The 57,671-nt window shown below is 70.8% G+C and carries 45 protein-coding genes (2 of these 45 only partly in view); 9 read left to right on the forward strand and 36 right to left on the reverse strand.

All coding sequences use genetic code 11. From position 1 onward, the window contains the following. The 9 genes from recN to OQ968_RS11225 form a co-directional block, all read right to left on the reverse strand. Window positions 1–1,012, reverse strand: the 5' portion of a protein-coding gene (gene recN, locus OQ968_RS11185) for a DNA repair protein RecN (protein ID WP_324677669.1). 740 nt of this gene lie to the left of the window's left edge; the window shows 1,012 of its 1,752 coding nt (coding positions 1–1,012); its start codon is at window positions 1,010–1,012; its stop codon lies off the left edge, out of view. A gap of 13 nt (window positions 1,013–1,025) precedes the next feature. Continuing rightward, window positions 1,026–1,949, reverse strand: coding sequence for an NAD kinase (locus OQ968_RS11190; RefSeq protein ID WP_324677671.1), 924 nt, complete (start codon window positions 1,947–1,949; stop codon window positions 1,026–1,028). Then, window positions 1,946–2,755 (reverse strand): TlyA family RNA methyltransferase, encoded by an 810-nt coding sequence (locus tag OQ968_RS11195; RefSeq protein WP_324677673.1) that lies wholly within the window; start codon window positions 2,753–2,755, stop codon window positions 1,946–1,948. Before OQ968_RS11195 ends, OQ968_RS11190 begins: the two co-directional genes overlap by 4 nt. Window positions 2,756–2,759: 4 nt before the next feature. Then, a complete protein-coding gene (locus OQ968_RS11200) occupies window positions 2,760–2,945 on the reverse strand; it encodes a hypothetical protein (protein WP_324677674.1) in 186 nt (61 codons plus the stop codon). 12 nt (window positions 2,946–2,957) lie between these two features. After that, window positions 2,958–3,968, reverse strand: coding sequence for an HAD-IIA family hydrolase (locus tag OQ968_RS11205; RefSeq protein ID WP_324677676.1), 1,011 nt, complete (start codon window positions 3,966–3,968; stop codon window positions 2,958–2,960). A gap of 11 nt (window positions 3,969–3,979) precedes the next feature. Further along, entirely contained in the window at window positions 3,980–4,753 is a 774-nt protein-coding gene (locus OQ968_RS11210) for a tetratricopeptide repeat protein (RefSeq protein ID WP_324677678.1), read from the reverse strand. A gap of 35 nt (window positions 4,754–4,788) precedes the next feature. Further along, on the reverse strand, window positions 4,789–5,103 hold the full coding sequence (locus tag OQ968_RS11215) for a DUF732 domain-containing protein (RefSeq protein WP_324678002.1): 315 nt from the start codon (window positions 5,101–5,103) through the stop codon (window positions 4,789–4,791). Between the two features lie 96 nt (window positions 5,104–5,199). Beyond that, window positions 5,200–5,481 carry a hypothetical protein gene (locus OQ968_RS11220; RefSeq protein WP_324677680.1) on the reverse strand — a complete coding sequence of 94 codons (282 nt, stop codon included), beginning with the start codon at window positions 5,479–5,481 and terminating at the stop codon, window positions 5,200–5,202. Between the two features lie 49 nt (window positions 5,482–5,530). Continuing rightward, window positions 5,531–5,974 (reverse strand): HSP20 family small heat-shock protein, encoded by a 444-nt coding sequence (locus OQ968_RS11225; RefSeq protein ID WP_324677682.1) that lies wholly within the window; start codon window positions 5,972–5,974, stop codon window positions 5,531–5,533. Between the two features lie 114 nt (window positions 5,975–6,088). Here OQ968_RS11225 and OQ968_RS11230 point away from each other — a divergent pair, with 114 nt between their 5' ends. After that, on the forward strand, window positions 6,089–6,301 hold the full coding sequence (locus OQ968_RS11230; protein ID WP_324677684.1) for a hypothetical protein: 213 nt from the start codon (window positions 6,089–6,091) through the stop codon (window positions 6,299–6,301). Here OQ968_RS11230 and tyrS read toward each other — a convergent pair. Next, window positions 6,286–7,551 (reverse strand): tyrosine--tRNA ligase, encoded by a 1,266-nt coding sequence (tyrS, locus tag OQ968_RS11235; protein WP_324677686.1) that lies wholly within the window; start codon window positions 7,549–7,551, stop codon window positions 6,286–6,288. The two genes, OQ968_RS11230 and tyrS, sit on opposite strands and share 16 nt — an antisense overlap. Before the next feature lie 29 nt (window positions 7,552–7,580). After that, window positions 7,581–8,207 carry a DNA-3-methyladenine glycosylase gene (locus OQ968_RS11240; protein WP_324677688.1) on the reverse strand — a complete coding sequence of 209 codons (627 nt, stop codon included), beginning with the start codon at window positions 8,205–8,207 and terminating at the stop codon, window positions 7,581–7,583. A 68-nt stretch (window positions 8,208–8,275) separates the two neighbouring features. Here OQ968_RS11240 and OQ968_RS11245 point away from each other — a divergent pair, with 68 nt between their 5' ends. The 4 genes from OQ968_RS11245 to OQ968_RS11260 all read left to right on the forward strand — a co-directional run bounded on the left by OQ968_RS11245 (window position 8,276) and on the right by OQ968_RS11260 (window position 11,817). Further along, window positions 8,276–9,544, forward strand: coding sequence for an ammonium transporter (locus tag OQ968_RS11245; protein ID WP_324677690.1), 1,269 nt, complete (start codon window positions 8,276–8,278; stop codon window positions 9,542–9,544). Between the two features lie 119 nt (window positions 9,545–9,663). Continuing rightward, window positions 9,664–10,440 carry an ABC transporter ATP-binding protein gene (locus OQ968_RS11250; protein ID WP_324677692.1) on the forward strand — a complete coding sequence of 259 codons (777 nt, stop codon included), beginning with the start codon at window positions 9,664–9,666 and terminating at the stop codon, window positions 10,438–10,440. Then, window positions 10,362–11,192, forward strand: a complete 831-nt coding sequence (locus tag OQ968_RS11255) for an ABC transporter permease (protein WP_324677694.1) — start codon at window positions 10,362–10,364, stop codon at window positions 11,190–11,192. The genes OQ968_RS11250 and OQ968_RS11255 overlap by 79 nt, the downstream gene beginning before the upstream one ends. Before the next feature lies 1 nt (window position 11,193). After that, the gene (locus tag OQ968_RS11260; protein WP_324677696.1) at window positions 11,194–11,817 is read left to right on the forward strand and encodes a TetR family transcriptional regulator; all 624 of its coding nucleotides are present in this window, start codon (window positions 11,194–11,196) and stop codon (window positions 11,815–11,817) included. On the opposite strand, the gene OQ968_RS11265 is transcribed toward OQ968_RS11260, so the two are convergent. The 4 genes from OQ968_RS11265 to OQ968_RS11280 form a co-directional block, all read right to left on the reverse strand. Beyond that, window positions 11,783–12,010, reverse strand: a complete 228-nt coding sequence (locus tag OQ968_RS11265; RefSeq protein ID WP_324677698.1) for a Trm112 family protein — start codon at window positions 12,008–12,010, stop codon at window positions 11,783–11,785. The genes OQ968_RS11260 and OQ968_RS11265 overlap by 35 nt on opposite strands. Beyond that, window positions 12,003–15,026 carry an acyl-CoA synthetase gene (locus OQ968_RS11270; protein WP_324677700.1) on the reverse strand — a complete coding sequence of 1,008 codons (3,024 nt, stop codon included), beginning with the start codon at window positions 15,024–15,026 and terminating at the stop codon, window positions 12,003–12,005. Before OQ968_RS11270 ends, OQ968_RS11265 begins: the two co-directional genes overlap by 8 nt. A 65-nt stretch (window positions 15,027–15,091) precedes the next feature. Then, a complete protein-coding gene (locus OQ968_RS11275; RefSeq protein WP_324677702.1) occupies window positions 15,092–15,382 on the reverse strand; it encodes a CDGP domain-containing protein in 291 nt (96 codons plus the stop codon). 65 nt (window positions 15,383–15,447) lie between these two features. Beyond that, window positions 15,448–15,819 carry a DUF732 domain-containing protein gene (locus OQ968_RS11280; RefSeq protein ID WP_324677704.1) on the reverse strand — a complete coding sequence of 124 codons (372 nt, stop codon included), beginning with the start codon at window positions 15,817–15,819 and terminating at the stop codon, window positions 15,448–15,450. Between the two features lie 104 nt (window positions 15,820–15,923). Here OQ968_RS11280 and OQ968_RS11285 point away from each other — a divergent pair, with 104 nt between their 5' ends. The 3 genes from OQ968_RS11285 to OQ968_RS11295 are packed head-to-tail and all read left to right on the forward strand — an operon-like array spanning window position 15,924 to window position 19,384. Further along, window positions 15,924–16,283 carry a hypothetical protein gene (locus OQ968_RS11285; protein ID WP_324677706.1) on the forward strand — a complete coding sequence of 120 codons (360 nt, stop codon included), beginning with the start codon at window positions 15,924–15,926 and terminating at the stop codon, window positions 16,281–16,283. Window positions 16,284–16,322: 39 nt separating this feature from the next. Then, window positions 16,323–18,086, forward strand: a complete 1,764-nt coding sequence (locus OQ968_RS11290; protein WP_324677708.1) for an ABC-F family ATP-binding cassette domain-containing protein — start codon at window positions 16,323–16,325, stop codon at window positions 18,084–18,086. A 14-nt stretch (window positions 18,087–18,100) separates the two neighbouring features. Next, the gene (locus OQ968_RS11295; protein WP_324678004.1) at window positions 18,101–19,384 is read left to right on the forward strand and encodes a cytochrome P450; all 1,284 of its coding nucleotides are present in this window, start codon (window positions 18,101–18,103) and stop codon (window positions 19,382–19,384) included. 26 nt (window positions 19,385–19,410) lie between these two features. Here OQ968_RS11295 and OQ968_RS11300 read toward each other — a convergent pair whose 3' ends face one another. From OQ968_RS11300 to OQ968_RS11395, 20 genes are all read right to left on the reverse strand, one after another. Continuing rightward, the gene (locus OQ968_RS11300) at window positions 19,411–20,652 is read right to left on the reverse strand and encodes a hypothetical protein (protein WP_324677710.1); all 1,242 of its coding nucleotides are present in this window, start codon (window positions 20,650–20,652) and stop codon (window positions 19,411–19,413) included. 17 nt (window positions 20,653–20,669) lie between these two features. After that, window positions 20,670–22,040, reverse strand: a complete 1,371-nt coding sequence (locus OQ968_RS11305) for a hypothetical protein (protein WP_324677712.1) — start codon at window positions 22,038–22,040, stop codon at window positions 20,670–20,672. Window positions 22,041–22,043: 3 nt separating this feature from the next. Further along, entirely contained in the window at window positions 22,044–23,510 is a 1,467-nt protein-coding gene (locus OQ968_RS11310) for a condensation domain-containing protein (RefSeq protein WP_324677714.1), read from the reverse strand. A gap of 348 nt (window positions 23,511–23,858) precedes the next feature. Then, on the reverse strand, window positions 23,859–24,920 hold the full coding sequence (locus tag OQ968_RS11315) for a type III polyketide synthase (protein WP_324677716.1): 1,062 nt from the start codon (window positions 24,918–24,920) through the stop codon (window positions 23,859–23,861). Between the two features lie 142 nt (window positions 24,921–25,062). Continuing rightward, window positions 25,063–28,143, reverse strand: a complete 3,081-nt coding sequence (locus OQ968_RS11320) for a type I polyketide synthase (RefSeq protein WP_324677718.1) — start codon at window positions 28,141–28,143, stop codon at window positions 25,063–25,065. Further along, the gene (locus tag OQ968_RS11325) at window positions 28,143–34,517 is read right to left on the reverse strand and encodes a type I polyketide synthase (RefSeq protein ID WP_324677720.1); all 6,375 of its coding nucleotides are present in this window, start codon (window positions 34,515–34,517) and stop codon (window positions 28,143–28,145) included. The genes OQ968_RS11320 and OQ968_RS11325 overlap by 1 nt, the downstream gene beginning before the upstream one ends. Before the next feature lie 15 nt (window positions 34,518–34,532). Beyond that, a complete protein-coding gene (locus OQ968_RS11330) occupies window positions 34,533–40,916 on the reverse strand; it encodes a type I polyketide synthase (protein ID WP_324677722.1) in 6,384 nt (2,127 codons plus the stop codon). Between the two features lie 80 nt (window positions 40,917–40,996). Further along, window positions 40,997–42,058: a type III polyketide synthase gene (locus OQ968_RS11335; protein ID WP_324677724.1), complete on the reverse strand. Its 1,062-nt coding sequence runs from the start codon at window positions 42,056–42,058 to the stop codon at window positions 40,997–40,999. A 123-nt stretch (window positions 42,059–42,181) separates the two neighbouring features. Further along, the gene (gene argH / locus OQ968_RS11340; protein WP_324677726.1) at window positions 42,182–43,606 is read right to left on the reverse strand and encodes an argininosuccinate lyase; all 1,425 of its coding nucleotides are present in this window, start codon (window positions 43,604–43,606) and stop codon (window positions 42,182–42,184) included. A 79-nt stretch (window positions 43,607–43,685) separates the two neighbouring features. Further along, entirely contained in the window at window positions 43,686–44,882 is a 1,197-nt protein-coding gene (locus OQ968_RS11345; RefSeq protein WP_324677728.1) for an argininosuccinate synthase, read from the reverse strand. A 21-nt stretch (window positions 44,883–44,903) separates the two neighbouring features. After that, window positions 44,904–45,398 (reverse strand): arginine repressor, encoded by a 495-nt coding sequence (locus OQ968_RS11350; RefSeq protein WP_324677730.1) that lies wholly within the window; start codon window positions 45,396–45,398, stop codon window positions 44,904–44,906. Continuing rightward, window positions 45,395–46,321, reverse strand: a complete 927-nt coding sequence (gene argF / locus OQ968_RS11355) for an ornithine carbamoyltransferase (protein ID WP_324677732.1) — start codon at window positions 46,319–46,321, stop codon at window positions 45,395–45,397. The genes OQ968_RS11350 and argF overlap by 4 nt, the downstream gene beginning before the upstream one ends. Beyond that, a complete protein-coding gene (locus OQ968_RS11360; RefSeq protein ID WP_324677734.1) occupies window positions 46,314–47,528 on the reverse strand; it encodes an acetylornithine transaminase in 1,215 nt (404 codons plus the stop codon). Before OQ968_RS11360 ends, argF begins: the two co-directional genes overlap by 8 nt. Next, window positions 47,525–48,412, reverse strand: a complete 888-nt coding sequence (gene argB, locus OQ968_RS11365; protein WP_324677736.1) for an acetylglutamate kinase — start codon at window positions 48,410–48,412, stop codon at window positions 47,525–47,527. The genes OQ968_RS11360 and argB overlap by 4 nt, the downstream gene beginning before the upstream one ends. Then, on the reverse strand, window positions 48,409–49,626 hold the full coding sequence (argJ, locus tag OQ968_RS11370; protein WP_324677737.1) for a bifunctional glutamate N-acetyltransferase/amino-acid acetyltransferase ArgJ: 1,218 nt from the start codon (window positions 49,624–49,626) through the stop codon (window positions 48,409–48,411). The genes argB and argJ overlap by 4 nt, the downstream gene beginning before the upstream one ends. Then, complete coding sequence (gene argC / locus OQ968_RS11375) at window positions 49,623–50,666, reverse strand: N-acetyl-gamma-glutamyl-phosphate reductase (RefSeq protein ID WP_324677739.1); 1,044 nt, start codon at window positions 50,664–50,666, stop codon at window positions 49,623–49,625. Before argC ends, argJ begins: the two co-directional genes overlap by 4 nt. Before the next feature lie 43 nt (window positions 50,667–50,709). After that, window positions 50,710–53,199, reverse strand: a complete 2,490-nt coding sequence (pheT, locus tag OQ968_RS11380; RefSeq protein ID WP_324677741.1) for a phenylalanine--tRNA ligase subunit beta — start codon at window positions 53,197–53,199, stop codon at window positions 50,710–50,712. Beyond that, entirely contained in the window at window positions 53,199–54,242 is a 1,044-nt protein-coding gene (gene pheS, locus OQ968_RS11385; RefSeq protein WP_324677743.1) for a phenylalanine--tRNA ligase subunit alpha, read from the reverse strand. The genes pheT and pheS overlap by 1 nt, the downstream gene beginning before the upstream one ends. 121 nt (window positions 54,243–54,363) lie before the next feature. After that, window positions 54,364–55,179 (reverse strand): rhomboid-like protein, encoded by an 816-nt coding sequence (locus tag OQ968_RS11390; protein ID WP_324677745.1) that lies wholly within the window; start codon window positions 55,177–55,179, stop codon window positions 54,364–54,366. 18 nt (window positions 55,180–55,197) lie between these two features. Next, the gene (locus OQ968_RS11395; RefSeq protein WP_420715889.1) at window positions 55,198–56,127 is read right to left on the reverse strand and encodes an adenylate/guanylate cyclase domain-containing protein; all 930 of its coding nucleotides are present in this window, start codon (window positions 56,125–56,127) and stop codon (window positions 55,198–55,200) included. Between the two features lie 211 nt (window positions 56,128–56,338). Here OQ968_RS11395 and OQ968_RS11400 point away from each other — a divergent pair, with 211 nt between their 5' ends. Continuing rightward, entirely contained in the window at window positions 56,339–57,373 is a 1,035-nt protein-coding gene (locus OQ968_RS11400; protein ID WP_324677747.1) for an oxygenase MpaB family protein, read from the forward strand. Here the strand turns inward: OQ968_RS11400 and OQ968_RS11405 are convergent. Continuing rightward, window positions 57,370–57,671 carry the final stretch of an RNA methyltransferase gene (locus tag OQ968_RS11405; RefSeq protein WP_324677749.1) on the reverse strand. It continues 490 nt past the right edge of the window, so only the last 302 of its 792 coding nucleotides appear in the window; its start codon lies off the right edge, out of view; it ends in the stop codon at window positions 57,370–57,372. The genes OQ968_RS11400 and OQ968_RS11405 overlap by 4 nt on opposite strands.

Here is a 57,671-nt window from a genome sequence, read left to right on the forward strand (position 1 = left end):
ATTCGTCCGCCCAGCGCAGCACCCCGTCGATGTCCGCGGCGTACTTGCGGGTCAACGTGCGCAGCTGCGCCTGACGCGCCAGCTTGGACTCCAGCGCGCTGGCATCCACCGGCAGCTGCTCCAGATAGTCGCCGAGTTCGCGTGCCACATCGACGATCACGGGCAGCGCCTCGCCGACCTGCCCGGCCAATCCCTGCAGCGTCGCGTCGTCGGTCGATTCCAGGGCCGACCTGGCCCGCCCCAGGTTGTCGACGGCGCTGGAGCCCAAGCCGTCGGTTTCGTCCGCGGACAACGCCGCGCGCGCCGCCATGGCTGCCTCGCGCAGCGTGTCCAGCTCGGAGAGCCGCAAGATGTCGGCGGCCAGCGCGTCGTCCTCGGCGGGTTGCGGGTCGACGGAATCGATTTCGTTGAGCGCGAATTTCAGCCGATCGGCCTCCTGGGCGAGTTCGCGGGCCCGGTTGCGGCGGTCGACGAGGTCGCGGCGCGCCGACAGCCACGCGTCGCGCAGCTTGCGATAGCGCTCCAGCGCGGGGCCCGACGCCGCGAACCGGTCCAGCGCCCCGCGCTGTTCGTCGGGCCGCATCAGCCGCAGCTGGTCGTTCTGCCCGTGCAGCGTGAGCAGTTCGGTGGTGAAACCGCTCAGCGACTTGGCCGGCACGCTGCGGCCGCCCAGGTACGCGCGCGACGGCCCGTCGCGGCTGACCGAGCGCAGCGCGATCACGCTGCCGTCCTCGTCGCGCTCGGCCCCCGACGCGTCCAGCATCTCGTCCAGCTCGGCGCACGCCGCGTCGTCGAGATCGTCTGTGCTGAAACGCCCTTCGACCACCGCACGCTCGGCCCCGGATCGCACCCGGGTGGCGTCGGCGCGGGCACCGCCGAGCAGGTGCAGCCCGGTCACCACCATGGTCTTGCCGGTGCCGGTCTCACCGGTGAGCACCGTGAGGCCGCGATCGAACTCGGCGGTCGCGACGCCGATGGCGCCCAGCGACTCGATTCGGATTTCGGTCAGCACCGCAGCAGCGCCGTCACTTCCCGCGCCACCCGGTCACCGGCAGCTTGAACTTGCGCACCAGCCGGTCCGTGAACGGCGCGCTGTCCAGGCGTGCCCATTTCACCTGTGTGGCGCAACGGGTCACCTCGAGCCGCCCCCCGGCCGGGACCAGCATTTCGCGGCGGCCGTCGCAGAACACCAGGGCGTCGTTGCCGCCCGCCTCTATCTCGATCGCGATGGTGGCGTCGGGGCTGGTCACCATCGGCCGGCCGAACAGCGCGTGAGCGTTGTTGGGCACCACCAGGATTGCCTCCAGGTCCGGCCACAGCACCGGGCCGCCGGCGGAGAACGCGTAGGCGGTGGACCCGGTGGGCGTCGACACCAGCACCCCGTCGCAGCCGAACGTCGACACCGGCCGTCCCTCGATTTCGACGACCACGCCCAACACGCCCAGTCGCAGGCCCTTTTCCAGGCTGGCCTCGTTGAGCGCCCACCCCCGATCGATGATGCGGCCGCCCTGGCGCACCACGATATCCAGGGTCAGGCGCTCCTCCACCCGGTAGTCCCGGGCGACGACATGATCCAGCACCGTGTCGATGGCCTCGGCCTCGGCCTCGGCCAGAAAGCCGATGCGGCCCAGGTTGACCCCCAGCACCGGAATGCCTGCGGTGCGTGCCAATTCGGCGGCCCGCAGGAAGGTGCCGTCGCCGCCGAGAACCAGCACCAGCTCGCAGCCCTGCGCGGCGTGCGGGTCGGCGTCGACCACCTCGATCTCGACGCCCATCGCTCGCATGTCGTCGGGCGCCAGGTGCAGCGATCCCCGGTCGACCGCCTCGGCGGACAGGACACGAAGCGCAATGTTGTTGTCGCCCAACACTTTCTCTACGCGTCGTGCGGTCTCGGTGGCCTCGTCGCGGCCGGTGTGGACCACCAGCAGGACGGTGCGATCGGCGGTCATTGCGGACCCTCCGCAACCGCGCGCCGAACCGCCTCCACCAGCCCGTCGCCCGACAGCCCCCGATCGGTCTCGGCGCGCAACCACAGGAAGTATTCGACGTTGCCCGACGGCCCCGGCAGCGGGCTGGCCGTCACACCCACGGTGTGCCAGCCGAGCTCGCCGGCGCGCTGTGCGACGGTCAGCACCGAGTCCGCGCGCAGCCCCGGGTCGCGCACCACCCCGCCGGCACCGACCTGTCCCTTCCCCACCTCAAACTGTGGCTTCACCATGGGAACGATATCCGCGCTGGGGCAAGCGCATCCAGCCAGCGCGGGCAACACCGTGGCCAACGAGATAAACGACAGGTCGGCCACCACCAGATCGACGCGCCCGCCGATCGCCTCGGGCGACAGCTCCCGGGCGTTGGTCCGCTCGACGACGACCACCCGCGGGTCGGACCGCAGCGACCAGGCCAGCTGGCCGTACCCGACATCGGCGGCCACCACCCGGGCGGCACCCCGGTCCAGCAGCACTTCGGTGAAGCCGCCCGTCGACGCGCCGGCGTCGAGGCAGCGCCGGCCGGCGACGGGAATCCCGAAGGCGTCCAGCGCGCCGATGAGCTTGTGCGCCCCGCGCGACACCCAGGTGCGCTCGCCGTCGTCGGCGACGGTCAGCGCCGCGGTGACGGCGACGGCGGTGCCGGGCTTGACCGCCGGCATGCCGTCGATGCTGACCTTCCCCGCGCCGATCAACTCCGCGGCCTGCTGGCGGGACCGGGCAAGGCCGCGCCGCACCAGCTCGGCGTCAACGCGGGCCCGTCGAGGCATGCACTCAGCCCTTCTCCGCGGACTCCAGCGCCTGCAGCAGCACGTCGTGCGCCTCGGAGAGGCGGCGGGCGATCTCTTCGAGCTCCTCGAGCGACGGCTGGTGGTCGGGGTTTTCCGGGTCCCCGACCTCGGACAGCTGGGCAACCAGGGCGTCAATCTCAGCGCGAAGCTGATCGGGATCGATACTCATCGCGTACCTACGCTAGACCAGAGACCAGCGCCGCAGGGCGTCGTGTGCCCGGTCGTCGGCGGCCTCGATGGGCGGCGGCCGCCCGTGCGAATCAGGCGCGCTCCACACCGCGCTGGCCACGGCGCGCACGATCGACAGCCCGTCGGAGTCGTCCTCGCCGGAGCCGCTGCCACTGACCGTCACCGTCGCCTCGCCGACCTCGACGCGCCAGCCGGCCTGCGGCCCCACCGCGAGCAGCTTCGCCTCCCGGTGCAACGCGCGCAGGTCGTGGCCGATGTAGGTGGGCCGCCGCGCGGGCTCGGCATACACGGCGTCCCGCGCGGTGTTGACCCCGGTGAGCACCAGCAGGCTGGGCAGTTCGGCGGCGTTGGCCCCCTCGATGTCGGTGTCCAGCCGGTCGCCGATCACCAGCGCCGCCCGGAAGTCGCCGCGCGCCACCGCGTCCCGCATCAGCGCCGGCGCCGGTTTGCCCGCCACCTTGGGTTCGGCGCCGGTGGCCGTCCGCAGTGCGGCGACGAAGGACCCGTTGCCGGGCAGCAGGCCCCGCTCGGTGGGCAGCGTGGGGTCGATGTTGGCCGCCACCCAGAGCGCGCCGGCCCGGATGGCCAGCGCGGCCTCGGCCAGGTCCGGCCAGCCGATGGTGGTGGACAGGCCCTGCACGACCGCGACCGGGCCGTCGTCGTAGCGGCGCACCGGCTGCAGGCCGACCGCGGCGACCTCGTCGGCCAGGGCCTCGGTGCCCACGATCAGCACCGGCGAATCCGGGGGCAGCTCGCCGGCGAGCAGGTGGGCGGCGCTCTGGGCGCTGGTGACGACGTCGGCGGCGGTGACGGCGAAGCCGAGGTCGCGCAGGTGCGCCGCGACCTCGTCGGGGCTGCGCGAGGCGTTGTTGGTGACGTAGAGCTTGCGGCTGTGCACCTCGTCCAGCGACTGCACGGCGCCGTCGGTGGGCGCGGCGCCGCGAAACACCGTGCCGTCAAGGTCGATCAGCAGGCAATCATGTTGTTGCGCAAGGCTTTTCATTTCAGACCAGTTCAGCCCAGCTCGCTGACGCGGTCCTCGGCGTCGGTGACGCCGTCGACATCCGCGGCCGCCGAACGCAGGAACCACTGCAGGGCCTCGTCGGCACGGCCCAGCGCCAGCAGCGTGTCGGCGTAGGCGTAGAACAACCGGGCGGCTGTCGAGCCGGTGCGGCTCGGGTCGAGCTGCGGCGTGGACAGGACGGTCAGCGCCTGCTCCAGCTGCCCCAGGTCCGCGCGGGCGCCGGCCGCGACGATGCGCAGCTCGTCGGCGTCGTCGCCGCTGAGCTGGGCCGCCTCCGGCCCGCGGGCCAGCTCGATCGCCCGCTCCGGGCGGCCGAGGCCGCGTTCGCAGTCGGCGATCAGCGCCAGCAGCGAGGACTTGCTGCCCATCCGCCGGGCGGCGCGCAATTCGGCGAGCGCCTGGCCCCAGTCCCCGCAGTGGTAGGCGGCGATTCCGACGGCTTCGCGGATGGCGGCGATCCTGCTGGACCGCGACCGCGCGGCGCGAGCGTGGCGCAGGGCGGCCTCGGGGTCCTCGTCGAGCAGTTCGCCGGCGGCGACCAGATGGCGCGCCACCGCGTCGGCGGTGGCGCGGTCCAGGGTGCTCAGCTCGCCCCGGACTTCGGGTGCGAGTTGCCGGGCGTCGACGCCCGGCGGTAGCGGCGGCCCGTCCTCGGGCGCGCGGTCCCCGTCGCTCTGGGGTTGGGCCGGGCGCGCCCGCCCCGGTCCCGACCAGCGGGATGCCGAGCGCGGCCGTCGCTGCCCGTCGTGCCTGTCGTCGACCACCTGCAAAGAATACGGGCGGGCGCGCCACGGACGAACTAGGCCTGCAGCCGTCCACTCAGCAACGGCGCCAGCACCGACGGACAGTATGTCGCGATGGCCACGATGGTGAATACGCCCGCGGTTTTCTCGGACGTTCCTCTCCTGGCGGCCATTTCGGAGACGACGGAGTCGAAGGACTCGCCCGGCTGGAACAGCATCGGGCACACCGAATGTCCCAGCGCCGTCGTGCTGTCCGGCTGCGAAACCGGAACGCCGGCGTTGGTGAGGGCCCGCAGGAACGCGTCGCCCATCAGGTCGGCGTGGACGGGTGCGGCCAGCGCGGCGGTCAGGCCGGCCACGCCCGCACCCATCCCGACCACCCGCAGGGCCCGCGTCGCGCCATTCACCGTGACCACAGTGGTCGCCGACGGTCACGTCCGGAGCACGGCGCGATAAAGGTTTGGCCGCTAGCCCGCCGACTCGGACGGGTTGCGCTCGAGCATGGCGCCCCAGCGTTGGCGGGCGATGCGCACGGCGCGCGGATCGCAGTCGTCGGTGCGCTGGTTCTGGGCCATCGCGACGAGGGCGTCGGCCAGGCTCACCAGGCCGACGCCGTGCCGCTTGGCGGTGTGCGCCAGTTCGAAGAACGCGTCGTTGAAGCCGTAGCGCCGCAACGCGATCAGCACACCCTCGGCGCTGTCGAGGATGCGTTCGGCGCTGCGACGCTCGTGCTGCGCTTCACTGTGCATCGCTCCTCCAAGCCAAGTCCGAACCGCCGGGCCCCGCGACACCTGACGCTCAGGCGCTCAGGGCGTGCTGCTGCTTGCCCGGCAGGATCTCGATCTTGCGCGGCTTGGCCGCTTCGGCCACCGGGATCGTCAGCCGCAGCACCCCATCGGTGTAGTCGGCGCTGATCTTGTCTGTGTCCAGGGTGTTGTCCAGGAACATCTGCCGGCTGAACACGCCGTGCGGGCGCTCCTGGGCCACCCAGTCGCGGTCGTCGCCGCTGTCCGGTCGCTCGGCGCGCACGGTGAGCAGGTCGTGCTCGACGTTGACGTCCAGCGAGTCCGCCTTGATGCCCGGGAGGTCGAACTCCACGACGAACTTGTCACCGTCGCGCCAGGCGTCCATCGGGATCAGCGCGGGCCGGGCGGCGGTGCCCCACGGGACCGCGCCCCACAACCGCTGGGTGAGCCGGTCGAAGTCGCGAAGGACCGGGTCGAAGGTCAGCATGTTCACCACCTCCTCGTGGATTCATGGATCTATGTTTGCTGCCATATAAAACCTAACTCAGCAACAGTATATTTCGGTTCTTCCGACGTGGGTAACTCCCTAGCCAGGAGGTGAGCCAAAGGGATGCAGCCCCAATCGTGTGTCTTGCTGAAGTACGGCGAATTGACGCTCAAGCGCGGCAACCGCCGGCGGTTCCGCGTCGCCACCCACGCGGCCCTCGACCGGCTACTGCCGGTCGAGGCCCGGGCCGGGGTCGACACCCTGGTCGAGGATGCGCTCGAGCGCGTGCAGCAGTTCGATCTGGGGCCCGCGGCCGACCTTTACCCCACCCGTTGAATGCCCGCGACGTTGCGCTTGCCGCGGCGCAGCACCAGCCAGCGGCCGTGCAGGAAGTCCGAGCTCTGGGGGACCCATTCGTCGCTGTCGATGCGGACGTTGTTGACCGACACGCCGCCCTCGCTGATGGTGCGCCGGGCCGCGCCCCTGCTGGCCGACAGGCCGGTGGCCACCAAGAGGTCGACGATGCCGTCCGGGCCGCCGGGTTTGAGCTCGGCGACCGGGGTCTCGCGCAGCGCCGAGGCCAGCGTCGCCTCGTCGAGCCGGTCCAGCTCGCCCTGCCCGAACAGCGCCCGGCTGGCGTGCTCGACGGCGGCGGTGGCCGCCTCGCCGTGCACCAGGACGGTGAGCTCGGTCGCGAGCCGGCGCTGCGCGGCGCGTTGTTGGGGGCGCTCGGCCGTGGCCCGCTCGAGCTCGGCCAGCTCGTCGGCCGACAGGAAGGTGAACCAGCGCAGGTAGCGGATGACGTCGGCGTCGGCGGTGTTGATGAAGTACTGGTACCAGGCGTACGGGCTGGTCATCTGCGGGTCCAGCCACAGGCTGCCGCCGCCCGTGGACTTGCCGAACTTGGTGCCGTCGGCCGCGGTTACCAGCGGGACGGTGAGCGCATGCACTGTGGCACCGAGCTTTTGGCGGACCAGGCGGACCCCGGCGATGATGTTGCCCCACTGGTCCGAGCCGCCGATCTGCAGCGTGCAGCCGTGCCGCCGGTGCAATTCGACGTAGTCGTTGGCCTGCAGCAGCATGTAGCTGAACTCGGTGTAGGAGATGCCCTCCCCCTCCAGCCGACGCCGGATGGTGTCGCGATCCAGCATCACGTTGACCGAGAAGTGCTTGCCGACGTCGCGCAGGAACTCGATCACCGACATCCCGCGCGTCCACTCCAGGTTGTTCTCGACGATCGCGCCCGTCGGTGACGTGTCGAAGTCGACGAACCGTTCCAGCTGCCCGCGGATCCGCTCGGTCCAGTCCGCGACGGTCCCCGCCTCGTTGAGGGCGCGTTCACCGGCGTCGCGCGGGTCGCCGATCATGCCGGTGGCGCCGCCCGCGAGCACGATGGGGCGGTGCCCGGCGCGCTGGAAGCGCCGCAACGCCAGCAGCGGCACCAGGTGCCCGGCGTGCAGGCTCGGCGCGGTGGGATCGAAACCGGCGTACACCGTCATCGGCCCGCGCCGCGCCTCGGCGGCCAGCGCGTCGATGTCGGTGGACTGTGCGATGAGCCCGCGCCAGCCGAGCTCGTCGAGGATCATGGTGTAAGAGTCTCCCAGGACGAATGGACTCAGTCGCTGGCACCCGGCGCCGGTGCGCGGGGACTGCGTCGGTAGGCGGAGACTTCCGGCCGGTCGGCGAGCCACAGTCGCCACGGCCGGTCGGCGGCCTGGCTGATCCCGACGCGCGGGCCGGTCGCCGCGGCGGGCGCCTCGCCCAGTTCCAGCCGCACCGGGCTCTTCGCGTCGAAGACGTCGATCCCGTTGTCCGCCATGGTGATTCCCAACGCCGAGCACAGGTTCCCCGGGCCGCGCGCCAGCTCGCTGTGGCGGACCGCGCCGCGCCGGGCCCGGGCCACGTCGAGCCCGTCCTCGATGGCGGCGGCCCGCAGCAACACCGCGGCCGCCGTGCCGTCGGGACCGCACGACACGTTGGCGCAGACGTGGATCCCGTGGCTGCGGTACGTGTACAGGTGCCCCGGGGGCCCGAACATCACGGCGTTGCGGCCGTTGACGCCGCGGTACGAGTGGGCCGCGGCGTCCGGCCAGGGACCATCGGGAACCCCGCCGTAGGCCTCGACCTCGACGACGACGGCGCGCACCCCGCGGCTGGTTATGGTCGCGCCGAGCAACCGATGCGCGGCCTCGACCGGGTCGCCTGACAGCTGGTCCGCAGCCGCGCGTTGGCCGGATCGCACCCAACGAACCTACCGGCACCGCGGGCATGGCAGTATCCCGGTTGCCGCGTGGCGAAGGAGCCCAAAACATGCATGCGATCGACCCTGCCGCGACTGCGTGGCTACTGGCCAGCACCGCGTTGGTTCTGTTGATGACCCCGGGCCTGGCGATCTTCTACGGCGGCATGGTCCGCACCACCGGGGTGCTCAACATGATGATGATGAGCTTCATCTCCATCCCGCTGGTCACGGTGGCCTGGCTGCTGGTCGGCTACACCCTCGCGTTCTCCCAGGACGGGGCGGGCGGGCTCGTCGGCAACCTCAGGCACATCGGGATGCTCGGCATCACCCCCGATACCGCCCACGGCACCGTGCCCGAACTGCTCTACGCCACATTCCAGTTGACGTTCGCGATCATCACCGCCGCGCTGGTCAGCGGCGCGATCGCCGACCGCGCCAAGTTCGCGGCCTGGATCGTGTTCGTCCCGGCGTGGGCGATCGTCGTGTATTCCGTTGTCGCACACTGGGTGTGGGGACCCGGTGGCTGGCTGGCCAAGCTGGGCGTGCTCGACTACGCGGGCGGCCTCGTCGTCGAGATCGTCTCGGGCTGTTCGGCGCTGGCCCTGGCGCTGGTGCTCGGGCCCCGCATCGGCTTCAAGAAGGACGCCATGCGGCCGCACAACCTGCCGCTGCTGTTCGTCGGCGTCGGGCTGCTGTGGTTCGGCTGGTTCGGGTTCAACGCCGGTTCGGCCATGGCCGCCAATGGAACCGCCGCGGCCATCTTCCTCAACACGCTGGTCGCCGGCTGCCTGGGCATGCTGGGCTGGCTCTCGGTCGAGCAGATCCGCGACGGCAGGCCGACGACGTTCGGCGCGGCGTCCGGTGTGGTCGCCGGCCTCGTCGCCATCACCCCGTCGTGCGGAACGGTCAACACGCTCGGCGCGGCGGTCGTCGGCGTCGCCGCGGGGGTCGTGTGCTCGTTCGCGGTGGGCGCGAAATTCCGCTTCAACTATGACGATTCGCTCGACGTGGTCGGGGTGCACTTCGTCGGCGGCGTCGTCGGCGTTTCGTTGATCGGGCTGCTCGCGACGGCGGTCATGACGTCGGGCCCGCGGGGCCTGTTCTACGGCGGCGGCTTCACCCAGCTGGGCAAGCAGGCGCTGGCGATCGTCGTCGTCGCGTTGTATGCGTTCGCCGCGTCGTTCATCCTCGCGAAGCTGATCGACCGGGTGGTGGGCTTCCGGGTCAGCGTCGAGGACGAGACCACCGGCGTCGACCTCACCCAGCACGCCGAAACCGCCTACGCCGAGGGCGTGCACGGGCACCTGCCGCAGCGTCGCCCGGGCGCCGGGAGCTGATCAACCGCGAGACTGCGTCTGCCGACGCATCTCGCGAGTGCGGCCGTCGGTAGTTGCAGTTTCGCGGCGGGCAAACCGACCCCTTGACAATCCCGCCGCACCGGCGAAGTATTCATCACATGATGATTTCATCGCGCGATGAATTTCCGCCGGGTGGTGGCGAGCCGGCCATCGACATCGACAACCTGCGGGTGATCCGCGGGAAACGCCCGGCCCTGCATGGTTTCTCGGTGCGGATCGCGCGCGGCAGCATCACCGGGCTGCTCGGCCCGTCCGGCTGCGGCAAGACGACGCTGATGCGTTGCATCGTCGGCACCCAGATCGTGACGTCGGGAAGCGTGACCGTGCTGGGCCATCCCGCCGGCGCCGCGACGCTGCGCCGCCGAGTCGGATACATGCCGCAGGACCCGACGCTCTACAACGACCTGCGCATCATCGACAACGTGCGCTACCTGGCCTCGCTGTACGGCTTCGACGGCAGCGCCGCCGACACCGCGATCGACCGGGTGGGGCTGACCGATCACCGCACCGCCTATTGCGGCAACCTCTCCGGCGGTCAGCGCACCAGGGCGTCGCTGGCGTGCGCGCTGGTCTGCCAACCCGAGTTGCTCGTGCTCGACGAGCCCACCGTGGGCCTGGATCCCGTTCTGCGGGTGGATCTTTGGGAGCAGTTCGTCGACCTGGCCCGCAGCGGCACCACGCTGCTGGTTTCCAGCCACGTGATGGACGAGGCCGACCACTGCGGCGACCTGTTGCTGATGCGCGAGGGTCACCTCGTCGCGCACACCACCCCGACCCGACTACGAGAGGACACCGGATGCACGTCACTGGAGGACGCGTTTCTGTCCATCATCAGGCACAGCACCACGCAGAACACCGCTCCAAAGGCCGGATAGGGCTCAAGGCGTACGTCGCCACGACGACGCGCATCCTGCGCCAGCTGGCCGCCGATCGCCGCAGCGTCGCGCTGATCCTGGTGGTGCCGGTCCTGGTCATCACGCTGATGTACTTCATGTTCGAAAATGCCCCGCACCGGCCGGGCACCCCGACGCCGTTCAACAATGCCTGCCTGATCCTGCTGGGCCTTTTCCCGCTTTTCGTGATGTTCATCATCACGTCGATAACCATGCAGCGCGAACGGGCGTCGGGAACGCTGGAGCGCATCCTGACCACGCCGCTGCGCCGGCTCGACCTGCTGATCGCCTATGGCACCGCCTTCTCGATCGCCGCGGCGGTGCAGGCCGTCGTAGCGTGCGCGGTGTCGTTCTGGTTGCTGGGCTTCGACACCGCCGGCAGCCCGGTCTGGGTGTTCGTGATCGCGATCGTCAACGCGGTGCTGGGCGTCGGCCTGGGCCTGCTGTGTAGTGCGTTCGCCCGCACCGAGTTTCAGGCGGTTCAATTCATACCGCTCGTCATGGTGCCGCAGCTTCTACTGGCCGGCATCATCGTGCCGCGGGCCTTGATGGCGCACTGGCTGCAGTGGATCAGCAACGTGCTGCCCGCCAGCTACGCGCTGGAGGCCTTGCAGCAGGTGGGCGCGCACCCGGAATTGACCGGCACAGCGGTGCGCGACATCATCGTCGTCATGGGTTTCGCGCTCGCATCGCTGTGCCTGGCGGCGGTGACCCTGCGGCGGCGGACCCCCTAGCATGGCGACCGCCCACACCCGGCGCAGGCGGCCCGGGCGACCGGCGGGGACCTCCGACACCCGCGATCGGATTCTGGCCAGCGCCCGAGAGTTGTTCGCGCGCAACGGCATCGACCGGACTTCGATACGGGCGGTGGCCGCGGGGGCCGGGGTGGACTCCGCGCTGGTGCATCACTACTTCGGGACCAAGCAGCAATTGTTCGCCGCGGCCATCAAGATTCCCATCGACCCGATGACGGTGCTCGTGCCCATGCGCGAGGTGCCGATCGAGGAGCTCGGCTTCAAGCTGCCGGCGGTGTTGATTCCGATCTGGGATTCCGAGCTCGGCGCCGGGTTGATCGCCACGCTGCGGTCGTTGATCGCCGGCGCCGACGTGAACCTGGCGCGGTCCTTCCTGCAGGAAGTCGTCATCGCGGAAGTCGCTCCGCGGGTGGACAATCCACCGGGCACCGGCATCGTCCGCACCCAGTTCTTCGCGTCGCAGTTGATGGGCTTGGTGATGGTCCGCTACATCGTCAAGATCGAACCGTTCGCGTCGCTGCCGCCCGAGCAGATCGTGGCCACCGTCGGGCCGAACCTGCAGCGCTACCTCACCGGGGAGCTGCCGGACGCGCTCGTTCCATGAGCCGGGCGTGCTCGTCGTCGTCGACGTCGCGGGCCTCGTCGACCAGCAACACCGGAATGCCGTCGTCGATCCGGTAGGCGCGCCGCAGGCGCGGGTTGTACAGCAACTCGGCCCCGTCGTCGGAGGAGGTCAGCAGCAGCGGACCCCGGTCGGCCGGGCACACCAGGATGCTCAGCAGCGAATCGTCAACCATGTCGGTGCTCGCCGATCAGCTCCGCCCGCGCGGCCGGGGTCAGCCGGCGAAACTCGTTGCTGCCCACATCGAAATACCAGACCCCGCGTCCCGCCTTGGGAATCCCGGCGGCCCGCAGGGGGCTGACGGTGGGGCGGTAGGTCGCGCTCAGCGTCATCTCCGGCACCACGCACACGAAGTCGGGCCCCAGCCCGACGGGCATGTTGACGACGGCCTCGGTCAGGTCGGCGGCGGTGATGGTCGCGCCCGGCAGCAACGTCACCGCCGAGACCGCCACCTCCCCATCCCCGATCGGCACGTTGTAGGTCACCGCGAGGTCGACGCCGTTGATCAGGCCGAGCGCGTCGGTGACGGGCTCGGCGTAGACCAGCCCCCGCGCGGTGTGCACCACCGTGCCGCGCCGGCCCATCAACCAGTAGTCCCCGTCCTCGTCCCGGCGGAACAGGTACTCCGTCGATATCCACGTGTCGGCGGGAGCGAAGACGCCGCGTTTGACCGACGCGCTCGGGTCGATCGGCCCGTTGGACTGCGCGAGCAGCACCCCGACCTGATTGGTCTCGGCGACCTGGACGAAGCCCCGCTCGTCCTCCAGGATCAGGTCGTGCTCGGCGTCGTAGGCGCCCAGCTCGACGCGCCCGGCACCGGGCAGCGGGCGGCCCTCGCTGCCGACCTTGACGCCGGACACGTTGGCCAGCACCGCCTGTCCGTCGGTGGTGGCGAAGAACTCGACGACGTGGGCGGGCGCGAACGCGTCGACGACCCGCCCCCACAACCCGGTCGGCATGCCCGATCCGATGAACAGCCGCACCGGATGGTTGCCGTGCAGCACGAACGCCGGATCGTCGACGACCTCGCGGAGCATGGCCCAGGTGTAGGACACCACGGTGACGCCGTACTGCCGCACCTCCTGGACGAACCGCTCGGGCTGCAGCCCGCGCGACAGCGCGATGCGGGTCCCGCCGACGACCGCGCCGCCCAGGCTGACCAGCAGCGCCGACTCGTGGTGCAGCGGCGTCAGGCAGTACACGGTGTCCCTGCGATCCAGGTTGGCCGCCGACGCGGTTCCGAACGCCGACACCGCCCACCGGTAGTTGGTGATCTGCTTGGCCACCAGCTCGCCGCCCGCCGCGCTGAACGCGATGAACGCCAGGTCGCGGGCCAGCCCCGGGTTGGGGCGATACCACGCCGGCAGCTCGACCGCGTCCGGGTCGATCTGCTCCATGTCGATGACCTGGTTCTGCCGCAGGGCGTCCTCGGGCAGGTGCAGGTCGCGGGTCTCGCCGCCGCCCAGCACCAGCACCTGCCCCGGCAGCTGGCGCGCCGCGTCCAGGTTGGTGGGGTCGGTCAGGATCTCGGTCACTCCCCCGAGCCGCACCGAGGCGGCCAGGTCGGCGTCCGGGCGCATCACCACCGCGACCGCGCCGAGGCGGGACAGCGCGGCGATGGCCACCAGCGCGCTGGGCCGGGTCTCCATCAGCACGCCGACGTGGTCGCCCTGCCGCACACCGACCTCGATCAGGCCGCGAACGACGTTGTTGATGCGCCGGTTGACGGCCTCGTAGGTGTGCACCCGCCCGTCGAACAACAGGAACTCGCCCTTCGGGGCGTCGTGCGCCTGCTCGTCGATGATGCGGCCCAACGAGATTCGGGTGTGGTCGTTGATCTGTCCCAGGCGGGCCAACCGCGGCAGCGTGCGCACGGTCTCCACGGCCAGGGTGCGCATGGACTTGTTGGCCGCGACGACCGCGCCGGCCGCGCCGCGCACCAGTTCCAGCGCCGCCTCGGAGACCTCCCCGATGCCGTGCGCGAGCCGGGAGCTGAACGCGACCCCGCTATCGGTGGGCTCGGTCGGCTGGTCGGCCATCAGGTCGATGCCCGCGGGCTTGTCCCCGCCGGTGGCCAGCCACTGCACCCATGCGGCGACGGTCGGCCAGCTCTCCTTTGCCGCCCTGGACCCGACGACCAGGCCGAAATGCCCTGTCCTGATGGTGCATTCGTAGACCTCGGCGTAGGGCGCCGCCCGCCGGATCCCGCGCACCGCCGCCGGCTGTCCGATGTCGTCGACCTCGCCGACGAAGGCCAGCACCGGGCAGGTGATGTCGGTGAGCGTGACCATCTGCCCGTTGATCGCGAAACCGCCCGTCATCATCCGGTTGTGGGCGATGAACTGCTTGAGCAGTTCCGAGATCGCCGGGCCGGACCAGGCGATCCAGCCCTCGCGTTCCAGGAACCTGCGCTGCTGCTCGCGCGGCAGCAGCGCCTCGCGGTCGTGCAGCTGACGCACGAAGTCGACCCGGGCCTTGGCGGTCTTGAGCGGGTCCATCATCTGAAAACCGGTGCGCGCCATCCAGCTTGGGATGGCCAGCCGGTTGAAGACGTGATCGGCCATGAAATCGGCCACGGCCGGAGCCATGTTCGGCGGGAGGCCCATGGGCAGCGCGGCCAGGGTGTCCACCGGGGATCCGAACGCCACGATGCTGGCGATGTTCTTCGAACGCCGGTACGCCGCGACCTGATAGCACCACATCCCGCCCTGGGAGTACCCGACCAGGTGGACGTCGCTGCCCGTCGCGTCCCGCACCGTGTCGATGGCCTGGCTGAGCGCGACGATGTGGTCGGCCAGGTTGCGGCGCATGCCACCCTCGACCTTGTCGGGTGAGCCGAAGTCGATGACCCACGGATCGAGTCCCGCGGCGTGCAGGATGCCCACCGCGCCGTCCTCGCGGGTGACGTCCCACATGTCGGCCGACATCATCATCGGGTGCACCATCAGCACGGGCGGGCCCACCGGCGCGTGCCCGGGCCGGCTGTCGGGTGGGAAGTATCGCCGAAGCTTGTACATCGGCACGCTCTCGACGATCTGGGACGGCGACGGGACGCTGCCCGTTTCCAGGCCCCCCAGCCGCAGGACTTCCAGGCCGTTTTGCGCCGTGGCGACCAGGCGCCCGACCGGTCGTGTGAGCATCGAAAGATTCAGATCCACCCACTGCTCCCTGACTGTTGACGGCGTGGACATCATGGCACATCGGCACCCCACGCGGTTCTGGTCAGCGCGTTTGCCCCCGCGCGGGCGGTTGTGCGTCAGCCGTCGATGTGCGTCGGTGGGTCGGCGAAGTCGGGACCCCCGGGACTCTGGTTGGGCCCCATCGGATCGCAGCGCCGCTCGGGCACCTGGAAGGAACTCATGCCGTTGAGCACCCAATGGGTGGAAACCACGCACCGCTGCCAGGTGCCGTCGGGCTGGATGGGTCCATCGCACTTGCTGAGAAACGCGCCCCCGTACTGGCAGCCGGCGCCGGCGGGCGGCGCCAAGGCGATCAGCCCCCCGGCCGTCACCGCGGCGGCCAATCCTCCGACGATGCAGCGCTTCATGGTTGCCTCCCGTCGCCGTCGACAGATCAGCCGGTGACCACTGACGCTACCGCCTTTTCGCGCCCTCAGCGGTGCCAGGGGCACAGGTCGTTGATGGCGATTCCGACGACCCGCGTCGCGCCGTCGGGGTCCAGCGCCGGATTGTCCCGCAGTAAATAGTTCGCCGTCTCCTGCGGGCTGAGGCCCCGGTCCATCAGGCCACACATGTCCAGGCCCTGGTCCAGCGCGACCGTGTTGCCCCCAGCGTCCCCGTATCCGGCCGCGGCGATGTCCGCCTCGAACGCGCGCATGCCGCAGTCCGGGACCGGCTGCGGCCCGGACCCCTGGAAGCATCCCGGTGCCGGATCCGCGTTCGCGGCCGGGACGGCGGCCACGGCCGCGACCGCCAGGACGACGGCGGTTCCAACCGGCCGGATGATGCCCGCACTCAGCGCCATATCCATTCCCCCTACCGAGGTGTGGTCGACGCCGAAAACAGTAGACGCAGCCGAGCGAATTCGCCTGTCCAGCGGCCCCCGGCGTTGCGGCGTTAGGGTGAGGCGTGGCCCCTGAGGACCGCGACGACACACCCGGTGAGCTCGACCGCCGGGCCGCCGAACTCGATGAGCGCGAGGAGGCCCTCGCCCACCGCGAGGCTCAGCTGTCAAGACGCGAGTGGTTCGCCGGCGAGCGGGATCGAATCGCCGACGAGCGGGACCAAACCGCAAACAAGCGTGAACAAGTAGCAGACGAACGAGAGCGCCGCGCCGACGAACGCGAGGGCACGGCCGCCGAGCGTGAACGCGAGCGACTGCAACGCATGGACGAACAGGCGGAGCGAAGCAACGCCACCGCCGAGCGGGAGCAGGCCGACATCGCGCGCGAGATGGCCGAAACCGAACGGCTACAGGACGACGACTGAGCATCCGACGCGCGTGCCCGTTTTGCTAGCGTCGGCCCGGTGGCACACCTACTCGGGGCCGAGGCCGTACACCTCGAATATCCGACTCAGGTGGTGTTCGATTCAGTCACGCTCGGCGTCAACGACGGCGCGCGCATCGGCATCGTGGGCCGCAACGGGGACGGCAAGTCCAGCTTGCTGGGCCTGCTGACCGGTCAGCTGCGGCCGGATTCCGGGCGGGCCACCCGGCGCAGCGGTTTACGGGTCGGCGCGCTGAGCCAGGCGGACACCCTCGACACGCGTCACACGGTGGGCTGGACCCTGGTCGGCGCGCGGGCCGACCACCAGTGGGCCGGCGACCCCCGGGTGCGCGACGTGGTCGGCGGCCTGGTCTCCGACATCGACTGGGACGCAAGGATTTCCACGCTCAGCGGCGGCCAGCGCCGACGGGTGCAGCTGGCCGGGCTGCTCGTCGGCGAATGGGACGTCATCGCCCTCGACGAGCCCACCAACCACCTCGACATCGAAGGCATCACCTGGCTCGCCGCCCACCTGAAGCAACGCTGGGCGCGCAACACCGGCGGGCTGCTGCTGGTCACCCACGACCGCTGGTTTCTCGACGAGGTCGCCACCACCATGTGGGAGGTGCACGACGGGATCGTCGAACCGTTCGAAGGCGGGTACGCAGCCTATGTGCTGCAGCGCGTCGAGCGCGACCGGCAGGCCGCCGCGGCCGAGGCCAAACGCCAGAACCTGATGCGCAAGGAACTGGCCTGGCTGCGGCGTGGCCCGCCCGCGCGCACCTCGAAGCCCAAGTTCCGCATCGAGGCCGCCAACCAGCTGATCGCCGATGTGCCGCCGCTGCGCAACACCGTCGAGCTGGCCAAGCTGGCCACCGCCCGGCTCGGCAAGGACGTCGTCGACCTGCTCGACGTGTCGGTGTCGTTCTGTGGCCGCCCGGTGCTGCGCGACGTCGAATGGCGGATCGCCCCGGGCGAGCGCACCGGCATCGTCGGAGCCAACGGCGCCGGGAAGTCGACCCTGCTGGGGCTGATCGCCGGCACCGTTGCGCCCGACACCGGACGCGTCAAGCGCGGCAAGACCGTCAAGCTCGCCATGCTCGACCAACGGGGCGAGGACCTGGCCGCGTCGGCCGACGACCGGATCGCCGACGTGTTGGGCCGGCTGCGCGGCGGCTATCAGGTCGACGGCCGTGAGATGACCCCGGCCCAGCTGCTCGAGCGGCTCGGCTTCGGCCGGGGTCAGCTCTCCGCGCGGGTCGGCGACCTGTCCGGTGGGCAACGGCGGCGGCTGCAGCTGATGCTCACGCTGTTGTCCGAGCCGAACGTCCTGCTCCTCGACGAGCCCACCAACGACGTCGACACCGACATGCTCACCGCCACCGAGGACCTACTCGACTCGTGGGCGGGCACGTTGATCGTCGTCTCGCACGACCGGTATCTGCTCGAACGGGTCACCGACCAGCAGTATGCGATTCTCGACGGCCGGCTGCGGCACCTGCCCGGCGGCATCGACGAATACCTGCGGCTCGCAACCCCTTCCGCGAGCACGACGACGGCTGCCGAGCCGCCGCGGTCCAAGCCGGGGGCCCAGCGTCGCGCCGCGGAGAAGGAACTCGCCGCGGCGGACCGCCGGCTGGCCCGCCTCGCCGACCGGATCGCGGCCAAACACGCCGAGCTCGCCGGGCACGACCAGTCCGACCACGTCGCGTTGACCCGACTGACCCAGGAGTTGCGCGACCTCGAGGACGAGGTGGCGGCGACCGAGGCCCGCTGGCTGGAGCTATCGGAGGTGCTCGAATGACCACGTACCGAACGGTGCGTTATCCGCCCGGCGAGGCGTTGCTGGCGCTGTACCGGCTGCGGGGCCCCGTCATCAATGCCGGCATCGGCCGGCACGGTGTCACCTATCTGCTGGGCGGCGAGGCGAACAAGTTCGTCTTCGCCAATGCCGACGCGTTCAGCTGGCGGGAAACGTTCGAGAACCTGGCCATCGTGGACGGGCCGACGGCGCTGATCGTCAGCGACGGCGACGACCACCGGCGCCGCCGCAGCGTGATCGCACCGGGCCTGCGGCACCGCCAGATCCAGGACTACGTGCAGACCATGGCGTCCAATATCGACGCCGTCATCGACGGCTGGCGGCCCGGCCAGCGGCTGGACATCTACGCGCAATGTCGCTCCGCGGTCCGGCGCAGCACCGCGGAAAGCCTGTTCGGCCGGCGCATGGCCGAGCACTCCGACTTCCTTGGGGAGCAACTCCAACCGCTGCTGGACCTGACGCATCTGCTACCCCAGGCGGTGGCGCTGCACCGCCGGGTCAACTCCCCGGGTTGGCGACGGGCGATGGCCGCTCGCGCGCGCCTCAACGAGTTCGTCGACGCCCAGATCTCCGGCGCCCGCGCCGCGCCCAGGCCCGACGACCACATGATGACCATGCTGCTCAGCGGCCGGGGCGACGAGGGGTATGCCCTGAGCGACAACGAGATTCGCGACTCGATCATCTCTCTCATCACGGCCGGCTACGAGACCACCAGCGGCGCGCTGGCCTGGGCGATCCACACCCTGCTGACGCTGCCCGGCGCGTGGGACAACGCCGCCGAGGAGGTGCGCCGGGTGCTTGTCAAGCGGCCGCCGGCCGCCGCCGACCTGGGCGCGCTGACCTATCTCAACGGCGTCGTCCACGAGACGCTTCGGCTGTACTCGCCCGGGGTGATCTCGGCCCGACGGGTGATGCGCGACCTCCGGTTCGACGGGCACCGCATCCGGGCCGGACGGCTGCTGATCTTCAGCGCCTACGTCACCCACCGGCTGCCCGAGCTGTGGCCCGAGCCCACCGAATTCCGGCCCGCCCGTTGGGATACCGACTCACCGGACTATCGCAGGCCGGCGCCGCACGAGTTCATCCCGTTCAGCGGCGGCTTGCACCGCTGCATCGGTGCGGCGATGGCGACCACCGAGATGACGGTCATGCTGGCCCGGCTGGTCGCCAGGACCAGGCTTCGGCTGCCGCCTCAGCGGATTCGGGCGGCCCACCTCGCCGCACTCTCCCCCAAGCCCGGCCTGACCGTCGACATCGTCGACTCAGTGCCGGCGCAATAGCACCATTTCGGGAGATGGTGCGCCCATCATGCCTCGGTGCCGATGGGAAACAACGCCAGGGCCACCACGACGCACACGAACACCCGGACTTCCTTCGGCGTCGGTTTCCCCTGCAGTTGCGGAGAATTGAGCGCATAGAGGATGTAGACAACCCCAATGTCCAACGAGAAAAAGGTGCACCACCGCACCCAATCGAGCGCGGCCAAAAACAGCGGAACCGCCAACGCCACCCCGAGCAGTACCCAAATCGACCTGCCCCGAATATGATTCGTGAACTCGCCGAATGGGACCTTGGAGAAGTAGCCGATCAGGTATAGCGTCAGCGCCACGGCCGCCAGGCCCAGAACCAACGACATCAGCCTGAGCGAAGGATTGCCGGCCACAATCCCGATAAAGTGGCCAACCCCATAGTCGTTCATCTTCGTTATGTTGTGGCAAACCCAATCGTGGTAGTCGACCTGCGGCCGGTGACCGAGGATGAAGTAATCCACCCCCTTCGAGAACGACGGGTTGGTCAGCGCGTCACCGACGCTCTTGTGCGGCACCCTCGAGCACAGTTGCGAGCTGATGCCGTGCCGGCCCAAGAACAAGATGCACAGCGCCGATATCACGCCCGGCCCGATGGCCAGCACGGCGCCCAGCCGCTGCACGTTCGGCGCGGCACGGCGGGCCAGCACCAGGATTGCCAGAATCGCGCCCAGCGAAAGCTCGAATACCACCCCCTCGTGCGCGAGCGCGAGAACGGCTATCGATATTCCGTAGGCCGCGCTGCATGCCGTGATGGCACGCGGGGACCGTGCGTACACCAGCGCGATGGCGTAGGCGACAAACACGGCCGCTCCGAACAGGTCCGGGCGCGCGGCGATTGCGAAGGCAAACCCGAAGGGCAGGACCGGGATCAGCAACGCGAGCATGATCCGACGCTCGGATCTCCCGCCGTGGGAGAGCACCAGCCAGGCCACGGCGGCCAGGCTGATCGAGTACACCGCCGAGGATGCCCATCTCAATACCGTGGCGGCGGTGAAGTAACTGCCGGCGGGAAACAGATTGATCATCTCGCCGGCCAGGCCGCGACGCACGAAGCCGAAGGTGTAATCCGCGGCATAGTACGAGAACAGGTACGTGTCGACGTTTACTACGGTGGCCGCGAGGAAAACGCCGAGCGCCGCCCAGGTGAGTAGGCCAATCGCAACGCCAACGTAGATGCGCGCACGCCGGTCGGGCAGACGCGAGTCGACGTCATCGTGATCACGCACCGACTTCGTCATCGAGTGGCCTCCGGCATTCAGCCCCCCTGCGGCGGCTGGGGGGCCGAAAGGTCTCGCGCTTCCCAGCTCCGCGCCGTGAGCGAAAAGTCGCTCAGGGCGCTCGAAATGGCCTGCCGCACCTCGTCATTCGAGTTGGGGTGGCCGAGGAGATAGGAAAGGGCCGACACGAAGACCTGCCCGTGCACTCTTCCCGACACCAAAGCCAGCACGCCGCCGGTGCTGTGCATCATTGCCCTGGTCACGCCCGGGAGCAGACGCATCATGGCGAAGTAGTCGGCGTCCGTGCCGTCCGGCCGGTTGGCGGCCGGGTTGACCGCACCGAGGTTCGACGACACCACCGTCGTCTCGCTGCCGGCGGCCACGCTCATCATTCGCCGGAAGAGCCACTTCGGTATCAGGGGAACGAGGGGCAGCAACGTCCACCGCTCGTCGGGTACATCCCGATCGCGGCTCAACGCCTGCTTGATCGCGGCGCGGATTTCGCGCAGGTCCGCCGTCACACGTGTCGGGTCGACCGTGATGTCCAGGTTCGTGATCGCGTTGGCGCGGGTGTCGCCCGGGGTGCGCTCGTCGACGGGCAACGTCAGATCGACCAAGCCGTCGGCGTTGACCCGTCCCGCTCGCTGGGCGAGGTGGACCGCCACTCCGGCGAGCAGCGCGTTGCTGGTGCCCCCGAGGGACTTCGCGCGGGCGTCCCACTCGTCGGCGTCGACAAAGACCATCGCCGTTGGGAGGGTGACGCGTTCGCCCGGTCCGGTGGGCGGCGCGGACCGCTGTCGGGGGCCCGCGGATCCGGCACCGCCGCGGCCACGCCGGGCCAGCCGTGCCGCTGCGACGACGGCGCGGCCGATTTCCGGTGTGTCGCGCGCGGTTTGGCGTGCGTCCTCGCGCAGCGCCCGCCATCGCCGCCGGGATCCCGCCGCCGGCCAGGCGATCGCGTCGTCGCGCCCGGATGCCGCGTCCGCCACCGCCTCGCACAGCCCGACGCCGTCGATGAGGCAGTGCGTGACGACCAGGCTCACCGCCGCGCCGCCGTCGGTGAAGGGCAGCACCGCTAGGTGCCATCCGGGTCCGTGCTCGGCATCCGGTCGCTTACCGGCTTGCTCGCCCAGCCAGGCGTCGAGATCACTGCGCGGCCGGGGCGTCGCGACGACCTCGAGGTCGGACCGATCGCCGGCCGCTACCCAGCGATGTCGGCCGAACGGCAATGGCGATCGTTCGATGCGGCGGGACAGGCGCCCCCGCCCCAGATGTTGGTGGAGCTGTCGCAGGCGATCGATCTCGATGCCCCGGTCGTAGACCCAGACGCACTGCAACACTTGGGACGCGCCCGTCGCGCGCTCGCCGAGCAAATGAACCTGGTCGACCAGGTCGAGCACGTTGCTCAAGTTCTAGGCTCCCAGTTCGACGGTGTAGGAATCGTAGAGTTCGTCCGGATCCCCCTGGGGTGCAACCACGCTCGGCCGGCCGGTCTCGGCGACGCGCACAAACGTCCGGGTCAACGTCTCGATGTAGTGCCGCGCCGACTCGCGCGCTGTCGCGTTGTCCGGAAACGAGATCGTCACCGTGGTTCTCGTGGCATGACGGTTGATCCACAGGTTGATTCCCCCCATGGACAGGTTGTCGCCGTAGGTGCCGAAATTCGTCTCCTCCCACAGCCCGGCGAGGGGCACCTTCCGGAAATCGAAGAACGACATCATCATCGGCAGACTCGTGGGCAGCTTGATCCCCAGCTGATCCGGTGTGGCCAACCCCAACACCGTTTCAACCGGCACGTCCGCGAGGGGCTTGGCGTCGTCGAAGGACTTCTGGGCGGCCCGCGCTGCCTCGGTAAACGAAACGCCGGCGGTCGGCACGGTGACCGGGATCATGCTGGCGAACCAACCCACGGTCATCGTGTCGATGCCCGCCCTCCGCGTGTCCCTGGCCGTGAACCCGTGATAGGTCCCCTTGCCCGTCAATTCGTGCTCGGTCAAACCCATGCACGCGAGAACTCCCCCGATGAACCGGGCGTCGGCGGCGCCGCAGGCGGCGTCGAAAGCGTCCGTCCCGGCCCCGTCCAGCAGGTCGACCGTCAAGAAGTCGCCTTTGCTGCTGGCCCACGTATCACCGAGTGGCAGTGGGAAGCTCGGCCAGTCGCCGTCGGTGGCGCGCGCGAACCCGATCCAGTCCTCGACCTCGGGGGATGACAGGCTCAAGCCCGCGACCCTCTCGCGCTGCCGCGCTGCATAGTCGTGATAGCGGCTGACCTGGGGAAGCGTGGCGGGCGGGCGATAATGCTCGCCCCCCGACATCTCCTGATACGCCAGGTGGATGTCGATGAAGATGAGGGCGGCGGACATGCCGTCGCAGTGCAGGTGGTCGACGCTTGCGTAGAACGCGAAATAATCGGCGTGCTGGACGATACCGAATGTGAAGCAACCCCATTCGAGCGTTTCCGGAGTCGTCGTCAAGACGTGGGTGCGTATTTGATCGGCGTTCATGTGTCCCAACGACACGTGAACGAAGTCGATGGCTTCGGGATCGTCGATCGTTCGGCGCGCGATGACGCCATCCTCGATTTCGAACCAATTGTGGTAGGTGTCGTGACGACGGACGTGCGCGTTGATCGCTGCCGTCATCGCGGGAATGTCGCACGTGCCGGGAATGTCCCACGCCACGACCATCAGGCGGGGTAGCTGTCTGCCGATCGCATTACCGGCATGGGCAGCCCAAAGGTGTTGAGTCTGTTGATAACTCGGAGCCAGACCGCCGCGTCGTGCAGTGCGAGCCGCTTCGTGTGCCTGAGGTGCGGCCCTCCACATTGTGAGCGGGCCGTGTGGCGGTTGCCATTCGTTGATGCTTCCGAGTGCGACCATTTTCTCGAGTCCTTGTTCTGTTGTGTGCTGTTCTGTTATGCCGGCATTGCTTGCGTTGCAGGGGAACGACGAAAACGCCAGTCACGCATGGTTTTTCGCGCAGCGCGAATACACCTCACGCTGGAAATCCGCCAAACGTAGATTCGCACCACCGAACTTTTGGTTCGGCGCCCCACTTGCACACCCCTTATAACACCGGTGTTGAAGAGTACCGACCAAGATCACAACTGGCAAGAGGGCGGCACTATTTTTTCGCTAGACGCACTTTCGCGGCGATGTCTTTCGCTTCCCGTACGTTCTCGCCGAGGTCGCATAGCCGTTGGGCGACTGGATGATTCGCGGCTCGGCTCACTGCCAGCGCAGTAGCACCATTTCCGACGAGAAACCGGGACCCATCGCAAGCAACAGCCCGGGGCTTCCGCTGGGCGGCGGTTTTGCCGCGGTGTCACGCAAGATGTGCAGCACGGAGGCCGACGAGAGATTGCCGACTTCGCCGAGCGAGCGCCAGGTCAGTTCGAGCGCCTCGGGGGGCAGCTGGACGCTCTTGGTGATCGCACCGATCACCTTGGGTCCGCCAGGGTGGGCCACCCAGGCGCCGATGTCGTCCTTGGTCAAGCCGTGCTTGGCGAGGAACGTGTTGACGTCGTCGGCCAGGTAGCGCTCGATGACACTCGGCAGCTCGGGAGACAGCGTGAACTGCAGGCCGGTGGAGTCCACATTCCAACCCATGATCTGCAGCGATTCCGGGTACAGGCGACTGCGCGAATCGAGGATGTGGGGACCGCCGGCCGTCACCCGTTCGGCGCGGCGGTCGCCGACGGCCACCACCGCCGCCGCCCCGTCGCCGAACATCGCGGTGGCAACCAGGCCGGACACGGTCGGCTTGACGGCCGGGAAGGTCAGTGAGCACAGCTCGACCGACACCAGAACCGCGACTCCGTCGGGCGCGCCACGCAGATAGTCGTGCAGCCGGGCCAGCCCCGCCGCGCCGGCGGCGCAGCCCAGACCGAACATCGGCACCCTGCGCACGTCCGGGCGCAGACCGAGTCGTCCGGTGATCCTGGCGTCCAGCGACGGCACCAAGACGCCGGTGACGGTCGTGGTGACGATCATGTCGACGTCCTGCGGTCGCAGGCCCGCCTCGTCGAGGGCACCCAGCAGCGCCTCGCACCCGAGGTCCACCGCCTTGTCGATGAAGATTTCGTTCGCCTCACCGAAGTCGGTCAGCGACGGGTACTTCGCCAGGGGCAGAACGAGGTGGCGGCTGTTGACTTTTGCCCCGGCGTGCAGCCGACGGACGATGGCCTCGTGTTCCTTCAATACGGGGAACTCGACGAATTGATCGGTGATCTCGCGCTGGCTGTAGCGATGCGGTGGTAGGGCGCCGAACACACCCGCGATGACGCTCATGCCCTACCCTTTGCTCAAAGATCTCCCCGGTGCCCGAAAGTTTAGGCCGTCATGCACGCGCGGCAAAGTCGCTGCTATTCAACGTCTGTCAAATAGGTGCCCGGAATTGATCCCGTAATCGATTCTGCCGACGCGGTTTTCGTCAATCAACACCGCCGTCCTCATCCGGATGCAGCGCCATCGCGATCAGGGCATCGGGGCTCAAAGAGTCGATGACGTCGTCGCCGACGGTCGAATCGGGACCAGGCTTTTCGGATTCGCCGGCGAGCTGTAGGAGTTTGTCGAGCAATCCGGTTCTGCGAAGCTCCCCGAGGGGAATCTTGCGCAGCGTCGACCAGATCTTGTGATCGTCCGATGCTTCGCGATCCCCAAGCAGCAGGTGCCGAAGGTATGCGGCCAATGCCGCAGGCGTCGGGTAGTCGAAGATCAGCGTGCGCGGCAATGCCAGTCCGGTTTCGGTCGTGAGGCGGTTGCGCAACTCGACCCCGGTCAGCGACTCGAACCCGAGGTCCTCGAAGGCGCGTTCGGTATCGATGTGATCGCCGCCCGGATGCCCCAGCACCGCCGCGGCATGCAGGCACACCAGCTCCAGCAGCTGACGCAGCTGCTCCCCGGGCGGCAGCGCCCGCAACCGCTCGGCCCGGCTCGCCCACCGGCTCGCGATGGGAGCCGGCGCATCTTCGCGCTCGCCCAGCCAATATCGCTGCCGGGCGAATCCATACGTCGGCAGCTCCACCCGGCGGGCCCCCGTGCCGGTCAACACCGCCGCCCAATCCACGTTCGCACCGTTGGCGAACAGGCGCCCGGCCGCGCTGAGCACCGATTCGATTTCGGGGCGGTCGCCGGCGAGCGTCGCGACCGAGGTGCCGCGCTCGCCCGTCAACGATTGATCCACCGCGGCCGTCAGGGCCGCGCCGGGACCCACCTCCACAAACACGTCGGCGCCGAGGGACTCGGCGGCCCGTACCCCGTCGACGAACCGGACCGGTTCCCGAACGTGCCGGACCCAATATTCGGGCGACCCATACCCGGTACCGGCCGGCTGCCCGGTCACGTTGGACACCAACTGGATTCGCGGCCGATCCGCCGATACCCCGGCCACCACCCGGCCGAACTCCTCGACGACGGGTTCCATCAACGGCGAATGAAACGCGTGCGAGACGGCCAACCGATGCACACGGCGGCCCTGCTCCGCCATCCGGTCCGCGATGGCGGCCACCGGGTCCCGCTCACCCGAAATCACCACCGACGTCGGGCCGTTGACCGCCGCAATGCCGACGCCCTCGGTCAGCAGTGGCGACACCTCGTCCTCGGCGGCGGCCACCGCGACCATCGCCCCGCCGGCCGGCAGCCCGGCCATCAACCGGCCCCGGGCCGCCACCACCTTTGCCGCGTCCGCCAACGACAGAACGCCCGCCACGCACGCCGCGGTGAGCTCGCCCACCGAATGGCCCATCACGACGTCCGGAACGACACCCCACGATTGCCACAACGCCGCCAGCGCGAACTCGACGGCGAATAGGGCCGGCTGGGCGAACTCGGTGTTCTGCAGCAGCGCGGCATCATCACCCCACATCACCCGCTTCAGCGGTATCCGCAGGTGCCCGTCCAGTGCGCGCACGGCTTCGTCGAACGCGTTGGCGAACAACGGGAATCGGTCGTACAGCGGGGCGCCCATCCCCAGCCACTGCGAGCCCTGGCCGGAAAACACGAACACCGTCTTGCCCGGCTCCTGGGCGCGCCCCGCGACGACGCCCGCATGCGGGCGCCCGGCCGTCAATTCCGCCAGCCCCGCCGCGACGTCGTCCCGGTCGGCGCCGACCAGCACGGCCCGATGCTCGAACACCGTCCGGGTCGTCGCCATCGACCACGCCACGTCGGCCACGGCCAAACCCTCATGGTTTCGCAGGTGTTCGGCCAGCCGCCCGGCCTGGTTCGCGAGCGCGTCGACCGATCGCGCCGACAGCACCAAGGCCGTCGCGGCGTGATCACGCTCGGCCACAGGGCTTTCCGGCGCCGCGGGAGCCTCCTCGAGGATCACGTGGGCGTTGGTGCCGCCCATTCCGAACGACGACACGCCGGCCCGCCGCGGCCGGTCCCGCGCGGGCCAGGGTGTGAGCTCGGTGTCGACGCGCAGCCGCAGGCTGTCCAGGTCGATCTGGGGATTCGCGCGCGCATGGTTGAGAGTCGGTGGGATCAGAGCGTTTTCGAGCGCCAGGACGGCCTTGAGCAGGCCGGCGATTCCCGCGGCGCCACCCGCGTGGCCGATGTTGGTCTTCACCGATCCCACGCTGACCGGACGACTTTCGCGGTTGGCGAATATTTCACCCAGCGCGTTCGCCTCGACTCGATCGCCGACTTCGGTTCCGGTGCCGTGTGCCTCGATGTAGTCGATCTCGTCGGCGGCAAGGTTCGCGTTGCTCAGCGCACACCGGATGACGTCGGCCTCCCCGGAAACCGAGGGCACGGTCTGGCCCGCCGAGCTGTGGCCCGCATTGCCCACGGCGCTGCCGCGGATGATCGCGCGGATGCGGTCCCCGTCGTCGAGGGCGGCGCGCAACGATTTCAGCAGCACCAGGGCACCGCCTTCGCCCCGCACGTAACCGTCGGCACGCTCGTCGAACGCGTAGGTGTGTCCCGAGGGCGACAGCGCACCGAATTCCGTTTCGAGCAGCGCTGTTTCGTCGGCCAGGTTGAGGTGGATGCCGCCGGCGATCGCCAGCCGCGCCTCGCCCGTGCGCAGGCTTTCGCATGCCAGGTGCACCGCGACCAGGGAGGACGATTGACCGGAGTCGACGGTCAGGCTGGAACCCCGCAACCCGAAGGCATAGGAGATCCTGTTGGCGATCATTCCCCTGCTGATCCCGGCAAACGAGTGGTGGTCGAGATTGTCGAGGTTGTTCGGGGCGTCGCGCAGCGTCAGGATGGCGTAGTCGTCGGTCATCGCCCCGAGGCAGGTCGAAACGCGTTCGCCGCGCAGCGTTTCCGGCAGCACGAAAGCGTCTTCGAAGAGTTCCCACGCCAATTCGAGGGCCAATCGCTGCCGCGGGTCCATCGCGCGGGCCTCGCGGGGCGACAGGTTGAAGAAGTCGGCGTCGAACCCGGCGACGTCGCCCGGCAGCCGCGTCGCTTCGGCTCCGTCGCGGACGAGGCGCCAGAAATCGCCGGGCCCGGCGGCGCAGGGGAACCTGCATGCCAGGCCGATGATCGCGATGTCGGTCATCAGGGGCCGACGTCCTCGTCGAGGATGGCGAAGAGCTCGCTTTCGCTGGCGGTCGCGATGTCGTCGCCGTCGTTGCCGTCGCCGCCGTCGTCCATGGGTGCGCTAGGGGCCGGCGCGCTGAGCCCGGTGAGGATGGTTTGGATGCGCGCAGCGAAGTGAGCCTTTTCGTCCGGGGTCCAGTCGCCCTGGTTGACCAACGTTTGCAGCTCGCGGGCGATGTCGTTGAAGCGGGCCAGCCGGTCCGGTTCGGCGCCGTTGGTGATCGTCGCGAAGCTGAGCTGCTCGTCGACGTGTTCGGCCAGCGCCGCCGGGGTGGGGTAGTCGAAGATGAGGGCGGGTGAAAGGGTCAGCCCGGTGGCGGTTTTGAGGCGGTTGCGGAGTTCGACGGCGGTCAGCGAGTCGAACCCGAGGTCCTGGAACGGCAGCTGGGCCTCGACGTCCGCGCTGGAACGCCCCAGAACGGTCGCGGCGTTGGTGCACACCAACTCCACCAACTGGAGGTGTCGCTGCTCGGGGCTGAGGCCGTGCAGCCGGAAGGCCAACCCCGACGTCGACACCGCGTCGTCGGGGTCGACGACGAGCCGGCGCCCCGGGCGGGTCACCAGGTCGCGAAGCAGCGGCGGCACAACGCCGCTCGCGCCCAACCCCGCCCCGTCGAGCCGGGCGGCGACCACCACCGCGCGGTCGGCCAGCATGGCGTCGTCGAACAGCTGTAGGGCCTGCGCGGTGGACAGCGGTGCGAGCCCGGCCCGGCTCATGCGGGCCTTGTCGCGGTCGGCCAGGTGTCGGGTCATCGCGCTGGCCTGCTCCCACAGCCCCCAGGCCACCGACAACCCGGCCAGCCCCTGCGCCCGCCGATGCGCGGCCAGCCCGTCGAGAAAACTGTTGGCCGCCGCGTAATTGCCCTGCCCCGGGGTCCCCACGATGCCGGCCATCGACGAAAACAGCACAAACGCCGACACATCCAAACCCCGGGTCAGCTCATGCAAATTCCAGGCCCCATCCACCTTGGCCCGCAACACCGCATCCACCCGCTCGCGCGTCAACGACCCGATCAACCCGTCATCGAGCACCCCCGCGGCATGAAACACCCCCCTGAGCGGATATTCGTCCGGCAGCCCCGCGATCAGCGCCGCCACCTGGCCGCGATCGGCCACATCACAGGCCACCACCGACACCCGCGCACCGGCGCCTTCGAGCCGGGCCACCAACTCCGCCACACCCTCCCCGCCCGCTCCGCTGCGGCTGGCCAACACCACATGCCCCACCCCATAGCGGGCCACCAAATGCCCGGCCAGCGCCGAACCGGCCATCCCGGTCCCCCCGGTGATCACCACGCTGCCCCCGGCCAGCCCGCCGCCCGAGCCCGCCAGCACCGCGTTGCCGGGGCCGTCGGGCAGGGTCAACACGACCTTGCCGACATGGCGGGCCTGGCTGACGAAACGGTAGGCCGAGGATGCGCAGCGCACGTCAAAGGCCTTGACGGGCAACGGCTTCAATGTGCCGTCCGCAAACAGGGCCATCAGCTCGGCGAGCATCGCCGCGGTGCGATCCGGGCCGGCCTCCATCAGGTCGAATGCCCGGTACTTCACGCCCGGATGCCCGGCTGCCACCGCCTGCGGGTCGCGCAGGTCGGTCTTGCCCATCTCGATGAAGTGCCCGCCACCGGCCAGCAACCGCAGCGACGCGTCAATGAACTCCCCGGCCAGCGAGTTGAGCACCACATCCACCCCGGCCCCGCCCGTGGTCGCCAGGAACTTCTGCTCGAACTCCAACGTTCGCGAGTCACCGATGTGGTCGTCGTCAAAACCCATCGCCCGCAACGTATCCCACTTGCCGCGGCTGGCGGTGACGAAAACCTCCGCCCCCCAATGACGGGCCAGCTGCACCGCGGCCATGCCCACCCCGCCGGTGCCCGCGTGCACCAACACCTTCTGCCCCGCCGTGACGCCGGCCAGCACCGACAACCCGTACAGCGCGGTCAAAAACACCACCGGCACACCGGCGGACCGCGCCGGCGACCAGCCCGCCGGCACCGCGGTCACCAGCCGCGCATCCACCACCGCCTCGGAGCCCACCACCCCCAACAGCCCCAGCACCGCATCGCCGACCGCGAGCCCGGTCACGCCGTCGCCGACCTCGACGACCACGCCCGCGCCCTCGGCTCCCAGCTCGCCGCCGCTGGGGTACATTCCCAACGCCACCAGCACATCCCGGAAGTTCACCCCGACCGCGGCCACCGCCACCCGCACCTGCCCGGCCGCCAGCTCCCCCCGCGGGCACGACCGCACCACCAGGTCCTCCAACGTGCCCCCGCCGCCGGCGGCGAGCCGCCACCCGCCCGCGGGCAACTCCAGCACGGTCCCCGCCCCGACCGGGGCCAACCGGGCGGCGTGCGCCACACCCGCGCGCACCACCAATTGCGGCTCGCCGCAACCGATCACGTCGCGGGCATCGATCGACCCGTCCGAGTCCACCAGGACCACCCGGCCCGGATGCTCGGCCTGCGCCGAGCGCACCAGCCCCCACACCGCCGCGCCGGCCAAATCCTCGACTCCCTCGGCGGCCCAGCTGATCGCCCCGTGGGTCACCACCGCCAGCATCCCGGAACCCTCACCGGCCAGAAACGGCTGCAACACCCCCAGCGCCTCGTGGGTGGCCGCATACACCGACCCGACATCGGCGCCCGCGACCGGCCGCCACACCACAACGTCGTCGCTCCGAACGCCGTTGGGCTCCAAGCGGATCGGTGACCACACGACGTCGAACAGGCCGCCGCCGCCCCCGGCGGCCGCCGCGATCGCGGCCGACAGCGCCTTCGCCGAGACCGGGCGAACCACCAGCTCGCGCACCGACAGCACGGGCAGGCCCGCGCCATCGGCCAAGTCCACCGACACCGCGCCCACCCCGGCCGGTGCGATCCGGACCCGAACCCGCGATGCGCCCGCGGCGTGCAAACACACGCCCTGCCAGGAAAACGGCAACACGGTCGAGTCTCGGCCCTCGGCGATCCCCCACGCGTGCAACGCCGCGTCCAGCACCGCGGGGTGAATCCCGAACCCGGCGACCGTCACGCCCTCGCCGATCGCCACGTCGGCGAAGATCTCTTGTCCCCGCCGCCACATCCCCCGCAAGCCTTGAAACGCCGGACCGTACTCGTAGCCCCGGCCCGCCAACACGGCGTACAGGTCGCCGGCGTCCACCGCCGAGGCGCCGGCCGGCGGCCACACCGACAGATCGGCGGCGGGCGCGGGCGCACCCGTGTTCAGCACGCCCTGCGCGTGCAGCACCCACACCGAATCCGGTTGCGCGGCGCGCGAATAGACCCACACCGTTCGCGAACCCGACTCGCCGGGGGCATCCACCACCAGCTGCACCCGCACCCCACCGGGCGCCGGCAGCACCAGCGGCGCCAGCAACGTCAGCTCCTCGACCACCGAGCAGCCGACCTCGTCGCCCGCCCGCAACACCAGCTCCACGAAGCCCGCGCCGGGAAACAGCATCACCCCGTCGACGACGTGATCCGCCAGCCAGGGGAAATCGCCCACCGACAGCGCGCCGGTCAGCACCACGCCACCCGAGTCGGGGCGCTCCACCACCGCGCTCAACAACGGATGCCCGGCGCGCGTCAGCCCCGCGCCGCTGATGTCCGCCGCGCCGACCGCCCCGTAGGGCAGCCAAAACCGCTGCCGCACAAAGCCGTAGGTTGGTAGGTCGATTCGACGCCCGCCCTCCAGCGCGGCGGGCCAATCGACGCCGACGCCGCGGGTGAACATCTGCGCCAGCGCGGACAGCAGCGACTCGGGTTCGGGCCGGTCCTTGGCCAGCGTCACCACCGAGGCCGCCTGCCCGGCGGTCAGCGACTGCTCGACGGCGGCGGTGAGACCACGGCCGGGACCCACCTCCACGAACAGGCCGGCGCCGATCGATTCGGCGACCCGCACGCCGTCGACGAAGCGGACCGGCCGCCGCACGTGGTCGACCCAGTACCGCGGTGAGCCGTACCCGGCACCGGCCAGCTCACCGGTGAGGTTGGACACCAGCGCAATTCGCGGTTCGGCGGCCGAAACCCCGGCGAGCAGTCGCGCGAACTCCTCGAGCATCGGCTCCATCAGCACCGAATGGAAGGCGTGCGACACCGCCAGGCGGTGGACCCGCCGGCCCTGCCGCGCCAACCGTTCCGCCACCGCGGTCACCGGGCCGTCGGCACCCGAGATCACGACCGCGTTGGGGCCGTTGATCGCCGCGATGCCCACGCCGTCGGTGAGCATGGGCGCCACCTCGGATTCGGCGGCGGCTATCGCAACCATCGCCCCGCCGGCGGGCAGGGCCGCCATCAGCCGGCCCCGGCCCGCCACCACCCTGGCCGCGTCCGCAAGCGACAGCACCCCGGCGACGTGGGCCGCGGTGATCTCGCCCACGGAATGGCCCGTCACCACGTCCGGCACCACGCCGACGTGCCGCAGCAGCGCCGCCATTGCCACCTCGACGGCGAAAAGCGCCGGCTGCGCGAATTCCGTGCTCTCCAGCAGCGCGGCGTCATCGCCCCAGATCACCTGCCGCAGTGGCAATCTCAGGTGGGGATCCAATGCTGTCGCCGCGTCGTCGAACGCCTCCGCGAAGGCCGGGAAGCGCTCGTGCAACTCTAGGCCCACCCCCAGCCACTGCGCGCCCTGGCCGGGAAACACGAACGCGATCTTGCCCGCCGCCTGGGCGCGCCCGACCACGACGCCCGCGCCCGGCTCGCCGGCGGCCAGCTCGATCAGGCCCGCCATGAGATCGTCACGGCCGGCGCCGACCACCACGGCCCGGTGGTCGAATGTGGACCGCGTCGTCACCAGCGACCAACCCACGTCCGCGGGGCTCAGGTCCGCCTCGGCGGCCACCCGCGCCAGCAATCGCCTGGCCTGGTTGGCCAACGCGCGCTCCGAGCGGGCGGACAGCACCCACGCCGTCGCGGAGTCGTCGGGCGGCGCCGCAACGCTTTCGGCCTCCGGCGCCGGCGGCTGCTCGATGATCACGTGCGCGTTGGTCCCGCTGATCCCGAACGACGACACGCCCGCGCGGCGGGGGCCGTCCCCCTCCGGCCAGGGCCGTGACTCGCTCAACACCGACACCGCCCCCGCCGACCAATCCACGTGCGGCGTGGGCACATCCACGTGCAGCGTCTGCGGCATGATGCCGTGCCGGATCGCCTGCACCACCTTGATCACCCCGGCCACCCCCGCGGCGGCCGACGTGTGACCGATGTTGGATTTGATGGACCCCAGCCACAGCGGCCGATCCGCCGGCCGATCCTGCCCGTAGGTGGCCAGAAGCGCTTGCGCCTCAATCGGATCGCCCAACGTGGTGCCCGTCCCGTGGCCCTCCACCAGGTCCACGTCGGCCGCGGCCAACCGGGCATCGGCCAGCGCGGCCCGGACGACCCGTTGCTGCGCCGGCCCATTGGGCGCGGTCAGCCCGTTGGACGCGCCATCCTGGTTCACCGCGGAGCCCCGCACGACGGCCAACACCGGGTGCCCCAGCCGTCGCGCGTCGGCAAGGCGCTCCACGACCAGGACCCCCGCCCCCTCGGACCATGCGGTGCCGTCGGCCGCGCCGGCGTACACCTTGCACCGCCCGTCGGGCGCCAGTGCCCGCTGGCGGCTGAATTCCACGAATGCCGCGGGCGTGGCCATCACCGTCACGCCGCCCACCACCGCCAGATCGCTCTCCCCCGACCGCAACGACTGCGCGGCCAGGTGCAGCGCCACCAACGACGACGAACACGCGGTGTCCACCGACACCGCCGGGCCCTCCAGGCCCAGCACGTACGACACCCGCCCCGAGGCGACGCTCAGCGTCGAGCCGGTGAGGCCGTAGCCCTCCAGCTCGCCGTGCACCTCGCCGCCGTAGCCGGCGTGGATCACGCCGGCGAACACGCCCGTCGCCGAACCGCGCAACCCCATCGGGTCAATCCGGGCCCGCTCCAACGCTTCCCACGACAGCTCCAGCATCAGCCGCTGCTGGGGATCCATCGCGAGCGCCTCGCTGGGACCGACGCCGAAGAATCCGGCGTCGAAATCCCCGGCGTCGGTGAGGAATGAGCCCTGGCGCACGTACATCTTGCCCGGCGCGTCGGGGTCCGGGTCGTACAGCCCGGCCACGTCCCAGCCCCGATCCGCGGGAAAGTCGGACACCGCGTCGCGACCCTCGACCACCATGTCCCACAGGCCCTCGGGCGAATCCACCCCGCCCGGATACCGGCACGCCATCCCCACCACCGCCACCGGCTCGGACAGCTTGCCTTCCAATTCGGAAAGGCGCCGCCGGGTGCGCCGCAGATCCGCGGTGAGGCGCTTCAGGTAGTCAAGATGCTTGTCGGTCCCCGACACTGTCGCTCCGTCGTGTTAGGAGCCGAGCTCTTCGTCGAGGATCGCGAAGAGCTGGCTTTCGGTGGCATTTTGGAGGTCCTCGTCGTCGAGGTCGTGCGGCTCGTTGGGGTCGTGGTGGGTGCCGAGAACGGTCAGCAGGGCCTGGATTCGGGCGGCGAGCTGCGTTCTGTCCTCGGGTTTCCAGTCGGGTCGCTCGAGCAGCGCTTGCAGTTCACGAGTGATGTCGTCGAAGCGGTTCATGTTCGGTTCGGCGCCGGTGGTGTCGGCGGCCAGCCGGGTGTCGAGGTGCTCGGCCAGGACGATCGGCGTCGGGTAGTCGAAGATCAGGGTGGGCGAAAGGCTCAGTCCGGTGGCGGTTTTGAGGCGGTTGCGGAGTTCGACGGCGGTCAGCGAGTCGAACCCGAGGTCTTGAAAGACGCTGCCGGCGTTGATGTCCGCGGCGTTCTGGCGGCCCAGCACGGTGGCCGCGTTGCCGCACACCAGTCCGACGAGTTGGTCGTGGCGCTGCTCGGCGGTGAGGCCGCGCAGCCGCGCGACGAGGCTCGTCATCGACGCCGCCGTGCTGTCGGCCTCGTCGATGACGCGCCGGGCGGGCCGGGCGGCCACCAGCTTGCTCAGCAGCGGCGGCAGCGCGGCGCGCTGGTCGGCCAGCGCGGCGGGGTCGACGCGAGCGGCCACCGTCGTGGCGCGGTCGGTGAGCATGGCGTCGTCGAACAGCCGTAGCGCCTGCTCGGTGGACAGCGGCGCGAGCCCGAGCCTGCTCATCCGGGCGATGTCGCGGTCGGCCAGGTGTCGGGTCATCGCGCTGGCCTGCTCCCACAGCCCCCAGGCCACCGACAACCCGGCCAGCCCCTGCGCCCGCCGATGCGCGGCCAGCCCGTCGAGAAAACTGTTGGCCGCCGCATAGTTGCCCTGCCCCGGGGTCCCCACGATGCCGGCCATCGACGAAAACAGCACAAACGCCGACACATCCAAACCCCGGGTCAGCTCATGCAAATTCCAGGCCCCATCCACCTTGGCCCGCAACACCGCGTCCACCCGCTCGCGCGTCAACGACCCGATCAACCCGTCATCGAGCACCCCCGCGGCATGAAACACCCCCCTGAGCGGATATTCGTCCGGCAGCCCCGCGATCAGCGCCGCCACCTGGCCGCGGTCGGCCACATCACAGGCCACCACCGACACCCGCGCACCGGCGCCTTCGAGCCGGGCCACCAAATCGGATACGTCTTCGCCGCCGGCTCCGCTGCGGCTGGCCAACACCACATGCCCCACCCCATAGCGGGCCACCAAATGCCCGGCCAGCGCCGAACCGGCCATCCCGGTCCCCCCGGTGATCACCACGCTGCCCCCGGCCAGCCCGCCGTCGCATCCACTGAGCAGCGCGCCCGGCCCGTCGGGGACGATGAGCACCAATTTGCCGACGTGCCGGGCCTGGCTGATCATGCGGTAGGCGGTCGCGGCGCAGCGCACGTCAAAGGCCTTGACGGGCAACGGCTTCAATGTGCCGTCCGCAAACAGGGCCATCAGCTCGGCGAGCATCGCCGCGGTGCGATCGGGGCCGGCCTCGATCAGGTCGAATGCCCGGTAGTGCACGCCGGGATGTTGGGCTGCCACCGCCTGGGGGTCGCGCAGGTCGGTCTTGCCCATCTCAATGAAGTGCCCGCCACCGGCCAGCAATCGCAGCGACGCGTCGATGAACTCGCCGGCCAGCGAGTTGAGCACCACATCCACCCCGGCCCCGCCGGTGGCGGCCAGGAACTTCTGCTCGAACTCGCACGTTCGCGAGTCCCCGATGTGGTCGTCGTCAAAACCCATCGCCCGCAACGTGTCCCACTTGCCGCGGCTGGCGGTGACGAAGACCTCGGCCCCCCAATGGCGGGCCAGCTGCACCGCGGCCATGCCCACCCCGCCGGTGCCCGCGTGCACCAACACGCGCTGGCCGGCCTGGACGCCGGCCAGCACCGACAACCCGTACAGGGCGGTCAAGAACACCACCGGCACCCCGGCGGCCCGCGCCGGCGACCAGCCCGCGGGCATCGCGGTCACCAGCCGGGCATCCACCACCGCCTCGGAGCCGACCACCCCCAACAGCCCCAGCACCGCGTCGCCGACCGCGAGCCTGGTCACGCCGTCGCCGACCTCGACGACCACGCCCGCGCCCTCGACGCCGATCTCGCCGCCGCCGGGATACATTCCCAACGCCACCAGCACATCCCGGAAGTTCACCCCGACCGCGGCCACCGCCACCCGCACCTGCCCCGCGGCCAACTCCCCCCGCGGGCACGACCGCACCACCAGGTCCTCCAACGTGCCCCCGCCACCCGCGGTCATCCGCCACGCGCCGGCCGGCAGTTGCGGCGCGCCCACGGTCGACAACCGGGCTGCATGGGCGACGCCGGAGCGCACCACCAATTGTGGTTCGCCGCAGCCGATCACGTCGCGGGGGTCGATCGACCCGTCCGAGTCCACCAGGACCACCCGTCCCGGATGCTCGGCCTGCGCCGAGCGCACCAGCCCCCACACCGCCGCACCGGCCAAATCCTCGACGCCCTCACCGGGCAGCCCCACCGCCCCTTGCGTGACCACGACGAGCACCCCGGAACCCTCACCGGCCAGCCAGGATTGCAGCACCCCCAGCGCCTCGTGGGTGGCCGAATACACCGACCCGACATCGGCGCCCGCGCCCGGCCGCCAAATCATCACGTCACCGCCAACGGCGTTGGGCTGCAACGGCACCGGCGCCCAGGTCACCTCGAACAGCCCGCCGCCGCCCCGAGGCCCAGCCGGCGCCGACAACTGCGCCACCGAGACCGGGCGAACCACCAGCTCGCGCACCGACAGGACCGGCAGGCCCGCACCGTCGGCCAGGTCCACCGACACCGCCGCCACGCCCACCGGTGCGATCCGGACTCGCGCCCGCGACGCGCCCGCGGCGTGCAAACACACGCCCTGCCAGGAAAACGGCAACATCGTCTCGGCCTGTTCGCCGGCCACGCCCATCGCGTGCAACGCCGCGTCCAGCAGCACCGGGTGGATTCCGAAACCGCCGACCTCCGTTCCGGCGGCCTCCGGGACGGCGACCTCGGCGAAGACCTCGTTGCCGCGCTGCCACATCGCCCGCAAGCCTTGAAATGCCGGGCCGTACTCATAGCCCCGCTCGGCGAGTCGCTCGTAGGCGACGGCGACGTCCATCGCCGTCGCCCCCACCGGCGGCCACACCGACATGTCCGCGGCCGGCCGCACGGTGCCGGCGCTCAACACGCCCTCGGCGTGCAACACCCATTCCGAACCGGGCTCGGCACCAAGCGAATACACCGATACGGTCCGGTCCCCTGAACCGGACGCGGCGCCCACCACCACCTGTACCTGCGCCCCGTCACGCAGCGGCAGCGGCGCCGACAGCGTCAGCTCCTCCACCACGGTGCAGCCGACCTCGTCGCCGGCCCGAAACACCAGCTCCACGAAGCCCGCGCCCGGGAACAACACCGTCCCGGCCACCGCGTGATCGGCCAACCACGGTTGGGCGGCCGTCGAGAGCCGGCCGGTGAGCACCACCCCGCCCGAGTCGGGTCGCTGGACCACCGCGCCCAGCAGGCCGTGTTCGGCCCCCGCCAAACCCAGGCCGCCCACGTCCGCGGCAGCGGCGCCGGAGTCCGGCAGCCAAAACCGTTGGCGCTGAAAGGCATACGTCGGCAACGGCACCTGGCAGCCACCGGTGAACGCCGCCCGCCAGTTCACCGCCACGCCCGCGGCGTGGGCCTGACCCGCCGACAGCCAAAACCGGTCCAGCCCGCCGTCGTCGCGGCCCAGCGACGGAACGACGACGGCGTCGCCGCCGTGCGGGGCGTCACCGGCCAGGGTCTCCTCGATGCCGGCGATCAGCACCGGATGCGGGCTGGATTCGATGAACACCCGATGCCCGGCGTCGCGGGCGCCGCGCACCGCGCGCTCGAACTGCACGGTCTGCCGGATGCTCCGGTACCAGTACTCGGCGTCCAAACCGGCGGTGTCCATCGGCCCACCGGTGACCGTCGAGAAGAACGCCACCGGGGACGAGTGCGGCTCGATGCCACTCAGCGCCCGGGCAAGCGGCTCACGGATCGCATCCACCTGCGCCGAGTGCGAGGCGTAGTCGACGTCGATCCTGCGGGCCCGCACGCCCTGGGCCTCGCAGCACCCCATCAGTTCCTCCAGGGCGTCCACCTCACCGGAGACGACGACGGCCGAAACACCGTTGACGGCAGCGATATCGAGACGGCCGGCCGATCGCGCCAGCAACTCGTGCGCCCTCGGCAGCCCACACGCCAGGGAGACCATTCCCCCGGCGCCGGACAACCGAACCAGCAGCCGGCTGCGCAGCGCCACCACCCGGGCGGCGTCCTCGAGCGACAACGCCCCCGCCACGTACGCCGCGGCGATCTCGCCCTGGGAGTGGCCGATCACCGCGTCGGGGCGCACGCTCACCGACCGCCACAGCTCGGCCAGCGACACCATCACCGCCCACAGGACCGGTTGCACCACATCGACGCGGTCGAGCCCCGGCGCGCCCGCCGCGCCGCGGATGACGTCGATCAGGGACCATTCCACGTGCTCGCCGAGCGCCTTTTCGCATTGGTGCATCTGGTCGGCGAATACCCTTGACGTGTCGAGCAATTGGGCCCCCATGCCGGCCCATTGCGAGCCCTGCCCGGGAAAGACGAACACCGTCCGGTCCACCCCGCGCGCCCGCCCCGCGACGACGTTCGCGCCGGGATCGCCGGCCGCCAGCCCGGCCAGCCCGGCCATCAGCTGCTCACGGTCGCCCACCACCACCGCCCGGTGCTCGAACACCGAGCGTGTCGACGCCAGCGACCAGCCCACGTCGACCGCATCCAGGTCCGGGTCGGCGGCCACGTGCGCCCGCAACCGGTCCGCCTGCGCGGCCAACGCCTCGGCCGAACGGGCCGACAACACCCACGGAACCGCCGGCATGTCGCTATCACCCGAAGCGCCAACGCCTTCCGGAGCCGGCGGCGGGGCTTCCTCCAGGATCACGTGCGCGTTCGTCCCGCTGATCCCGAACGATGACACGCCGGCCCGCCGCGGCCGGTTCTGCGCGGGCCAGTACCGCGGCTCCGCCAACAACGAGACCGCGCCCGCCGACCAATCCACGTGCGGCGTCGGCACATCCACGTGCAGGGTGCGCGGCATCAGGCCGTGCCGGATCGCCTGCACCATCTTGATCACCCCGGCCACGCCCGCGGCGGCCGACGTGTGTCCCATGTTCGACTTGATCGACCCCAACCACAGCGGGCGATCCGCGGGGCGGTCCTGCCCGTAGGTCGCCAGAAGCGCTTGGGCCTCAATCGGATCGCCCAACGTGGTGCCCGTCCCGTGGCCCTCCACCAGGTCCACGTCGGCCGCGCTCAGCCGCGCGTTGGCCAGCGCGGCACGAACCACCCGCTGCTGCGCCGGCCCGTTCGGGGTCGCCAGCCCGTTGGACGCGCCATCCTGGTTGACCGCCGAGCCGCGCACCACCGCGAGCACCGGATGCCCCGTCCGCCGCGCGTCGGCCAACCGCTGCAGCACCAAAACCCCGACACCCTCGGAGAAACCAGTTCCGTCGGCCGCACCGGCGTAGGCCTTGCACCGCCCGTCGGCGGCCAGCGCGCGCTGACGACTGAACTCGATGAACATCGCCGGGGTGGCCATCACCGTCACCCCGCCGACCAACGCCACGTCGCACTCGACCGCCCGCAACGAGCGCGCCGCCAGGTGCAGCGCCACCAACGACGACGAACACGCCGTATCCACCGACACGGCGGGGCCTTCCAGGCCCAGCGAGTACGCGACCCGCCCGGAGGCCACGCTCAGCGTCGAACCGCGCAACCCGTATCGCTCCAGGTCTCCGGGCACCCGCCCCTGGCCGCCGTACGAACCGTGGAATATCCCGGCGAACACGCCCGTCATCGAACCCCGCAGCGTCGACGGGTCAATCCCGGCCCGCTCCAACGCTTCCCACGACACCTCCAGCAGCAAGCGCTGCTGCGGATCCATCGCGAGCGCCTCGCTGGGCGCGATGCCGAAGAACCCGGCATCGAAATCGGCTGCGTCCGAAAGGAACCCCCCGCAGCGGGCGTACGACTTTCCGATCGCGTCGGGATCAGGATCGAACAGGCCGCCGAGATCCCAGCCGCGGTCGGCCGGGAAATCGGACACCACGTCGCGGCCTTCGACCACCATCTCCCACAGGGCCTCCGGGGAGTCCACCCCGCCCGGATACCGGCACGCCATCCCCACCACCGCGATCGGGTCGTTCGCCGCGGCCAGCTGCTCGCGGTTCTCCCGCTTCAGCCGCTCGTTTTCCTTCAACGACGCGCGCAGGGCCCTGACAAGCTCGTCCTGGCTGCTGTTCATGCGACCCACGTAAAACCCTTCATCGCCGCGACCCCAATATGGCGGTGCCTAACCGACGAGCAGGAATCCACGGGCGCGCATCAGTGCCAACGCAACAACACGAGTTCGGAGCAGAAGCCGGGGCCCATCGCGATCATCAGCCCGGCGCTCTCGCTGGGCGGCGGTTTGGCGAGGGTGTCGCGCAGCACGTGCAGCACCGATGCGGAGCTGAGGTTGCCGATCTCGCCAAGCGAGCGCCAGGTCAGCTCGAGCGCCTCGGGCGCCAGGTCGAGGCTCGCGTTGATCGCCTCGATGACCTTGGGGCCGCCGGGGTGGCTGACAAAGGCGCCGATGTCGGTGGTGGTCAGGTCGTGCGCCCCCAGAAACTGCGTGACGTCGTCCTCGATGTACTGCTCCACGACGGCCGCGACGTCCTTCGACAGCACCAGCTCGAACCCCGTCGTGCCGATGTCGTAGCCCATGGTGCGCAGCGAGTCGGGATACAGGTGGCTGCGGGAGTCGAGGATGTCGGGCCCGCCGGCGCCCACCCGTTCGGCGCGCCGCTCCCCGACCGCGACCACCGCGCCGGCGCCGTCAGCAAACAACGCGCTGCCGACCAGACCGGCCAGCGACGGCTTGTATCCGGGGTAGGTCAGCGAGCAGAGCTCGACCGAAACCAGCGCCGCGACCCCGTCCGGCGCGCCGCGCAGGTAGTCGTTCAGCCGGGCCACCCCTGCGGCCCCGGCCACGCAGCCCAGGCCGAACAGCGGCACCCGCCGCACGTCGTCGCGCAGCCCGAGCCGCCCCGCGATCCGGGCGTCCAGCGACGGCACCGCCAGCCCGGTGACCGTCGTCGTGACGAGCACGTCGAGGTCCTGCGGCCGCAGGCCGGCCTCGTCCAGCGCGCCGGACAGCGCCTCGCAGCCCAGGTCGACGGCGTTTTCGATGAAGATCCGGTTCGCCTGGCCGAAGTCGGTCAGCGCCGGGTACCGCTCCAGCGGCAGGACCAGGTGCCGGCTGTTGACCTTGGCGCTGGCGTGCAGCTGGCGGACGATGTCCTCGTACCCCTCGAACTCCGGAATGCTGACGAAGAAGTCGGTGAGCTCCCGCTGGGGATACCGATACGGCGGCAACGCACCGGAAACACCTGCGATGACGCTCATCGGTCCCACCCCTTGGTAACGAACGTCCGGGCCGAGAGGTTCACCCGGACTGCATAGCTGAGGGCAGCTTAGTCGGCTCGCAAATTGACGGCAAAGAAACGGCGGATCCCGTTCAGGTCCCGTTCAGGCCGCCGACTGCTGCCGCAGCCGCTCGTTCAGCCGCTCGCAGCTGGCCAGGACCGCGTCGAGTTGGTCGGCGACCCGGGTCGGCGCGGTGCCACCCCTGGCGTCGCGCGCCGCCACCGAGCCCTCGATCGTCAAAACCTCCCTGACCTGCGGCGTCAGGTCGGCGCTGATGGCGGCCAGCTCGTCGTCGGTCAGCTCCTCGAGCCCGACGCCGCGCGCCTCGGCCGCGCGCACCGCGGCGCCGGCGGCCTCGTGCGCGGAACGGAACGGAACACCTTGGCGCACAAGCCATTCGGCGATATCGGTGGCCAGCGTGTACCCGGCCGGGGCCAGGGCGGCCATCCGCTCGACGTTGAACGTCAGGCTGCCCACCAGCCCCGCCATCGCCGGCAGCAGCAGCTCCAGCTGGGCCACCGAGTCGAACACCGGTTCCTTGTCCTCCTGCAGGTCACGGTTGTAGGCCAGCGGCTGGGCCTTCAGGGTCGCCAGCAGCCCGGCCAGGTTTCCGATCAGCCGCCCCGACTTGCCGCGGGCCAGCTCGGCGATGTCGGGGTTCTTCTTCTGCGGCATGATCGAGCTGCCGGTGGACCACGAATCGTGCAGCGTGACGTAGCCGAACTCCGTCGAGCTCCAGATGATGATGTCCTCGGCCAGCCGGGACAGGTCAACGGCGATCATCGCGAACACGAACGCGGCCTCCGCGGCGAAATCCCGGGCCGCGGTCGCGTCGACGGAGTTGTCGGCGGCGGCGGCGAAACCCAGGTCGGCGGCGATCGCGTCGGGGTCCAGGCCCAGCGACGACCCGGCCAGCGCGCCCGCGCCGTACGGGGACACCGCCGCGCGCTTGTCGAAGTCGACGATCCGGTCCACGTCGCGCAGCAGGGGGTGCGCGTGCGCCAGCAGGTGGTGGGCCAGCAGGATCGGCTGGGCCGACTGCAGATGGGTCTTGCCGGGCATGATGGCCCTCGGGTGCGCGCCGGCCTGGGCGGCCAGCGCCGCCACCACGTCGAGCGCCCCGGCGGCGACCCGGCGCACCGCGTCGCGCAGCCACATCCGGAACAGCGTGGCCACCTGATCGTTACGGGACCGGCCGGCCCGCAGCCGCCCGCCCAGGTCGGGTCCCACCCGGTCGATCAGACCGCGCTCCAGGGCGGCGTGCACGTCCTCGTCGCTGACCAGCGGGGTGAAGCTGCCGTCGGCCACGTCCGCGGCGAGGCTGTCCAGCCCGGCCAGCAGGCCGTCGCGCTGCTCCTCGGTGAGCAGCCCGGCCCTAAACAGCACGATGGTGTGGGCCCGCGACGCGGTGATGTCGTAGGGCGCCAGCACCCAGTCGAAGTGGGTGGACTTGCTCAGCGCGGCCAGCGCGTCGGACGGGCCGTCGGCGAACCGCCCGCCCCACAGCGACCCCTCGCGGGTGCTCACTTTTCTCCGGCGAGCAGACGCAAATGCACCGTTTTGCCCGGCGTGTCGGGGGCTTTTATGTCTGCTCGCGGGGAAAGGGTCACTGCTGGTCCCGGCGGGCCGCGATCTTCGACGACAACCCGTGCACGTACACGAAGCCCTTCGACATGGACTGGTCGAAGCAGTCGCCCTCGTCGTAGGTGGCCAGGTTGAAGTCGTACAGGGATTCGTCGCTGCGGCGGCCATTGACCGCAATGTGCCCGCCGTGCAACACCATTCGGATCTCGCCGGAGACGTGCTCCTGCGTCTTGGCGACGAAGCTCTCCAGCGCGACCTTGAGCGGCGAGTACCACAGCCCGTCGTACACCAGCTCGGCCCAGCGCTGGTCGGTGTGTCGCTTGAAGCGGCCCAGCTCACGCTCGAGGGTGACGTGCTCGAGCTCGGTGTGCGCGGTGACGAGCACCATCGCCCCGGGCGCCTCGTAGATTTCGCGGCTCTTGATGCCGACCAGCCGGTCCTCGACGACGTCCAGGCGCCCCACGCCCTGCGCGCCGGCGCGGGCGTTGAGCTCCTGGATCGCCTGCAGCATCGACACCGGCCGGCCGTCGATGGACACCGGCGCGCCGCGCTCGAACCCGACGATCACCTCGTCGGGCGGGCTCCAGGTCACGGTGGGGTCCTCGGTGTAGGCGTAGACATCCTTGGTGGGGGCGTTCCAAAGGTGTTCCAGGAAGCCGGTTTCCACGGCGCGGCCCCACACGTTCTGGTCGATCGAGAACGGCGACCGCTTGGTGACGTTGATCGGGATAGCGTTCTCCTCGGCGAACGCGATAGCCTTCTCCCGCGTCCAGGCGTAGTCGCGCACCGGCGCCAGCACCTCCAAATCCGGTGCCAGCGAAGCGAATCCGACCTCGAACCGGACCTGGTCGTTGCCCTTGCCGGTGCAGCCGTGCGCGACGATGCCGCCGCCGTGCTCGCGCGCGGCCGCGACCAGGTGCTTGACGATCAGCGGCCGGCTGATCGCGGACACCAGCGGGTAGCGGTCCATGTACAGCGCGTTGTTCAGCACGGTGGGCAGGCAGTACTCGTCGGCGAATTCGTCGCGGGCATCGACCACGACCGCCTCGACGGCGCCGCAGTCCAGCGCCCGCTGGCGGATGACCTCCATGTCCTCGCCGCCCTGGCCGAGGTCGATCGCCACCGCCACGACCTCGCGGCCGGTCTCCTTGCCGATCCAGCTGATCGCCACCGAGGTGTCCAGGCCGCCCGAATACGCCAGGATGACGCGTTCCGACATGACTCTCCTTTATTCGAGCCTTTACTTGAGGCTTTCCAGTGTGGCGGCCAGCTCGGCTCCGGTCATCGGCTCCCGGGCCGCCACGAAGAGGGTGTCGTCGCCGGCGATGGTGCCGACGACGTACGGTAGCGCCGCCCGGTCGATTGCGCTGGCCAAATAGTCGGCCGCGCCGGGCGGGGTGCGCAGCACCGCCAGGTTCGCGCTGGAGTCGGCGGACACCAGCAGCTCGCCCAGCAGCCGGGACAGCCGGGCCGTGCCGCCGGATACTCCGCGCACCGGGCTGCCGTCCTCGGGGACGACGTAGACGCCGACGCCGCCGTCGGCGCCGCGCAGCTTCACCGCGCCCAGCTCCTCGAGGTCGCGCGACAGCGTCGCCTGGGTGACGTCGATGCCCTCACCGGCCAGCCGGGCCGCCAGTTCGCTCTGGCTGCTGATCGACGACGACGACAGGATGGCCACGATGCGGGCCTGCCGTCCGGCCCGGGTGGTCTCCGGCGTGGGCTTCGAGCGGGTCATCGGGATCGCTCCAAAAGCCACACCAGCAGCGCCTTCTGCGCGTGCAGCCGGTTCTCGGCCTCGTCCCACACCGCGCTGCGCGGCCCGTCCATCACCTCGTCGGTGATCTCGTGCCCGCGATGGGCCGGAAGGCAATGCAGCACAATCGCTTCCGAGTCCGCCAGCCCGACGAGCCGCGGGTTGACCTGGAACGGCCGGAACGGCGCGACCCGGTCCAGGCCGTCGCCCTCCTGGCCCATCGACGTCCAGGTGTCGGTCACCAGGACGTCGGCGCCCGCGGCGGCCGCCTCGGCGTCGGCGGTGACCAGCACCGAGGCGCCGGTGGCCCGCGCGCGCCGCTTGGCGGCGGCCACCACCGCCGGGTCGGGCGCGAAGCCGTCCGGCGCGGCGACGGTGACGTGGACGCCGGCGGTGACGGCGCCGAGCATCAGCGAATGGGCCATGTTGTTGGCGCCGTCGCCGAAGTAGGACAGCCGGACCCCGCGCAGTGTCCCCTTGCGTTCGGCGATGGTCTGCAGGTCGGCCAGCACCTGGCACGGATGGAACTCGTCGGACAGCGCGTTGACCACCGGCACCGTCGCGGTCGAGGCCATGGCGTCGAGCCGGTCCTGCCCGAACGTCCGCCACACGATGGCGTCGACGTAGCGGGACAGCACCCGCGCGGTGTCCTGCAGGGTCTCGTCGCGGCCCAGCTGGGTGCTGCCGGTGTCGACGACGACGGCGTGCCCGCCGAGCTGCGCGACGCCCACCTCGAACGAGAACCGGGTGCGGGTGGAGTTCTTGTCGAACAGGACCGCGACGCCGCGGGGCCCCTCCAGCGGGCGACGGCCGAACGGGTCCTTCTTCAGTTCGGCGGCCAGCTGCAGCACCTCGGCCTGCTCGGCGGGTGAGAGGTCGTCGTCGCGCAGGAAGTGCCTAGGCATCGGCGGCCCCGTCTCTGGAAGCACGGTCCAGGATGGCCGGCAGCGCGGCGACGAAGCCGTCGATCTGGGCCTCGGTGATGATCAGCGGCGGCGCCAGCCGGATGACGTCGGGCGCGGCGGCGTTGACCAGGAATCCCGCGTCGCGGGCGGCCGCCTCGGCGTGCTTGGCGCGCTCGGCGGTCAGCACGATGCCCAACAGCAGCCCGCGGCCGCGCACCTGGCCGATCAGCGGGTGGCCCAGCCCTTCGATGCCGTGGCGCACCGACTTGCCCAGCACCTCGGCGCGCCGGACCAGGTCGTCGGCCGCCAGCACGCGCAGGACCGCCAGCGCCGCCGCGGCGCAGACCGGGTTGCCGCCGAAGGTGCTGCCGTGCAGGCCCGGCGTCAGCAGCTCCGCCGCCGCCCCGACCGCCAGGCACGCCCCGATCGGCAGCCCGCCGCCGAGGCCCTTGGCCAGGGTCACCACGTCGGGGGTGATGCCGTCGTGCTGGTGGGCGAAAAAGGCGCCGGTGCGGCCCATCCCGGTCTGCACCTCGTCGAGCACCAGCAGCGCGCCGTGCCGGGCGGTGATCTCGCGGGCGGCGACCAGGTAGCCCTCGGGCGGGACGACGACGCCGCCCTCCCCCATGATCGGTTCCAGGAACACCGCGGCGGTGTCGTCGCCGACCGCGGCGGCCAGCGCGCCGGCGTCCCCGTACGGGACGTGGGTGACCTCACCGGGCAGCGGCGCGAACGGCGCCTGCTTGCTCGGCTGCCCGGTCAGCGCCAGCGAGCCCATCGTCCGGCCGTGGAAAGCCCCTTGCGCCGCAACGAGTTTCGTGCGCCCGGTGAGCCGGGACAGCTTGAACGCCATCTCGTTGGCCTCGGTGCCGGAGTTGCAGAAGAACGCCCGCGCCGGGGCCCCGTTTTCGTCGGACGCGCCCAGCAGCCCGACCAGCTCCTCGGCCAGCGCGATGGCCGGTTCGGTGGCGTACAGGTTGGACGTGTGGCCCAGCGTCGCCATCTGGTGCGTGACGGCCTCGACGACGGCGGGGTGGCGATGGCCCAGCACGTTGACCGCGATGCCGCCCAGCAGGTCCAGGTAGGCCCTGCCGTCGACGTCGGTGACGACGGCGCCGTCCCCGGTGGCCAACGCGACCGCCGGGGTGCCGTAGTTGTGCATCATCACGGCTTCCCACCGCTGCTTGATGGAGTCGGTGCGCGTCACGACGCAACCACCTTGGTGCCGGTGCCCGCGTCGGTGAACAACTCCACCAGCACGCAGTGCTCGACCCGGCCGTCGATGACGTGCGCGCTGGGCACGCCCGCGGTGACCGCCCGCAGGCACGCCTCCACCTTGGGGATCATGCCCGCCTCCAGCGTGGGCAGCAGCTGCGCCAGCGTGCCGGCGTCGATCTCGCTGGCCAGCGAATCCCGGTCGGGCCATTTGGTGTACAGGCCTTCGACATCGGTGAGCATCAACAGCTTCTCGGCGCCCAGGGCTTCGGCCAGCGCCGCCGCGGCGGTGTCGGCGTTGATGTTGTGCACCACCCCGTCGGCGTCGGGCGCGAGCGTCGACACCACCGGAATGCGCCGCGCCGCAATCAGATCCAGCACCGCGGCGGTGTTGACCTGGTCGACGTCGCCCACCAGGCCGATGTCGGTGGCCACGCCGTCGACGGTGACGCTGCGCCGCACGGCGGTGAACAGTTGCGCGTCCTCGCCGGTGATGCCGACGGCGTAGGGCCCGTGCGCGTTGATCAGGTTGACCAGTTCGCGGCCCACCTGTCCGAACAGCACCATCCGCGCCACGTCGAGCACCTCCGGTGTGGTGACCCGGAATCCGCCCTTGAAGTCGCCCTCGATGCCGAGGCGGCGCAGCATGGCGGTGATCTGCGGCCCGCCGCCGTGCACGACGACGGGGTGGATGCCGCAGTTGCGCAGGAAGGCCATGTCGGCGGCGAAGGCATGTCGCAGCGTGTCGTCGGTCATGGCGTTGCCGCCGTACTTGATCACGACGATCTTGCCGTGCAGCTGCTTGAGCCACGGCAGGGCTTCGGCCAGCACCTGCGCCTTGACCCCGATGCTCAACTCGTCGACGTTCAGGGTCATGAGCTGTAGGCGGAGTTCTCTTCGACGTAGCCGTGCGACAGGTCGGTGGTGCGGATCGCGGCCGTGGCGTCCCCCAGGCCGAGGTCGACGGCGATGTCGATGTCGGCGCCCGACAGATCCACCTCGCGCGCGCCCGGAGCCCCGACCCCGTCGACGCACACCGCAAACCCGTTGAACGACACGGCGATTCGATCGGGCTCGACCGTGACACCGGGCGCCAGGCCGACGGCCGCGACCACCCGGCCCCAGTTGGGGTCCGACCCGAACATCGCGGTCTTGACCAGGCTGTCGCGGGCGATCGCCCGGGCGGCCGCCACCGCCTCGTCCTCGGAGACCGCCCCGGTCACCGTCACGGTGACGCGTTTGGTGACGCCCTCGGCGTCGGCCTGCAGCTGCGCGCACAGGTCGTCGCAGACCCGCAGCACCGCATCGTCGAGATCGGTTTGGGCCGGGGCGATCCCGCTGGCACCCGACGCCAGCAGCAGCACGGTGTCGTTGGTGGAACAGCAGCCGTCGATGTCCAGCCGGTCGAACGTGCGCGCCACCGCGCGGCGCAACGCCGTGTCGAGCGCCGCCGGGTCGGCGACGGCGTCGGTGCTGAGCACGCACAGCATGGTCGCCAGCGACGGTGCCAGCATGCCCGCGCCCTTGGCCATCCCGCCGACCGTCCAGTTGTTCCGATGGTGCAGCGCAACCTGTTTGGGCACCGTGTCGGTGGTCATGATGGCCTGCGCGGCGTCCTCGCCGCCGGACAGCCCGCCGGCCATCTCGTGCACGATCTGGCGGACGCCGGCCAGCACCCTGTCCATCGGCAGCCGGTCGCCGATCAGCCCGGTTGAGCAGACCGCGACCTCGATGGCCCCGGTCTCGGTCCCCCAGTCCGACAACGCCGCGGCCACCGCCTCCGCGGTGGCGTGGGCGTCCTGGAAGCCGCCCGGCCCGGTGCACGCGTTGGCGCCGCCGGAGTTGAGGATCACCGCGCGCAGCGCCCCGGTGGTCAGCGCCTGCTGGGTCCACAGCACCGGCGCGGCCTTGACCCGGTTGCGGGTGAACACGCCGGCGGCCGAGTAGTCGGGTCCCTCGTTGAAGACCAGCGCGAGGTCGCGGGCCCCCGACGCCTTGATCCCGGCGGCGATGCCGGCCGCGCGGAACCCGGCCGGGGCGGTGACGCCCTGCTCACGCAGCAGCCGCGCGGCCGCTGCCGTCGACGTCACGGCGCGACCCCGACCGTCGAAAGGCCCTCCGCCTCCGGCCAACCCAGCGCCAGGTTCATCGACTGCACCGCGGCGCCCGAGGTGCCCTTGACCAGGTTGTCGATCGCGGCGATCGCGACGAACGTCTCGGCGGCCTCGTCCACCGCGACGGCGACGTGCGCCGCGTTGCTGCCGATCACCGAACCGGTGCGGGGCAGCTGCCCATCGGGCATCAGGTAGACGAAAGGCTCTGCGTCGTAAGCCTTTTCGTAGGCGGCCCGCAGTTGGGACAGCGGGGAGCGGGTGCGCGCGGTGCAGGTCGCCAGGATCCCCCGCGAGGTCGGGATGAGCACCGGCGTGAACGACACCGTGACGTCGCGATCGGTGACGGCCCGCAGCCCCTGTGCGATCTCGGGCGTGTGCCGGTGGGCGCCGGCGATGTTGTAGGCCCGCGCCGACCCGATGACCTCCGAGCCGAGCAGGTCGGCCTTGGCCGCGCGGCCGGCCCCGGAGGTGCCGCTGACGGCGACCACCGTGACGGCGGGTTCCACCAGGTCCTCGGCCACCGCGGGCAGCAGCGCCAGCAGCGCCGCGGTCGGATAGCAGCCCGGCACCGCGATGCGGCGGGCGCCGCGCAGCCGCTCCCGCGCGCCGGGCAGCTCCGGCAGCCCGTATGGCCAGCTGCCGGCGTGCGGGGAGCCGTAGAACCGCTCCCACGCGGCGGCGTCGTCGAGCCGGAAGTCCGCGCCGCAGTCGATGATCAGGGTGTCGGGGGCGAGCCGTTCGGCCAGGGCCGCCGAATTCCCGTGCGGCAGGGCCAGGAACACCACGTCATGTCCGTTCAGCACGCCGAGCTCGGTGGGCTCCAGCACCCGCTGGGCCAGCGGCGTCAGGTGCGGATGGTGCTCGGCCAGCGTGCTGCCGGCACTGGCCGCGGCGGTCACCGAACCGATCTCGAGCCGGCCGTCGGAGCAGGCGGGATGCCCGAGCAACAGGCGCAGGATCTCGCCGCCCGCGTAGCCGCTGGCCCCGGCGACCGCCACCTTCAGAACATCGGCCATTTCGGCAATTCTGCATGTTTATGCACTTGATTGCAAATCAATGCTATGTGCGCAGTTCGGCGCCCACGGCCTCGGCGGCGTGGCGCACGGCGGCGTCGCGGGCGGCGCTGGCGTCGTCCTCGGTCAGCGTGCGATCCGGCGCGCGGAAGCGCAGCGCGAACGTCAGCGACTTGCGATGCTCGCCGATCTGCGGGCCGGTGAACACGTCGAACAGCTGGATGTCCTCCAGCAGCTCGCCGGCGCCCTCGCGGATCGCGTCGGCCACAGCCTGGGCGGGCACCTGGGCGGGGACCACCAGGCTGACGTCCTGGAACACGGCCGGGAACGGCGACACCCGGGGCGCCGGCAGCGCCTCGACGATGGGAATCGCGTCGAGGTCCAACTCGAGCGCACAGGTGCCCTTCGGCAGCCCGGAGCGCTCGATGACGGCGGGATGCAGCTGCCCGGCGTGGCCGACACGGGCGTCGCCGACCAGCACCTCGGCGCAGCGACCCGGATGCCAGGGCAGGTGTTGCGCCGCGCGCAGCCGCACGTCGACCCCGCTGGCGCGCGCGATGATTCGCACCGCCTCGAACGCGTCGGTGGCGTCGGCGGCGCGCCCGGGACCCCACGGGCCGCGCGGTTCGCGCAGGCCGGTCAGCACCGCGGCGACGTGCTGCGGCTGCCGGGGCAACGACGCGTCCAGCGCGGCGATCTCGGCCTCGGTCGGCCGCCGGTCGACGGGGATGGGCTCGACGCCGCGGGTCTGCTCGGTGGGCTGCACCACCTGCGCGACGGCGAACAGCGAGGCGTCGACGAGGCCGCGGGACACGTTGCGCCCCAACGCTTCCAGCAGACCCGGCAGCAGCGTGGTGGCCAGCTCCGGGCGGTCGGCCTCCAGCGGGTTGAGCACGCGGGTGGTGGTGCGCCGCGGGTCGTCGGCCGGCAGGCCCCACAGGTCGAACACGCCGGCGGGCAGGAACGGTGTCGGCAGCACCTCGACGTAGCCGGACAGCGCCAGCGACCTGCCGACGGCGCGGCGGCGCCGTTGCACCGCCGTCAGTCCCCGGCCCCCGGGCGCCGACGGCAGCACCGAGCCGATGGCCTCCAGCCCCTCGAGCCGCAGCACCTCCTCGACCAGGTCGGCGGGCTGTGCGAGGTCGGGGCGCCAACTCGGCGGCGTCACTGTCAACACGTCGCCGTCCTCGGCCACCGCGGCGCCGACCTGGGCCAGCCGACGGGCGGTCGTGCCCGGGGCGTACGCCAGGCCGGCCACGCGATCCGGCAGGTCGGCGGCGATCCGGATCGGCGGCCCGGCCCAGTCGTCGCGCGGCGGGTCGCCGCGCCAATCGGTCAGCGTCTCCGACACGGTTCCCCCGGCGATCTCGGCGAGCAGCGCGGCGCACCGGTCGAGCGCCGCCACCGAGATGGCCGGGTCCACGGCGCGCTCGTAGCGGCGGGCGGCCTCGCTGGGCAGGTGCAGGCGACGCTGGGTGCGCGATACCGCGGCGGGGTCCCACACCGCGGCCTCCAGCAGCACGTCGGTGGAATCGCGGCGCACCTCGGTGCTCGCCGCGCCCATCACGCCGCCAATCGCCGCCGTGGCCGCGTCGTCGACGATCAGCACGTCGGCCGGGTCGAGTTTGCGCTCGACGTCGTCGAGGGTGACGACGGTCTCGCCGGGCCGGGCGAACCGCACGCCGAGGCCGCCGGTGACGCGGTTGCGGTCGTGGGCGTGCATCGGGTGGCCCAGTTCCAGCATCACGTAGTTGGTGGCGTCGACGGCCGGTGAGGTCGCGCGGATGCCGCACAGCAGCAGCCGGCGCTGCAACCACCACGGCGACACCGCGGCGGGATCGATCCCGGTGACCGGGCGCAGCGCGAAGCGGCGGACGCCGGTTTCGGCCTGCACCGTCAGCGGCCAGGCCTCCCCCTCGACCGGCAGCGGCTTCACCTCGGCGGGGTCGACGAAGTCCAGGTCGTAGGCGCAGGCGACCTCGCGGGCCAGGCCGCGCACCGACATGCAGTAGCCGCGGTCGGGCGTGATGGCCAGGTGGAACACCACGTCGTCCAATCCGAGCGCCTCGGCGCCGGCGGCACCGGGTTCGGCCGTGCCGGGCGGCAGCACCAGGATTCCGGAATGGTCTGCGCCCAAACCCAGTTCGGCCGTCGAGCAGATCATCCCGTCGGAGTCGCGGCCGTAGGTCTTGCGGGCCGTGATCGCGAACCCGCCGGGCAGCGTGGTCCCCGGCAGTGCCACCACGACCAGGTCGCCGACCGCGAAATTGGTTGCACCGCAGACGATCTCGCGCTGACCGTTCCCCGCGCCGACGTCGACCACGCAGGCCCGGATCGGTTTCTTGAAGCCGGTGAGCTCCTCGATGCCGGTGACCCGGCCCACGGTCAGCGGCCCGTCGACCGGGCCGAGCGTGACCACCTCCTCGACCTCGTGGCCGATGCGGATCAACGTCTGCTCGAGTTCGCCGGGCGCGACGTCCCAGCCGGGCGCGCCCACCGCGACGACCTCGCGCAGCCAGCTGTAGGGAACGCGCATCAGGCACCCACCCCGAACGGCAGCGAGAACCGGACGTCGCCCTCGACCATGTCGCGCATGTCGGGAATGCCGTTGCGGAACTGCAGCGTGCGTTCCAGGCCCATCCCGAACGCGAACCCGGCATAGGCGTCGGGGTCGATTCCGGCCGCGCGCAACACGTTTGGATGCACCATGCCGCAGCCGCCCCACTCCACCCAGTCGGCGCCGCCCTTCTTGCCGGCGAACCACACGTCGAACTCGGCGGACGGCTCGGTGAACGGGAAGAAGTGCGGCCGGAACCGGGTGCGCACCGAGGGGCCGAACTCCGCGCGCGCGAACGCGTCCAGCGTGCCCCGCAGGTGCGCCATGGTCAGGCCGCGGTCCACCGCCAACCCCTCGACCTGGTGGAAGACGGGCGTGTGGGTGGCGTCGAGTTCGTCGGTGCGGAACGTGCGGCCGATCGAGATGATGTAGACCGGCAGCTCGCGCTCGAGCAGGGCGCGCACCTGAACCGGCGAGGTGTGCGTGCGCAGCAGCTGCCGCGAGCCCTCCGGCGCGACGTGGAAGGTGTCTTGCTCGCTGCGCGCGGGGTGGTCGGGAGGGAAGTTGAGGGCGTCGAAGTTGAACTGCTCGGTTTCCACCTCCGGCCCGTCCACCAGCTCCCACCCCATCGCGATGAAGGTGTCGGCGACGCGCTCGCCCAGGATCGTGATCGGGTGCCGGGCGCCGGTCGGCTGCCGGGTCGACGGCAGCGTGACGTCGATGCCCTCGGCGGCCAGCACGGCCGCGTCGCGCTCGGCGCGCAGCGCCGCCAGCCGTTCGTCGTAGCTGCGCTGGGCCTCGGCGCGCGCGGCGTTGACGCGCTTGCCGGCGTCGGCGCGCTGGTCCTTGGGCACGCCGCCCAGCGCCTGTCGCGCCAGCGCCAGCGGCGAGCGGTCGCCGAGGTGCTCGGTCTTGACGGCCGCCAGCGCCTCCAGGTCACCCGCGCCTGCGATCGCCTGCCGGGCGGCGTTGACCGCATTGCTCAACGCTTCCGGCGACAGGTCGACGGGTTGATCGCCCACGCGGCGACACTCTCCTTGCTGACGAGGCTGTTCGGGCTGCGCACGGACAGGCGGCGGCGCAAATGCCGATCATAAGGGATGCGCTGCGCGGCGCATGCTTCGAAGACCGCCGGCGAAATCCCTAGCCGGCCATGACGGGCTGCGCGGCCGGCGCGCCATCCACCAGCGGCAAAACCGGTAGCGCGCCGCGTCGCGCGAAGAACTGCGCGACGAGGTAGGCCACCACCGCGCCCAGGATGCCGAACGACGATGCGGCGGCCATCGTCCCCCAGTGGTGGGCCAACATCAGGAAGCCGAACCCCGCGGACGCCGCCAGCATCAAGAACCGCACCGGGGTCCACCGGATCGGCTGCTGGAATCGCGCGGAGACCAGCACGCCCAGCACGACGGCGACGGTGTGACCCGCATCGGTGAAGTCACCGCCGATGATCGCCGACGCCAGGCCCGCCGACACCCACCAGGCGATCCAGGCCGGCCGCCAGCGTTGCGGAATCGCCGCCGTCATCGCGCCGAGCACCGCCAGGGCGCCGTAGCTCATCCCGACGTCGCTGGCGCGGGCGATCGATATCGGCAGCCAGCCGAACTCGATCGCCGCGGCCAGCGCGGCGGCCACCACCAGCGTCGCGCCGATGTGGCCGACGACGAACGCCACGACCAGGCGGATGGTGCGCAAGTGCAGTTCGGCGAGCGCGAGCAGGCAGGTCAGGAAGGGCAACCAGAAGTAGAGCGGGCCGGCGTCGACCACCAGCGCGCTGCCCACCAGCGTGCCCAGGTGGCCGCGCGCCAGGTTGTGCAGGTTGGTGCTGGCGCGCTGAACGAGCACGTCATGCGCGTGCGGGCCGAGCGCCAGGATGGCGCAGCTGATGGCGAGCAGGATCGCCACGTACCCAACGGTGAACCGGACCCGGGAAAGCCGGGTGAAGATGCCCCCGATCATCGGTGTCTATTATGCAGGCTAATTTGTTTCCGGGGCGTGATCAGAGGCTGTCAACTCCCTAAGAGTCCTGAGGCGATAGATCGCCAGGTCGGCGGGGATGCCGGTGGTTTTGGGCCCGAACACGGGTTTACGTGCGCGTTTGGCGACGACGCCCAGTGCGTCCAGTTCGCTTTGCGGTATCAGGTCGAGTGACGAACTCGACACCATGATGCCGCCCTTGGTGGCGCGTTCCATCACGCGGGCGGCGATGTTGACGTCGACGCCGAGCCAGTCGGCGGCCATCCGCTGGGGGCGCCCGGTGTGGATCCCGACCCGCATTCGCGGCGTGTAGCCGGCCACCTCGACCGAGCGCAACTCCTCCTTGGCGGCCAGGACGGCCCGCACGGCGACGGTCGGATCCCGGAACACCGCCATCAACCCGTCGCCCATCCGCTTGACGATGTGGCCTCCCGCGTCCAGCAGCGGCGGTTCCACCGCCCGCGCCACCTGACGCAACAGGGCAAGCGCCGCGTCGTCGCCAGCGCGCAGCGACCACGTCGAAAAGCCGACCAGGTCGGTGAACACCAACGTCACCTCCGGATTCGCCGGCCGCCGGGAAACCGCCTCGGTCAACGCCTGCCACACCTGCAGCACGCCGAGGCTGAGCTCACGCGAGGCCGCGTCGCGGTCCCCCAGCAGCCGGTCGGCGGCGCGCGCCGCGGCCCGCGGCGCGCCCTCACCCGCGGTGGACAGCGGGTCGCCGAACTCGTGGTCGCCGGGCAGCAGCCGTCGCGCCCGCCGGACGAACTCCACCACTCCGGGGCGGTGGTTGGTCGAGCGCAGCCACTGCGTCGCGGTGTGCACGGGCACCGGGGAGCGCCGTCGCAAGGGGGGCGCCGCCGTCGTCACCAATTCCGGTTCCGTTTCCTGGCCCTCGCCCGGGTCCGGTTCGCGAGGCGGGCCTTCCACTCGGCCAGGGTAAGTAGTTCCGGCCGACGCAGGCAATGACACTCGGGCCGGTTGTGTCACATCTCGCATCAAAGGCCCTGATTGCGGCGCGATTACCGGCAAGCCACGCCGACGTCGAAACTCGGTAACACCCGGCCGCGCCGAGGCCGAAATCGTAGACAACGTGCGTTGTCAAAGTTATCGTGAGCGCAGTTAGTAGTAGGAGGCCGTGATGACTGCCGCATCGACTCCGTCCGCGACTCCGCCCGCCGATCCGCTCGGGCCAGATTCGCTCACCTGGAAGTACTTTGGCGACTTGCGCACCGGGATGATGGGCATCTGGATCGGGGCGATCCAGAACATGTATCCCGAACTCGGCGCGGGGGTCGAGGAGCATTCGATCGTGCTGCGCGAGCCGTTGCAGCGGGTGGCCCGCTCGGTGTACCCGATCATGGGCGTCGTCTACGACGGCGATCGGGCGGCGGAGACCGGCGAGCAGATCAAGCGCTACCACCACACCATCAAGGGGATTGACACCGAGGGCCGCCGTTATCACGCGCTGAACCCCGAGACCTTCTACTGGGCGCACGCCACGTTCTTCATGCTCGTGATCAAGGTGGCCGAGTATTTCTGTGGGGGCCTGACCGAGGCCGAGAAGCGGCAGCTGTTCGACGAGCACGTGCAGTGGTACCGGATGTACGGGATGAGCATGCGTCCGGTGCCCAAGTCGTGGGAGGAATTCCAGGAGTACTGGGACCGGGTCTGCCGCGAGGAGCTCGAGATCAATCGGGCGACCCTGGACATCTTCCAGATTCGCATTCCCAAGCCGAAGTTCATCCTGATGCCGACGCCGATCTGGGACCAGCTGTTCAAGCCGTTGGTCGCGGGCCAGCGCTGGATCGCGGCGGGACTGTTCGAGCCGGCGGTTCGCGAGAAGGCGGGCATGCGCTGGACGCCGGGCGACGAGGTGTTGTTGCGCCTCTTCGGCAAGATGGTGGAGCTGGCATTCCTGGCCGTGCCCGACGAGATCCGTTTGCACCCGCGCGCGCTGGCCGCCTACCGCCGCGCCCAGGGGCGGATTCCGGACGACGCGCCGTTGGTCGAGGCGCCGGAATTCATGGCGCCGCCGCGCGACCGCCGCGGGCTGCCGATGCACTACTTCCCGCCGCGCAAGTCGTTGATGGAGCGCGCCGGGTCGCTGGTGCACACCACGCTGTCGCTGGCCGGCATGCGCCCGGCGCGGGGCCGGACCAGAACGGCCGCCTAGGACTCAGGTGCGTCCAGGGCCCGCGCGCTCTGGTAGAGGCAGATCGCCGCGGCGGCGGCCACGTTCAGGCTCTCCGCGCCGCCGGACATCGGGATGCGCACGCGGTGATCCGCCCCGCCCGCGATGTCGGCGGGCAGCCCGTGCGACTCGGGCCCGAACAGCCAGGCCGTCGGCCGGCCGAGCAGCTCCCCGGCCTCGTCGAGGCGGGTCTCGCCGTCGACCGTGGCGGCCAGCACCCGCAGCCCGGCGGCGCGCAACGCGCCGACGGCGGCCTGCGCGTCGGGCGCGGGGACGACCG

Source organism: Mycobacterium sp. 663a-19 (genome assembly GCF_035616495.1).
Taxonomy (GTDB): Bacteria; Actinomycetota; Actinomycetes; order Mycobacteriales; family Mycobacteriaceae; genus Mycobacterium.

Bases quoted from the DNA above. Each gene is read 5' to 3' on its own strand.
- OQ968_RS11190 (WP_324677671.1), bottom strand. From the start codon at position 1,949: ATGACCGCCGATCGCACCGTCCTGCTGGTGGTCCACACCGGCCGCGAC.
- OQ968_RS11195 (WP_324677673.1), bottom strand. From the start codon at position 2,755: ATGCCTCGACGGGCCCGCGTTGACGCCGAGCTGGTGCGGCGCGGCCTT.
- OQ968_RS11200 (WP_324677674.1), bottom strand. From the start codon at position 2,945: ATGAGTATCGATCCCGATCAGCTTCGCGCTGAGATTGACGCCCTGGTT.
- OQ968_RS11205 (WP_324677676.1), bottom strand. From the start codon at position 3,968: ATGAAAAGCCTTGCGCAACAACATGATTGCCTGCTGATCGACCTTGAC.
- OQ968_RS11215 (WP_324678002.1), bottom strand. From the start codon at position 5,103: ATGGGTGCGGGCGTGGCCGGCCTGACCGCCGCGCTGGCCGCACCCGTC.
- OQ968_RS11220 (WP_324677680.1), bottom strand. From the start codon at position 5,481: ATGCACAGTGAAGCGCAGCACGAGCGTCGCAGCGCCGAACGCATCCTC.
- OQ968_RS11230 (WP_324677684.1), top strand. From the start codon at position 6,089: ATGCAGCCCCAATCGTGTGTCTTGCTGAAGTACGGCGAATTGACGCTC.
- tyrS (WP_324677686.1), bottom strand. From the start codon at position 7,551: ATGATCCTCGACGAGCTCGGCTGGCGCGGGCTCATCGCACAGTCCACC.
- OQ968_RS11245 (WP_324677690.1), top strand. From the start codon at position 8,276: ATGCATGCGATCGACCCTGCCGCGACTGCGTGGCTACTGGCCAGCACC.
- OQ968_RS11250 (WP_324677692.1), top strand. From the start codon at position 9,664: ATGATGATTTCATCGCGCGATGAATTTCCGCCGGGTGGTGGCGAGCCG.
- OQ968_RS11255 (WP_324677694.1), top strand. From the start codon at position 10,362: ATGCACGTCACTGGAGGACGCGTTTCTGTCCATCATCAGGCACAGCAC.
- OQ968_RS11260 (WP_324677696.1), top strand. From the start codon at position 11,194: ATGGCGACCGCCCACACCCGGCGCAGGCGGCCCGGGCGACCGGCGGGG.
- OQ968_RS11265 (WP_324677698.1), bottom strand. From the start codon at position 12,010: ATGGTTGACGATTCGCTGCTGAGCATCCTGGTGTGCCCGGCCGACCGG.
- OQ968_RS11270 (WP_324677700.1), bottom strand. From the start codon at position 15,026: ATGTCCACGCCGTCAACAGTCAGGGAGCAGTGGGTGGATCTGAATCTT.
- OQ968_RS11275 (WP_324677702.1), bottom strand. From the start codon at position 15,382: ATGAAGCGCTGCATCGTCGGAGGATTGGCCGCCGCGGTGACGGCCGGG.
- OQ968_RS11280 (WP_324677704.1), bottom strand. From the start codon at position 15,819: ATGGCGCTGAGTGCGGGCATCATCCGGCCGGTTGGAACCGCCGTCGTC.
- OQ968_RS11300 (WP_324677710.1), bottom strand. From the start codon at position 20,652: ATGACGAAGTCGGTGCGTGATCACGATGACGTCGACTCGCGTCTGCCC.
- OQ968_RS11310 (WP_324677714.1), bottom strand. From the start codon at position 23,510: ATGGTCGCACTCGGAAGCATCAACGAATGGCAACCGCCACACGGCCCG.
- OQ968_RS11315 (WP_324677716.1), bottom strand. From the start codon at position 24,920: ATGAGCGTCATCGCGGGTGTGTTCGGCGCCCTACCACCGCATCGCTAC.
- OQ968_RS11320 (WP_324677718.1), bottom strand. From the start codon at position 28,143: ATGACCGACATCGCGATCATCGGCCTGGCATGCAGGTTCCCCTGCGCC.
- OQ968_RS11330 (WP_324677722.1), bottom strand. From the start codon at position 40,916: ATGAACAGCAGCCAGGACGAGCTTGTCAGGGCCCTGCGCGCGTCGTTG.
- OQ968_RS11335 (WP_324677724.1), bottom strand. From the start codon at position 42,058: ATGAGCGTCATCGCAGGTGTTTCCGGTGCGTTGCCGCCGTATCGGTAT.
- OQ968_RS11345 (WP_324677728.1), bottom strand. From the start codon at position 44,882: ATGTCGGAACGCGTCATCCTGGCGTATTCGGGCGGCCTGGACACCTCG.
- OQ968_RS11350 (WP_324677730.1), bottom strand. From the start codon at position 45,398: ATGACCCGCTCGAAGCCCACGCCGGAGACCACCCGGGCCGGACGGCAG.
- argF (WP_324677732.1), bottom strand. From the start codon at position 46,321: ATGCCTAGGCACTTCCTGCGCGACGACGACCTCTCACCCGCCGAGCAG.
- argB (WP_324677736.1), bottom strand. From the start codon at position 48,412: ATGACCCTGAACGTCGACGAGTTGAGCATCGGGGTCAAGGCGCAGGTG.
- argC (WP_324677739.1), bottom strand. From the start codon at position 50,666: ATGGCCGATGTTCTGAAGGTGGCGGTCGCCGGGGCCAGCGGCTACGCG.
- pheT (WP_324677741.1), bottom strand. From the start codon at position 53,199: ATGCGCGTTCCCTACAGCTGGCTGCGCGAGGTCGTCGCGGTGGGCGCG.
- OQ968_RS11390 (WP_324677745.1), bottom strand. From the start codon at position 55,179: ATGATCGGGGGCATCTTCACCCGGCTTTCCCGGGTCCGGTTCACCGTT.
- OQ968_RS11400 (WP_324677747.1), top strand. From the start codon at position 56,339: ATGACTGCCGCATCGACTCCGTCCGCGACTCCGCCCGCCGATCCGCTC.